This is a genomic window from Flectobacillus sp. BAB-3569 (genome assembly GCF_002270355.1).
Lineage (GTDB): Bacteria > Bacteroidota > Bacteroidia > Cytophagales > Spirosomataceae > Flectobacillus > Flectobacillus roseus.
Window position 1 is genome coordinate 1 of sequence record NZ_NJFZ01000028.1, and the last position, 57,671, is coordinate 57,671.

Below are 57,671 nucleotides of genomic sequence, written 5' to 3' on the forward strand. Positions count from 1 at the left end.
CTAACGATTCAAGCCTTTTTCGAGTTTGACTAAAGAGAAAATTATCAATGATAGTAGATGTCCATTTTTTGGAACGTAACAGATTACTAATGCGTTTTGTCCCAGCGGGAGCATGTGAAAAACCGCAAATATAGCCACCTAACTCACTAAGCAATAAGCCCATAGAGTTGTGTCGATGCAACTATTAAATCGTAAAAAGTACGAACTAAACGCTTATCCAGAACAGAATCTAACGATAACTGGACGTCAGCAAGATAAAGATCAAGTTTATGAAGAAGTAAATGAGAGAGTCTTGACTTACTCGATTTTATGTCATTATTTTGTAGAAATGCTTTATGCATAGAAACCTCCTGTTTGTTTGTGTTTGTCGTGATTCACAAAGTAAACAAGGAGGTTTCGTTTTTAAAAGTCTTCACGAAAAATTCGGGATGACTCATGTTTTCGGTCAACAACAGAAACATTTTGCCTAATGCCTACCGCTAAAAGCCTAAAGCTCCTTTAGTACTTCAAATGCTGTATTTTCAATAAATCTAGGATTATTACTTTTCCCGAAGTTATTTCAATTAACCCTTCCTGTTTAAAATCTGAAAGTGTTCTTATCAGCGACTCGGTAGCTGTACCTGCAATTGATGCCAAATCCTCTCTCGAGAGCTGTACCACAATATCGCTTGTCTGATCTGGATGAATATGCTTGGCATAAAACACTAGGGACTCTGCTACCCTTTTTCTCAAAGAATTATAGGCCAATCCCAACAGATACTTTTCTTGTTGAATAATTTCTTGCGCCATCCATTGAATCAGCCCATTAGCCATGGCGCGGTTTTGATGGATAGCTTGTAAAAACAAATCCTTAGGCACATAGAGTAATTCCGTTTCCTCCAACGCTACTGCTGTTTCGGCGTATGAACTAGCACTTAATAAGGCCTGAATGCCCACAAAATCTCCTACTTTATAGAGACCAGTTACGAGTTCTTTACCTTCATTATTTTGTAAAATCACCTTGATTTTTCCTGACTGAACATAATATAAGCGAGTAGCGTCATCGCCTTCAGCATAGATTACCGATTTCTTTTTGTAATGATGCGGGCGTTTATCTTCGAGCAATTGTTGTAAACCTTCGGTAAGATAGGCATAGTTAAAATTGTTGCTCATATGCACCTCCTCTACTGGAACAAGCGGTGCTACACCTTGCTGCTGATGCTCTACTTTGCTTAAACGAGTCTCTATGGCTGAAATCAATTCTACCTCATCGAAGGGCTTAGTCAAATAATCATCAGCGCCTAATTCCATGCCTTTCCTGAAGTCTCCTCTTTCTGACTTTGCCGTCAACAAAATCACAGGAATACTATTTAAAGTAGGGTTTTTATGTAGAACCTTCAGCACACCATAGCCGTCCAATACTGGCATCATCAAATCACAAATCACCAAATCGGGTTGACATTGTAAGGCTTTCTCAACTCCAATTTTTCCATTTTCGGCGGTGTAAACCTCATAGTTAGACAATTCAAGAATTTCGGCGGTATTTCTCCGTAACTGGTCATCGTCTTCTATGAGCAATATTTTTTGCATGTTCTTGGGGATTTTTTACTCATTATCAACTTACAGACTTTCTTTTATTTCTTGCATAATCTTAGAAAGATAGAAATTCAAAGGTCTGTCTATAGAATTCTCATCCAATTTGCTCATACTCAAGGATTCTTCCAAAAGTGCAGTGAGCGTTTTCACATTTTCTAAAATCGACTGGATATGTTCTTCTTGTTTTTGCACATTCCCAATCTTATTGTATTTACTCAAAAGATTTGCCGATGACGATATTATGCCTAGCGGAGTTCTAAATTCATGAGAAGCAAAAGTAATAAATTGAGACTTTAGCTCATTAAGTCGATGCTCACGATGCAAGGCCTCAGATAACTCATATTGCGAACGCTCCAACTTGGTAAGAGTTTCGAGCAAGGCAGCAGTGCGGTACGAAATCACTTGATCAATCTGGTTTTTAAAATATTCACGACCTTTGATTCCGTTCTCTTTTTCAAATTGTAAAAGTTTCTCCAAATTAATGATACGAGTAATGAGATACGTTTGAGAATTATATTGAAAAGTATCAATGTTAATGATAGCCCAAAATGTGGTACCATCATGAACTTTACATTGTACTTCCTCCGACCATTGTTCGCCTTCTTCTAAGCTTTTTCTCAGTTTCGCATTTTGCTCACTTGTAATGGGGGTTTCTCGTACTTCAATACCATATTTTTCTGTAAACTCTTTCTCATCTCGAACTTTAAATAACTCTAAACCAGACTGGTTAACCAGCACAACTTCGTCGGTTTCATAGTTATAGATACTCACAAAAACATTTAAGTGAGTAAGCAAAGCTTCGAGTATTGCATCTTTGAGTGTTGGGTTAAGCATGAATTTAGGACTGGATATTAATTTATATGTGAATCGTTTTGGTCTTCTTCTATGATTTATACTCAGGGTATTTTAGGGCGTCTTTCCGCTAAAATCCAGCCTGATAACACAACACAATTTGACTAATATACAAAGAGATTTCTACAAAATTCAGATTCTCATCTATGATAAATCCTGACGACTATCATAATTAAACCTTGAATCTGGTCAAGGTTTTAGAAGCTCCCAAATGCGAACTTTGTGACATCAAGTGGTAGATTTACTTCATACTTGTAGGTTTAGAGGTTAAAAAAGAAAGCAGTCTTGATGTTCAGGACTGCTTTTTTGTGTTAAATTTGGTCAAAAATAATCCCATTTAATCCCGCTTGTATTTTGAAAGAGTTAATTGGGTTTTTCGGAGAAAAACTCTCCGTTGAACATTCCTCTGACTACATTTCTTTTATTGAAGAATTCTATAACAATGCGCCCAATGCCTATCACTCATTGGACGCTGATGGCTACTTCTTGAAAGTGAATGATACCGAGCTTAAAATGCTGGGATATACCCGCGAAGAGCTTATTGGGAAAAAACGCTTCTTCGATCTCCAAATCACCCTTCTCACAGAAAACGCTGAGGAATTTTATCGCCAATTCAAGCAAACAGGTTCTACTCGAAATCTTGAACTAGAACTGGTTTCCAAAACAGGTAATCATATACAAGTGCTGCTCAACGCCAATGCTATTTATGACAAAGACGGCAAATTCATAGCCAGTAATTCGGTGATTGTAGATATTACTCATAAAAAAGCCTTAGAAAAGGAGTTGATGGAGAAAAACCAAGAACTTAATCATCTCAACGAACAGCTTTTTCACACAAATCAAGAAAAAAATCGCTTTATAGGCATTGCTTCACACGACTTACAAAATCCCATTACCAACATTAAACTTATTGCTGGAAAATTCAGAAAAACGGCTCAAAATCTGACTGATAGCCAAAAGCGATGGATTGATGAGTTGGTGAGTACTTCTGAGAGAATGTCTTCGCTTATCAAAAATATGTTAAGCGTCAATCGACTCGAACGTGAGTCTATCTCACCTGAAATAGATTTCCATAACATTGTCCAAATACTAACAACCTCTCTAAATAGATTTGAGGAAATTGCTAATAGAAAAGGAATAAGTCTACATTTTGAAAGCCAAGTTCCCATATTCATGGCTCAGACAGATCAGGAATATCTTACCGAAATCATCGATAATTTGGTCTCAAATGCCATCAAGTTTTCGTATGCCGATTCCTCTGTCTCTGTAAAATTGGAGTGTACAAGTAGCTATTTCGAGATTGCGGTACAAGACCAAGGACAAGGGATTTTACCTGAAGAAATGAATTTATTGTTTGGTCGTTTTCAAAAATTGAGTGCCAAGCCTACCTCCAACGAATCATCTACTGGCTTGGGACTTTCTATCGTAAAAGAATTAGCAGAACAACTGGGCGGAACAGTAAGCTGCGACAGCCAAATCGGAAAAGGTACTTGTTTTACCGTAAAGTTTAAGAGTTAATCATAGATGTATGAACTAAAAAGAGACGCATTTTCATACGTCTCTATATTTGCTGATAGCCGAAAGCTCAAAGCTACAAGCCTATTAGCATTCAGTCGCACTCAATGCCAAGCCAGCTTCGGAAGTTTCTTTATATTTTTTGGACATATCTTTACCTGTTGCCTTCATTACTTTAATCACACTATCGAGTGAGATTTTTTGTAAAGAACTATCCCCTGCCGTTGCCAGTAAAAATGCATTATAGGCTTTTACAGCTCCCATGGCATTGCGCTCGATACACGGAATCTGTACATAGCCCCCAATAGGGTCGCAGGTCATACCCAAATGGTGTTCAATCGCAATTTCGGCTGCCGACTCCATCGCATGAATACTTTTGGTAGCACAATACGTCAGCATAGCCGCTGCCATAGCCGAAGCCGAACCAATTTCGCCCATACAGCCCATTTCAGCACCCGAAATACTTGCATTATGTTTTACTAAAAAACCAACAGCCGCAGCCGCCAACATTCCTTCACGCATCTCGTTAGGAGAATAATGGAAATGATTTTTTAGTAAATAGGTTATGCCAGGGATTACTCCCGATGCCCCTGAAGTTGGCGCGGTCACAACAATATTTCCTGCTGCATTTTCTTCGGAAGCTGCCAAGCAGTAAGCATTTAAAAATATCAAAAAACTATCACTTGTAAGTGCCAATTTTTTGGCCTTTTCGTAAAGTAACGGCGCTTTTCTACGTAGTTTGATTGTCCCAGGCAACATGCGTTTATCTTTTAAACCACGCTTTACGGCCTTGTGCATAAAATCCAAAATCGCATCTAGCTTTTTATCTATCTCTTTACGCGTCGCCCCCGTCAAAGCAATCTCGTTGGCATACATCAGCTCTGAGAGTGTCAAATTATGACTTTGCAAGAGCGATTTCAACTCCTTCATATTAGTATAAGGATATTGAGGCGTTGCGGTGCTGGCCGAAACTTTTTGACCTTTGCGATAGATAAAGCCTCCTCCTACCGAGTAATACTCATGTTGTAAAACAACTATATCGTCCTGTATAAGCTTCAGTACCATTGTATTGGCATAAGGAGAATCATATTTTACTTTTTCAAATACAATACTCTCAGCCGAAATAGGAATCTCTATTTCATGAACTTTTACAGGATATTGCTCTGTTATGTCTTTAAGAAGATTGGAAAATAAAACAGGATCACAAGCTTCGGGAGTCCAGCCCAAAAGACCCGCAATAACAGCACGGTCGGTGCCATGTCCCTTACCTGTAGCACTTAGCGAACCATACAAATGAATTCGTATTTGCATTGAAGCGTTTACTTGTGAAGCAGAAAGAGCATTTAGCTCCTTTAAAAAATCATAGGAAGCCTTCATTGGCCCGATAGTATGTGAGCTTGAAGGACCAGGCCCAATTTTGAATAAGTCAAAAATGGAAGTGGTTATCGGATTTTTTATCATAGTTGTTGTTGAAGAAGTTGATTCCTTAAAATCCTTTGGCATTACCAGAGATAAAAAGGATGACGAAATTAGAGATTTTTTATAAAATCCGAGCAAAGATATTCGCTTATATTTTAGGTAGTTTGTTGGTGATGAGTAAGCTGTCTTACCTAAAACCTACAATGGTCTACCAAAACACTAGATAAACTATTTTTTTATTTCAAAACATGAATAAACTATCATATATTTGTATACTAAAGTTCTGATTACTAGAATTTATTTGTATTCGAAACTATTAGAATCATCCCTTTCAAATATTAAAATACTTTTTGCTATGGCAGCTGTAGCCTACAAAATCAACAAAGAAAAACTCGAAAAAGCCGCTTTTATTCTCAAAACGGTAGCACACCCTACGAGGTTAGCTATCGTAGATTTGTTATCGATGCAAGAGCGTCTTTCGGTAAATGAAATATGTACAATTCTAGAATGTGAACAGTCATTACTTTCGCATCACCTTATCAATATGAAATTAAAAGGAATCTTACGCTCAGAAAAGGATGGACTCAATGTATTCTATTCTTTAAAAGAACGTGATGTCACCAAGTTAATTGAATGTATTGAGAATTGTAATTGTAATTTTTAGGGCTGGAAAATTATCAACCTAGGAACAGATTTAGCCAGAAAACATAAGATTTTACTTATCTCTTTTCTGGCTTTTTTGAGAAAGTATACATGAAAAAACATTCATATAATCATTTAGTTATAACTTACCAAAAATATGAATAAAGACTATTGGAACGAGCGTTATGCGCAAGGGCAAACAGGCTGGGATTTGGGAAAAGCTTCTCCTCCTCTTGAAAATTATATAAGGCAGTTAGACAACAAAGATCTTAAAATTCTTTTGCCTGGTTGTGGAAATGGATACGAAGCATTACTAATGGCAGAATTGGGTTTTACCAATCTGACCGTTTTGGATATAGCTCCTTTAGCGGTAGAAAAGCTCCAGCACAAACTACAGAGTTATCCATCGGTTAGGATTCTTTGTGAAGATTTTTTTGAACATGTAGATAGCTATGACCTAATTTTGGAGCAGACCTTCTTTTGTGCTTTGCCCCCATCGATGCGAAAACAATATGCACAAAAAATGGCTGAACTTTTAGCTCCACAAGGTAAATTGGTAGGATTATTATTTGCCTCAGAATTTGACAAGGCAGGTCCACCATTTGGTGGAACAACAGAGGAGTATTTGCAACTATTTAATCCTTATTTTAAAAGTGAAATTTTAGAACCATGCCATAATTCAATTCGCCCACGACAAGGCAATGAGTTATTTATCAAATGGGTAAAAAAGGATTTGTAAGTATTAATTTGCATTAGGCTGTAAGCTATAGGCATTAGGCAAAAAGCTTAAATTATTTCATGAAAAATTCTTTTCAACTTTTAGCCTACAGCATAAAGTCTAGCGTCTAATGCTGGTAAAATAAGATTGTTTTATTATCTAGTTTGAGACTTAGGCTTGGACGAGTGAGTAAAACGACCTTCTATTAACTAATAACAGCTTTCTATTAACCAACAACGGCCTAAAGCCAATAGCTAATTCATTCCATGAACAGTTCATTTGAAAATATCATCAACTCAGACAAGCCTGTTTTGGTTGATTTTTTTGCCACTTGGTGCGGACCATGTAAAACAATGACACCTATTTTGGAAGACCTTAAGAAACGATTGGGCGAGGATATCAAAATCATTAAAATAGACGTGGACAAAGCTCAATCTTTGGCACAAGAGCTTCGTATTAGTGGTGTCCCAACCTTAATTCTGTACAAAAATGGACAGCAAGTTTGGCGACAGTCGGGTGTAGTTCCTGTACACCAGCTGGAATATACGGTTAAGCAATTTGCTTAACTTTCTTGAAAAGGATATCCTTTAGGCATTAGGTTAAATAGATTCAAGCATAACCTTTAGCTGATGGCATAAAGCCTAATACCTATTGCGGACAAAATTAACTTATCTTTCATATTAACGAATCATCTGAATAACTCTATGAACAACGATAGCAAAATCGGGGCAATGGTCAAAGGCAAATGTCCACAATGCCATAAAGGTAAATTATTTACACACCCATGGTGGAATATATTCAAATTTGATAAAATGCACGAACATTGCTCAGAGTGCGGACTGCGTTATGAGCGTGAGCCGGGGTTTTTCTATGGTGCCATGTATGTAAGTTATGCGTTTACAGTTGGGATTATGCTCGTAGGTGGCTTTGTGATTTATAACTTCTTTGGTGATCCTGAACCACTTGGGTATATTATTCCTATTGTTCTAATTTCGTTGCTATTTGTTCCTTTCAACTTCCGTATTTCCAGAGTATTATTTTTATATCTTTTCTCAGGGATCAGTTATAAAAGTCAAAAAAAAGATGAGTAAACTCTCATAATCAATTACTTTTGTATCAGGAGTCTACTAAATTAGTAGACTCCTGATACAAATAGTATTTCTTTCCAAGATTGATTAAATGAGATTAAAATTTATCCTATGTACCTTCTGGGTATGTGCATCTTACCATGCCCAAGCTCAGAACTATAACCACTTTGCCGTTTGGACACGTCTGGCTTTACAGAAAAATATTTATAAAAATTTTGAAGTAAACGTCGAATATCATTTCAGAAGACAAAACGATTATAGAGATACCCCCGCAAATCCTTTTGCATTGCCCTTATTAGAGGCATATCGACTAGGAATTGTACACCGAGGGCAAAATATAACTGTCTCTTTGTTTAATTCCTTCTTTCATTCTTATCCACTATATGCAAAAACTTCTGACTTCAATAGAAAAGATCGTTGGGAATTTCGCCCCTTTTTGATGACAGAATGGATTCACTCACTTAGTCCTAAATGGTTAGTTAGACTTCGTGGTGGGTATGAATATCGTCTTTTCAAAAACGATGACAATGAATGGAATGAGTCTCAAGGACGTGCTCGCCTGCGAGGCCAGATACGTTATATTTTTAATCCCAAGAATAACCTATTCCTAAGCGAGGAGCTTTTACAAAACGTTCCACCCAATGTCCCTGCCAATTCTTTTAGCCAAAATCAGCTGTACTTGGGATATTCACATAATTTTTCCCCTCACTTTACTCTAGAAACAGGCTATATGTGGAATCATCGACAACGCAGTTCGCTGATTGAGTTTGATGAAGAACACAGTATTCAAACACATTTTATTGTGAGGTTGTAAAGTGTTCTGTCTTTGAGTGAGCATGACGATTTTATGATATTAGCTTATTTTATTTGTGTTTTCAATAAAATGCTATTTTCATGAAATCGAAAAAACTAAATCTATTCTTAAAACTTTTCTGTGGAGGGTATATATGCCTGTTTTCTTTTACACAAAATACTTTTTCTCAAGAACTATACCCTGTAAAGCTTTCTCCTAAAACATGGCATAACCAAGAATTAGAATTGCGTTATCACCCTGAGGGTAAAGACTTTGTGATTACCAATGGGAAGCGCTTGTTTACGCGTGCGCTCTATGGCACCAATACAGCATTTCGTGTCGAAACAGGCGACCGTCCTGAATTTGCCTTGTATATGCCCGGTATGGGTGGCAACTTCAAGCTAGGTATTTCGGTCAACCAACAATGTAAATGGCTAACGCAAGCCGACAGTATCATTGCTCGCTATCGAGCTGGCGCAAGGCTCTATACTATCAAAGATGCTCTATTGGGAAATGGCACTCTCGAAATTGAGATATTAGCTTTAGCTGATGGGGAAGGTTTTATTTTAAAAACTCAAGGCAAGAATCTCCCGAAATCAACAGAGTTATATTGGGCATTTGGGGGAGCAACAGGCAAAAAATTTTCCAGAGATGGAGATATGGGTCCCGACCCAGAATCAAACTTTTATCTACACGCTAACAATTGTAAAGACAACCAATATGTAATTCCTGAAAAAGGGAAATTCATCCTCAAATATGGCACTGGCTTGCCAGCTACAGGCGATGGGCGATATTTTGCAGAAGATGCCAAACAGCCTGTCAAACCAAGCAAAGAACAAATTCTACAAGGCACTTTCCCTAGCGAATCAGCACTCAAAATTGCAGATGCTCGAGCCTTGGCTTCTCCCCTATCTTTATATCAATCACAAGCTGAAAAAGCTCCTGTCATTTGTGGAAAACTGGCTGTAGAAGACCAATTCGACTATTTCTTTACAATTTATAATCCCGCTACCAAAGCCGACATTCAGTACGAAAAGCTACCTCGTATTTTTCAAGAAGCCGAAAAGACCCGTGAAACCTTAGCCAATCGTATCCAAATCAATACTCCTGACCCGTTCATCAATACGATTGGAGGTACTTTAGCCATTGCCTCCGATGCCATTTGGGATTCGCCCACCTATATGCACGGTTCAATTGGCTGGCGTATGCGTTTGCCAGGTTGGCGTGGTCCGTACACTGCCGATGTGCTGGGTTGGCACAATAGAGCCAAAACGCATCTTGAAGCCTATGCTTTATCACAATTTACTACCCCACTTTATGGTCCTATCAAACCCGATAGCACCATGCATTTTGCCCGAAGTACCGAAAAATCAGGCGTAGGAATGTTTAGCAATGGTTACATCAATCGTGACCCGAATGGCGCTAATCTACGACCACACCATTATGACATGAATTTGGTATATATCGACCAGTTAGTACGCCATTTTGCTTGGACAAAAGATACTACTTTCATGCGCCAAACATGGTCGGTTATCAAAAGGCATTTGGACTGGGAAGTAAGAAATTTTGACATCGACAAAAACCATCTATTTGATGCCTATGCCGCTATTTGGGCAAGTGACGCCCTTCAGTATAGCGGTGGTGATGTAACGCATACTTCGGCTTATAATTATTTGGGTTTTAAAAAAGCCGCACAAATAGCCAAATTGATGGGCGACAATCCCAATCCTTATCTGGAAAAAGCTGAAAAGATTTTGAAAGCAATGAATCAAATTTTATGGATGCCACAAAAAGGAACTTTTGCCGAGTTTAAAGATGCCCTAGGGAATAAGCTACTTCATCCTTCAGCAGGTATTTGGACGATTTATCATAGTATCGACTCAGAAGTACCTGACAAGTTTCAAGCTTATCAAATGCTCAGGTATGTAGACAATGAAATTCCACATATTCCAATTAGAGCAAAAGGGTTAGAAGACAAAGGTTACTATACACTCTCTACCACCAATTGGATGCCCTATATGTGGTCATTGAACAATGTGGCTTTGGCAGAATCAATGCACCTAATTTTGGCAAATTGGCAAGCTGGTCGCACAGACGAAGCTTTTAAGCTCTTCAAAAGTGAGGTATTACAATCCATGTATTTAGGAGGAAGTCCTGGCAATATTGTGCAGATTTCGTACTTTGATGCTGCACGAGGCGAGGCTTATCGAGACTTTGCTGATCCTGTTGGTATGTTCTCTCGAGCTTTGGTTGAGGGTTTATTTGGTATCGTTCCAGATGCACTCAACAACACCTTATTGATTCACCCTGGCTTGCCTGCCACTTGGGATTTTGCTTCTTTCAAAACACCTGATATTAGTTTTGATTTTAAAAGAAAACAAAAAACGGATACTTATATTATTGCTCCTACTCTTCCCACAAAAGTAGGTCTCAAATTTCAGGTATTGGCGCAAGGACAAGTAGAGCAAGTATTGGCAAATGGTAAAAGTGTTTCTTGGACAAACGTCATTGAGGCTGTGGGTAAACCTATGATTGAAATATCACTTCCTAATTTGCCAACATATGAAATCATCATCGTATGGAAGGGAGAAAAACCTATTTTACCAACACAAGAAAATGTATATGTTAATCATTCTGAAATCATTAGAACGTTTACAAATGCCAAAGTAGTAAAGATTTTTGATGCTCAAAAAGTATTAAGAAATATTCAAGTAGCTAAAAGTCAATTCACAGCCCAAATACAAGCTCCTGAGGGAAATTATACGGTTTTTGCTCAACTCCAGCAAGGCCGTTTATCATGGTGGATGCCCATATGTTTTAAGGTAAAACCAGCTATTGAGTTAGTAAGTACGCATGAAAAAGAAGAAAATATTACCAAGTTTTGTCTTCAAAATAACACCTCAAATCCTCTATTGGCACAGGTGTTTATCAATCATTTTAAAGCTCATTTAAAAATAGAAGCAGGTAAGTTATCAGATACCATTGTTATTTCTGAAAACGATTTACTATGTGGAACCAACCAAGTGCGTATTGTTTTTGGAAAAAATCAAACACTTGAAACTACTTTAGTCAATTGGAAAGGCAAACTACAGCTTCGTCAGGAAACAGTAGATATTTCTCCCTTTTTTAATGATAAAGTCACTCAAATTTTTCAAAATAAATACCTTTCGCCGCGCCCACAAGCTACGACTTTGCAATTACCTTGGCAAGGTATTGGTGACTGGCCACATCCACACGAAAGCTTTGAGGTAAAAGATGAAGGATTGAGAAAACTGGCACAAACTAATGACCAATTCGAGTTGTCTCAGGGGATTCGTTTTAAAACACCTTCTGACCCAAAGGCCCACAATATTGTTTTTACCTCACAATGGGATAATTATCCTAACGAAAAAGTGATTCCATTATCTGGAAGTGCCTCACATGCTTGGTTTTTGATGGCAGGCTCGACTAATCCTATGCAAAGTCAGCTAGACAATGGCATTATAACAGTCCAATACACTGATGGCACAGAAGAGCTGTTAGCCTTGCGTAATCCTGAAACGTGGTGGCCTATCGATCAAGATTATTTCACAGATGATTTTGCCTTTAAACTCAAGCAAGCACGTCCAATTAGAATACACCTTGCAACAGGAAAAATAGTAGACGGACAAGAATCTAAGATGTTTTGGAATGGAAAAAAAATAGAAGGTGGCGCAGCAACAATATTAGATATGCCTCTCAATCCGAAGAAAATACTCAAGAGCGTCACACTCAAAACCCTTACAAACGATGTAGTAATAGGATTGATGAGCATCACACTGGGACATTAGTGAGTGTTGAATTTGGAGTGCGGAGTGAGGAATTGAGAAAATGAAGAATGCAGAGTTTGGAGTGCATAGTTGTACTTAAGTTAGTACGCAAAATAAAGTTTAAGATTGTGCTTTAAGCTTTCAGGTATCGGCTTTCGGCGGTGGGCTATGGGAAAATGCATGTCCGTGGTCGTTAAAAACATTTTAACACTCTTTGCCTTGTGCCCGTTGCCTTGTCCCTAAAACACAAAATTTAAAGTTTATGGGCAAAATAAAATTCAACTATTTGGCTTTCGACTTTCAGCAATGAGCTTTCAGCAAAAATATTCCCAATGAATTCAAACAAGATTTTGGCTTAACGCCTAAAGCTTACAGCCCATAGCGTATTAACTCTATCATCTCTAAGCAGCAGCCCCCTATACCCGAAAGCCCATATCCGACACCTGATAGCCCCAAGCTAAAAAAGGCTCTGCCAACATACGTCAGCAGAGCCTTTTAATATACTCAATCAGAGATGATTATTTCTTCTTCTCTAATTTTTTCTTAGCTTCTTCACGAGCTGAGTCTTCCATTTGAGCTTTCAAAGCAGTTAAAGCGTCTAAGTCACCCAAAGTTGATTTCTCAACAGAGCTAGTAACTTTTTCTACATCCTTAGCAGTCTTTTTCTTCTCTTCTTGAACAGCCTCTTCTTTCGCGTCGTTGAAAATTCTTGTGTGAGAAAGAGCGATTTTACGATCTTCTTTGTTGAATTCGATTACTTTGAAGTCAAGTTGTTCACCAGCTTCAGCAACAGAACCATCTTCTTTCACCAATTGTTTCAACTGTACAGAACCTTCGATACCGTAAGGCAATTCCAAAGTAGCTCCTTTGTCATTTTTCGCAACGATAGTTGCTTTGTGAACAGAACCTACAGTGAAGATTGATTCAAAAGTATCCCAAGGGTTTTCTTCCAATTGTTTGTGACCTAAAGCCAAACGACGGTTGTCTGCGTCAAGCTCCAATACCACAACGTCTAATTTCTCACCAACTTTGATGAACTCAGAAGGGTGTTTGATTTTCTTAGTCCAAGACAAGTCAGATACGTGAACCAAACCATCGATACCTTCTTCCAATTCAAGGAACAAACCGAAGTTTGTCAAGTTACGTACAGTACCAGTGTGCTTAGTACCTACAGCGTATTTGCTCAACAAATCTTGTTTAGTCCAAGGATCTTCAGTCAATTGTTTGATACCCAATGACATTTTACGCTCAGAGCGATCCAAAGTCAATACAACTGCTTCGATTTCGTCACCTACTTTCAAGAAGTCTTGTGGGTTACGCAAGTGTTGCGACCAAGACATTTCTGAAACGTGGATCAAACCTTCAACACCTGGCAATACTTCTAAGAAAGCACCGTAATCAGCAACGTTTACAACTTTACCTTTTACTTTAGAACCGATTTCTACTGTAGCTGCCAAAGCATCCCAAGGGTGAGCTTGCAATTGTTTCATACCCAAAGAGATACGTTTCTTGTTCTCGTCGAAGTCCAAAACAACCACTTGGATTTTCTGATCCAATTTAAGCAACTCTTGTGGATGGTTGATACGACCCCAAGAAATATCTGTGATGTGCAACAAACCGTCAACACCACCTAGGTCGATGAACACACCGAAGTTAGTCATGTTCTTGATAACACCTTCAAGAACTTGTCCTTTTCAAGGTTGTTCAAGATCAATTGACGTTGTTCTTCAAGGTCTTTCTCGATAAGAACTTTGTGAGAAACAACAACGTTATCGTTAGCATGGTTGATTTTAACAACCTTAACTTCCATTTTCTTACCAACGAAGATATCAAAGTCACGGATTGGTTTCACATCGATTTGTGAACCTGGCAAGAACGCCTCAACACCGAAGATATCAACGATAAGACCACCTTTAGTACGACGCTTAACGAAACCATCGATAACGATATCTTGCTCAAGAGCTTCTTCGATGTTTTTCCATGCAGTCATTACTTTAGCCAATTTACGAGAAAGAATCAATTGACCAGCTTTGTCTTCTTGGTTCTCAACGTAAACATCTACTACATCTCCAACTTTCAATTCAGGCATATCTCTGAATTCTGAAGTTGGAACCATACCGTCTGATTTGAAACCGATGTTCAAAATCACTTCACGGTCTGTGATACCTACTACAGTACCTTTTACTACTTCTTTCTCAGTTACAAGGTTCAATGTACCTTCAATAAGAGCTTCTAATCTTGCTCTCTCTTCGGTAGAGTAACCACCACCGATACCTTTAGTGCCGACTAAATCCCAGTCGAAATCTGCTAATTGATTAGCCATGTTTAAATAAAAGCCCTGATACATCAATGTGGCGGGCAAAACACATTGAAATTTAGTTAGTTATTCCCAATTGATTGGGGGTGCAAAGGTATAAAATTTTTCTAATATTCTGAAAATGAATGAGAAAAAAATTATAATACCTCTTCGATATCCCTTACTCTCCTATTGCTTTCCTTACTACTCTATACAATCCATATAATGAAATTCCTATCATCAATATAATAGCTACTTGTGCTACAGCTCCCTCACTTGGGTGTTCGATCAATGCCTTGATTTCTTTGGCTTGTGTACCTACCCATATCGACAAAAGTGTGCGAGGCAGCATACCGATAAAACCTGCCGTAAGAAAGTTTTTCAACTTCGCTCCCGAACAAGAAAACAATAAGTTACTCACCGCAAAAGGTAATACAGGTGAAAGTCGCGCTAGCAAAATGATTTTAAACTCCTGTTTTTGAAGATTCTGAAGAAGTTCTTTGACCCCTTTTCTCTCTTCCAAAGCATTCAACAGTCGCCCTCCATCTATTTTAGCCGCCATTACATAGCCAATCCAAGATGCTAGCCAGTAACTAACACAAACAGGTATGAGTGCTTGCCAACCCAAGAAATACCCACTCAATAGCGCCACAAAGGTCGTTGGCGTAAGCGCAAAGGCCATTGTCAAACTAGCAGCAGCATATACCATCGTCCATATAGGCAAGTCGAACTGATGGATTGTTGCTTCATGAAACATCACCCATACTGTAATCGAAGAACTTACCACCAAGGGCATCACCCCTAAAAAAAGGCGTAAACGATTGAGAATGTATTCTGTTTAAAAAATGAATTCATATGGATTGGTTTCGAATAAAATTTACTCGAAATCTGTTTAAAATTCTTCAAACTTCAAAGGAAGTAAGTCTCCAATAGATTCGGATGCTAATACTTGGTTGTTTGCTCCAAGCATCAATAAACGAATTGGTTGTTTTTGACGCACTTCATACTCAAGCATTGCTTGGCGACAAGCACCGCATGGAGGAACACCTCGAAACTCGTCTCCTTTACCGGGGCGTGCAATAACCGCAATAGATTTGATTTTTTTGTCTGGATGGTTAGCTCCTACCCAAAATATAGCTGATTGCTCGGCGCAAGAGCCTGATGGGAAAGCCGCATTTTCTTGGTTATTGGCCGTGATAATTGTATCGTCTTCTAGTAATATAGCAGCACCCACATGAAACTGTGAATAAGGCGCATAAGACTTATAAGTAGCTTTACGAGCCTCCATCAATAACAACTGTTCTTTTGCACTCAATTCAGTTTCTGAGTCATAAGATTCTAACGAAATGGTTACATTTAATTTCTGCATAGTTTATGATGATTTTAGAAATAGGGAAAGGTATAACGTGCTGTTTTTCAGAAAAGTTCTTAATGAGTATGAAATTTTTTAGCTTGTCATTTTTCTGGATTAAAACTTTTAGAAAATCATCGGTAAAATGCTCAAAAAGCGACCATTTAAAACAAGCTTATAAAAACCAAAAGCGCCGTAGATGTGACAGAAAACAAGCTTCTGTCGCACCTACGGCGCTTTTTATATATTTCGTTTCGTTTGTCGTTGCTACCAAACTGTCGATTCTTTTTATTTCGGATATTAGATTTCCAAAATCAGAAATCCCAAATCTGAAATACTTAGAAATCCTTCGTAAAGTACGAATTCATCACTCATACTTGGGTATCATCTCTAATAACGACTAACAAATAACGAATAACCTCTATCAACTAGAATGATTTTGCGATATTCACAAATTCACGAGATTTCAATGATGCACCACCGATTAGACCACCGTCGATGTCCTCACGAGCGAACAACTCAGGAGCGTTTTTCTCGTTACAGCTACCACCGTATAGGATAGAAGTATTATCAGCTACTTCTTGTCCGTATTTTGTAGCAACATGAGCGCGCAAGAATGCGTGCATTTCTTGTGCTTGCTCAGAAGATGCCGTTACACCTGTACCGATTGCCCAGATTGGTTCGTAAGCAATTACTACTTTACCGAAATCTTCTACTGACAAGTGGAAAAGGCTATCAGTCAATTGTGAAGCCACAAACTCCAAGTATCCTGGAGCATTGCGTTGCTCTAGAGATTCTCCACAACAGAAGATTGGTGTCAAACCATTTTCAAGAGAGATATTTACTTTTTCAGCCAATTGCTCATTTGTTTCGCCAAAGTACTGACGACGCTCTGAGTGACCTAAGATTACATATTCTACACCGATTGATTTCAACATTGGCGCTGAGATTTCACCTGTGTAAGCACCAGAAGCTTTTTGGTGGCAGTTTTGAGCCGAAATACCCAAATTTACTACTGGTTCAGCATATTTTGTCAAAGTACTCAAGTACAAAGACGGAGAAGCAATCACTACAGTAACATCTGTAGATACCTCATCTTTCACCATGTTTGCTACTTCAGAAGCCAAGATTAATGCTTCTTCAGCTGTTTTGTTCATTTTCCAGTTACCAGCAACGATTTTCTTTCTCATTTTTTTAAGTAAAGTCGGGGAGAGAAACAGCTTGCGCTGAATCTATTGAACCACTGTTTTTTGGTTGAAACTTAATTACCCTACAAATTTATGGATAAAATATGCTTTGCACTAAAAATTTAGGGATTTGTTTCGGTGAAGCATCACTTGGGCATCTTCTTTAAAATATGTTGACTCTTTTCCTAAAAATCAACCTTTTAGCACTTATAAAAAAAGCCTCACAAATATTGCGAGGCTAATGTTGACTTTATATAACCTAGTTTTTACGGCTAGTATCTTATCTGTCTTTTTGGTGACTTTAGCTTTCTTTTTGGCTTTTAGTTTCGAACCTAACAATTGCAATTCTGCAATCTTACGCTCATAACTTGCTACCAGTAATGCGCTTTCATATTTTTTGTTTTCTAAATCAGCACTCATTTTTTTCATCTGGTCTTCCAGCTCATCAAATTTTTGCCCCATAGCATCTGCTTGCTTTTTGATGGTGCTTACTTGATTTTCCAACTTAGCAATCTCCACATTTTTGTATTTGATTTGATCTTCTAAGTTGAGCTTGGTTTCCTTCAGTTCTTTAATTTCTTTGTGTGCTCGTTCAACACTTACATCAAGACGATCTTTGTCTTGTATGAGCGCTTGGTATTTTTGCTGGCTAACACAAGAAGACAAAAGTCCCCCTGCTAATGCAGCATAGAGTATTGGTTTAATAACTACTTTGGACATATGGGCGTTGGTTTTATGGGAATGTGGGCATTGATGAATACTCGATAATCGGTTTCTTGTAATCATCAATAAAACTCTTGCAGAAATCTAGCGTTTTAACTATTTTTTCGATGCTAGTTTTCTTAAATATAAGTAATTCTAAAAGCTTATTTCAACTTTTGTATCTTTCCTATGATAAATTTAAACAATCTAAGAAAAACATTTGTTTTGTATCCTAAAATACTATAAATTAGATAGATACTAAACAGACAAGAATATGAGAACTACTTTACTAAAAATTGTTCTTGCGCTGTTCATTGTTTTTTTTCTTATGAGCAGCAATTCGCATCCATTCATCATTCTTTCGTGACGTCGCTTGGCTTTCCTAAGTCACTTTCTCCCACTCGAACAAAGGAAAAGGTTGTGGAAGAAAAATTTGGATTTCAATTTATTAAAAATAGGAAAATTACTAAAATTCCTTTCGAGCTACAGGCAAATTTAATCATCATCCCATTAAAAATCAATAATTCAGATACCTTACACTTCATTCTCGACACTGGTGTAAGTACTATTCTTATCACTGATCCGCTCTGTTTACAAAAACAGCAGTTAAAGCCGATTCGACAAGTAAAAATTGCGGGGGCGGGGGCAGGCGAAAAACTGGAAGCCAGTATTGTTCTTAATAATACGATTCAGCTTGGTGAAGTGACAGGCTATCACCAAAATTTGGTCATTCTTCAAGAAGATATCCTCAAACTAAGTGAGTTTGTAGGTCGTCCTATTCATGGTATTATTGGCTATGAGTTATTTGATCGATTTGCTGTAACTATTGATTTCAACCTTCGGGAAATCACTTTACAAAACCCAGAGAGCTACAAATACAAGCCCTCTAAAGGCGAAAAAATTGCTATCTCTATCGAGGATAAAAAACCTTATCTCAACACACTCGAACTAATTGATAGCACCACCTCTGTTCCAATAAAGGTAGTATTGGATACAGGGGCAGGACATGCCCTTTCGCTAGATGCCACGGCTAACTCTAAAATTAAACTTCCTCACAAACTTATTAGCGCTCAGTTGGGAAGAGGTTTGAGTGGTATCATCAACGGGAAATTAGGTCGTATCCAAAAGTTGAAAATCGGAAAATATACATTACAAAACTTAGTTGCTTCCTTTCCTGATAGTAACTCCTACAAAGTAATTCCTAATGTCATGGTAAATCCTCGTCAAGGAAATATTGGTTGTGAGTTTTTGAGAAGATTCAAAGTAACCTTCAACTATCGTGACCAGTACATTGTGTTGAAGGCTTCTAATAAGTTTCTAAAAGAGCCTTTTGAACATAATATGACAGGCATGGAGTTGGCGGCAAAAGGGCAAAATTATAATGAATATCTTATCGAAAGAATTGAGGCTAATTCTCCTGCTGAAAGTGCAGGTTTGCAAGAAGGGGACAAATTATTGTTCGTGAACAACAAATCCTCACACGATATTTCTATAAGTGAATTGTATAAATTATTCCAAAAAGGGGAAGGTAAACCTCTCAATTTTGTAGTCAAAAGAGGTAATGGCTTGTTTGTAACTACTTTAACTTTAAAACGGGCAATATAAATGAGTGATGAATTGTGAATGATGAGTTATGAGCGTAATCTCATGATTACTAATGTTTTATCTCATTGGTTCATTCAACTTAATGCGGCACGATTACTGAAGTAACAATGCAAAATAAAATTGTTTTAATGAGCTTTCGGCTATCAGCTTTGGGCACTTGGCTTGATAGTGTAACGGAATTATTAGTACATTTTAATGCCTACGGTTTGCTATCTATAACGTAATAGTGCAAAATAAAACCAAATGAATTTTAATGATAAAATATTGATATTTAAAACCTTACATCCGTAATTCAGTATTCATACTTATTTGAGTGAATGAGATAGATAAAAATCACTCATTCACTCAATTTCAACTCACTCAACAGTTATTGTATTGCCATTTTCACTAAATCAGCAGTATTTTTTGCTTTAGTTTTCTTCATCATATTCGCACGGTGATTGTCGACTGTACGAATGCTCAAAAACAGCTTATCTGCAATTTCACGGCTATTATATCCTTGTACGATAAGGTCAAGAATTTGACGCTCTTTAGGCGTAATTTTCTGAAAAATAGGCTTGCTTTCAGTAGGTGCACCCCCTGAGAGATTTTTTGCCAATAATTCATCAATAATGACTTCTGATATTTCGGGTGGGAAATACTTACGTCCTTCTGAGACAACGGTCAAAGCACGTAGTAATTCGTCTTTGCCTGTATCTTTTAGCAAATATCCACTTGCGCCATTCTCGACAGAATTGATAATATACTCACGATTATTATGCATCGAAAAGATTAAAATCTTTACCGATGGATATTCCTGAGAAATAACTGCAGCAGCTTCGATACCTGTCATTTTAGGCATAGTAAGATCAAGAATGACCACGTCGGGCATCAAGATTTTTACTTTATCGATTGCTTCAGCGCCATCGGCAGCTTCGCCAATTACGAGTATACCCTCTTCGTCCTCAAGGAGCATTTTCATGCCTTTACGTACCACATCGTGATCGTCGGCCAATAATACTTTTATAGGATTCATATCGTCGTTGTCTGTTGAGTTAATGTTTTTTTCTTTGAAATAGTGGATGACTTCTTTTTATTCGATAAAGGAATGACCACCTGAATGGCGGTACCTTTTCCAATTCCTGACTGTATTTTGAATTGTCCGTTCAATAAATTACTTCGAGTTTGCATGTTTTTCAGCCCGTTTCCGCCGAGTCCTTTCTTGCTTAATCCCAGCTCGAAACCTTTGCCATTATCAATAATATGCATAAGGATTTTTTGATTGGTTTCTTCAAGATGAACACTGATCAAACTCGCTTCCGCATATTTGATGGCATTATGTAGGGCTTCTTGAGCAACACGGTAAAGGGTAGTTTCTATATTTTCAGGTAAACGTTTTTGAATATTATCATGAAAATCAATAGCCACCCCTGACATTTTGGATGTTTGCTCGGTCAAAATCCTTACCGCAGGTCCGAGTCCATAGTCACTCAGCACAGAAGGCGCCAAATTGAATGAAACAGTACGAGTAGCTTCAATTGTTTCTTGAATCAATTTTTGTAACTCCTCAAAAGACTTTTCTTGCTTGTCGTTAGTAAATGGCGTACTGCGCACTCTTTCTCCAAGCAGTCGTAAGCCAGTTAGCATCTGTCCAATCCCATCGTGTAGTTCACGAGCAAGACGCTTGCGCTCTAGCTCCTGCCCCTCCATTAAGGAGGCCGAACGTACTTTTTCTTCTGCTAGTTGTAATTTATATTTCTCCTCAGTAGCCTGAACAAGCGCCGCTTGGGTTGTTACAAGCATATCGTTGGAGTCTCGCAATTCTGTTTCTGAGTCAGTCAGTTTTTTGATAACCACTCTGATATAATTGGCTATCGGTCTGAATATTAAGAGTCCTTCAAGTACCAATACCACAAATAATAACACAAACAGGATCAACTCAATACGCTTAATAGTGTCTACTCGCTGGCTGGCTTCTTTATCGTATTGGAAAACGATTTTATCCATCATTTTCAAGAAATTACGCTCATTACTCAAAATCTGCTTGAGTGAAGCCTGAAGCGTATCTGCCTGATTCTTTACAGGGTTCTCGATTACCTGACTGATAGTCTTGGCATTGGAGAGCATAATCGTAAAAACGGGATTAATCTCTTCAAACAAACTATCAATCTTTGCACTATTACGAACCGTGTAGGTTTGTTCGGGGGTATCTAACTCCCCACCTTTCAAACCTTTGTGACACCCCTCCCATAACCGTATGATATCCTTGATATCTTGGCTGTAATGTTCGGCATCAGCAGGAAAAATATCAGGGCGACAAAGCAAAATCGACGTTTTACATAATCGCTGGCTGAGCATTCTTTGTCTCCCTGCAATGTTAATTACATGAGAATCATCTAGTAATTGGTGTAGAAACAATTGAATAACCAATTGTCCTGACATAGACAAAGCGGCAACCGTTGTAAGTGCAATCACATACAAGCGGGTCAATCGTTGAAAAACTTGGGTATCTAAAGGCCTCATAACCTGAAATATACCAATTTTTCGAAATAAATCGCTAAGTCGTTTCAAGTAATTTATTGGTTATCAAATTGTTTCAAAAAAATCTTAAAAGTATAATATTTTGCTTTGGACTTGCCCTAAAACAAGGAGGTAAAAACAAGTCCAAAGCGATATTGGCTCGTTATAATCCCACGTAAACCATTCCGTTTTCTACTTTAACAGGATAGGTTTGAATCTGGTAATCATCGCCTGAAAGACAAGCTCCTGTTTTTAAGGAAAAAGTCTTTTTATGAAAAGGGCAAGCCACTTTAGGTTCTTGTTCTTCGCCCGTCGAGCCAATCATACCTCTCGAAAGAGCCATTTGTTGGCGGTGTGGACAAAGATTTTGAGTGGCAAACCACTCACCTCTTCTTTTGAAATTATAAATAGCGATTTGTTCTCCTTCGATTAGAGCACAAGCTCCGCCATTTTCGGGTATGTCGACTTCTGAACATGCCAAATGCCAAACAAGGGTATCTTCTGCTAATATATTGCTCATGGTATTTGCTTTTTAAGAAATTGGGGCAATAGCAATCTATTGCCTTCAATCAGTTGAATCATTATTTTACCCACTCTGCGGCCTTTATTTGATCACGCATTGGCTCGAATTTGACATTCGGATCTTTTAGGTGTGGCGCATTGACAAAGTGTGTAAAGCGTTTGCGAAGTTCAGGGTTTGTTACTACCTCTTTCCATTCACAACGATATGCCTCCACGAGCATATTCATTTCATCTTCAAACTGCTTATTTAAGCCTAATACATCATCGATTACTACTGCTTTGAGGTAGTCTATTCCACCATCGAGTTTATTGAGCCATGTGGCAGTACGAGTCAAAGGTTCTGCCGTTTTGATATAAAACATCAAGAAACGGTCGATGTACTTGAGACAAGTTTCTGAGTCGATGTCGCTGGCCAACAATAAAGCGTGTTGAGGCTTTACGCCGCCATTGCCACATACATATAAGTTCCATCCTTTTTCGGTGGCGATAATCCCAAAGTCTTTCGATTGCGCTTCGGCACACTCACGCGTACAGCCCGAAACAGCCGATTTGAACTTATGAGGCGCTCTCAGTCCACGGTATCGCTCTTCGATTTCGATAGCAAAAGATACAGAATCATGCAAGCCAAAACGACACCAAGTTGAGCCTACACAAGATTTTACGGTACGTAATGCCTTGCCATAAGCGTGTCCTGATTCAAATCCCGCATTGACTAATTCTTCCCAAATAGCAGGTAAGTCAGATACGTGTGCACCAAAAAGGTCGATACGCTGACCCCCTGTGATTTTGGTGTATAATCCATATTTCTGAGCAACTTGTCCAATTACAATCAATTTCTCGGGTGTAATTTCTCCGCCTGGGATTCGAGGCACAACCGAATAAGTACCATTTTTCTGGATATTCGCTAAATAACGGTCGTTCGAGTCTTGAACGGTGTCATTGCCTTTTACCAAAATCATTTCGTTCCATAAACTTGCCAAGATAGAAGCTACGGCAGGCTTACAAGTTTCGCAACCATCGCCATGACCCAAACCGTCCAAAGCCTCTTCGTAAGTCCTATATCCTTTGATTTTGACAAGGTCAAAAAGCTCTTGGCGTGTGTAATCAAAGTGTTCGCAAATGATATTGCGGATATACACCCCTTGGCTTTTCATGGTTTCGTTGATAAGGTCTTTGATCATCGGAACACAACCTCCACAACCAGTACCAGCTTTGGTGCATTTTTTAATAGCGTCAAGGGTATTATTTCCTGCCAAAACTTCCCCACAAATTTGTCCTTTCGAGATAGCTTCACATGAACAAATTGAAGCATCATCTGGCAAAGCCATTACGCCAGCACCTGATTCTTCTTTACCTCCACGAGCACCTAACATCAAATCCTCTGGGTCGGGAGGAAGAATCGTTTGATTTTTGACATTTTGCAAAAGCATATTGTATTGCTCTGCATCGCCAATCAAAATCCCTCCGAGCAAGTATTTGCCATCGTTGGAAATATTGATTCTTTTATAAACTCCTTTGGCAGAGTTTTCGTAAACGATAGTCTGGCAATTAGGTTCTTGAATAAAAGCATCCCCAAAACTTGCTACATCTACCCCAATCAACTTGAGTTTGGTAGACATATCAAATGGTTTGAATGACTTGTCCTTATCCTTCACCAATTGATTTACGACTACATCTGCCATTTCATAGCCTGGCGCTACCAAGCCATATATCATGTGGTGTGCTAAAGCACATTCGCCAATAGCATATATATTTGAATCGGAGGTTTGCAAATAATCATTTACAATCACTCCTCCGCGTACACCCACTTCTAATCCTGCGATACGCGCCACTTCGTCACGAGGTTTGATACCTGCCGAAATCACTAACATATCTACTTCCAACTCTACTCCATCGGCAAAAAGCATCGAAGAGATAGCCCCATTGCCACGAATTTCTTGGGTATTCTTATTCAAATGAATCTTCAAGCCCAATTCTTCCAACTTAGTCTGAAGCATTTTTGAGCCTGCATCATCTACTTGGCGAGGCATCAGCCTTGGCGCAAATTCGATTACATGCGTTTCTTCTAATCCTAGGTCGAGCAATGCCTTTGCTGCTTCAAGCCCTAACAAACCTCCACCGATCACTGCACCTTTTTTCGCTTTTTTAGCATGATGTTGCATCATGTCCAAATCTTCGATAGTGCGATAAACAAACACGCCGTCTTTTTCAACGCCAGGAATCGGAGGCACAAAGGCAGCCGAACCCGTAGCTAACACTAAATAATCATACGACTCGACCAAACCATGGTGCGAGCGAACCGTCTTGGCATCTCTATCGATGTCCACGATTGGGTCAGAAAGGTGAAGGGTAATGCCATTTTCGGCATACCAACTTGCAGGAGCCATTGTCAGGTCTTCGACTGTTTTACCAGCGAAATACGACGACAAGTGAACACGGTCGTAAGCTGGACGAATTTCTTCGCCAAATACAACCAAATCAAACTCCTGAGCGGTGTCTTTTGCAATAAGCTTTTCACAAAACTTATACCCCACCATGCCGTTCCCCACTACGACAATTTTCTTTTTCATTTGATGGTTATTTATAGGATGATAAATGCTTGATTACTGATTTGTACAGATACCCTTTTTTTGTATTAAGTATCTTTACTCTATTTAAGCCGTTGTGAAGTTTGTATAAAAAAAAGTTAAGTAATTTTGCTTAACTAGTAATAAATACTCAGTTTAAGTATGGCAAATAGAGAATGTGCAATTAGTTATTTATCACTACAAATACTAAATGAAAAACTGCTATCAATTGTATTAATTCTATAACAAATTTATTCAATTTTTCCCACATCTCCTTTGTTTGTGTATCAAATTTAAACCTATTTTTATTGATTTTGCAAATTTTTTCAAAAAAATACCTAAAATTTCAACTTAAATTTTGGATTTAAACATTTTTATAGCATTTTTGTATCGAAATCATAACTGAGTAGTTTCAATCATAAGCAAAAATATCAAAAAAGAGCAGAATATGAATATTCCAAGAATAAGTTTGATTGGAGCTGGCCCAGGTGATATAGAGTTAATTACTCTAAAAGGTATCAAAGCAATAGAGTCAGCAGACGTTATTCTATATGATGCCTTAGCAAATGAAGAACTTTTGGCATATGCCAAGCCCGAAGCGATAAAAGTATATGTGGGAAAACGCTTAGGTAAATATGTTTATACGCAAGAACAAATCAATTATCAGTTAGTACAATTGGCTCTTGATTATGGGCATGTAGTAAGGCTCAAAGGTGGTGATCCTTTTGTATTTGGAAGAGGCTTTGAAGAAATAGAATATGTTCGTTCATTTAATATTCCTTGTGAAGTTATTTCGGGTGTTACTTCTGCCATTGCGGCGCCAGCTTCAGTAGGAATTCCAGTTACAACGAGAGGATATGCTGAAAGCTTTTGGGTAATTACGGGTACTACCAAAACAGGTGAGCTTTCAAATGACCTAAGGCTAGCCGCTCAATCAACAGCAACTGTGATTGTTTTGATGGGGATGAGTAAACTAGACCAGATTTGTGAGATTTTTACAGAATATCAAAAACAAGAAACACCAGTAGCAATTGTTCAAAACGGCACCCGTGACAACGCCAAGCACCTAGTCGGAACAATTGAAGATATTGGAGCAAAAGTAAAAACACAAAAACTGAGCAATCCAGCGGTGATTGTTATTGGAGAAGTGGTAAGTCTTCATCCAGAATATATAGAAACTTACCTAAAAGAAGAAATTAGAACGATGCGTGGTTGAGGTCATTTTATTAGAACGTAATCAAACACTATATAAAACAAAAAGAGGTTTCAACGATATTTCAGCGAAACCGTTCCACTAATTACCTTGATAAATTAGACTACTTCATTTTTCATCAACACTCTCAAAATTAGATAATCTTATATCCTGCCCGCTTTCTGGGCACTTTAGTTCTTTATTTCCCTTCAACGGTTTGTTGAAAATGGTCATTCGTGGGGGCGAATGTAAAACCATCTGTATTATGATTGTGGGGGCAGTCATGTTACTGAAAACAGGAATAAATTATGTTATCGCAAAACTCTGTATCAAACAGGGCTCCGTTGGAGTCTTTGAATGTATTGTCGTGGAAAGGAATCCAAATGAAGACTTTTCATATTACATGGATTACTTTTTTCTTTTGCTTCTTTGGTTGGTTTGGCATTGCGCCATTGATGAAAATCGTCAAAGATGATTTGGGACTTACCAAAGCTCAAATCGGAAATGTAATGATTGCTTCGGTTTCGGCAACAATTTTTGCTCGCTTAATTATCGGACGTTTATGTGACACGTTAGGACCACGCTTGACCTACACGGGGTTACTTATCCTAGGTTCAATTCCTGTTATTGGTATCGGATTATCCAATAGCTACGAAAGTTTCTTATTGTTTCGCCTGGCCATTGGCGTGATCGGCGCTTCTTTTGTAATTACTCAATACCATACTTCTATGATGTTTGCTCCCCAAATTAAAGGAACAGCCAATGCTGTTGCTGGAGGCTGGGGCAATTTGGGAGGCGGTATTACCAACATGGTTATGCCCTTGGTATTTGCCGCTTTTGTTGGAGCAGGGTATACCAAACCAGAAGCTTGGAGATTAGCCATGATGATTCCGGGAGTGATTTTATTGGTCATGGCATTCGTATATTTCCGTTTTACAAAAGACACGCCTGCTGGTAACTTCGCAGACATTACTCGCCAACAACAAGCCAAAGGTTCATTCTGGGCAGCAGCCTCTGATTTTCGTACTTGGATTTTGTTTTTGGCGTATGGAGCTTGTTTTGGTATCGAAATTACCTTTGACAATGTGGCTGCTTTATACTTTTCAGAATACTTCAAATGTGATTTAGCAACAGCAGGCTTATTAGCGGGTATCTTCGGGTTCATGAACTTGTTTGCAAGAGCCATCGGTGGAATCGTAGCCGACAAGGTAGGAGCAAAAATGGGAATGCGTGGCAAAGGCTGGTTATTGGCTGGATTATTAAGTTTGGAAGGTATCGGTATTATTCTCTTTGCTCAAACTAATTCCTTAGCAATGGCTGTGGTAGCGATGTTGGGCTTTGCTTTCTTCTTAAAAATGGCAAACGGCGCTACGTATGCAATCGTACCATTTATTGATTCAAAAAATGTAGGTTCTGTTTCGGGAATCGTAGGTGCTGGTGGCAACCTTGGTGGTGTGCTAGCAGGCTTTTTATTCAAATCTGAAAACATTACTTATAACCAAGCATTCTTCTATATTGGTTTGGTAGTAGGCGCTATTGGTTTAGTGGTAGCGATAAGTCGTTTCGAAAAACAATCTCAAACTTCAAAAAAATTACAGTTAGAACCAGAAATGGCTTAATAAAATTTAAGTTGTGAGGCAATAGGCATTAGGCAAATAGTTTTAAAAACTGATACATTTTGCTCAATGCCCATTGCTGCAAACCAAAAGCTTAATGTTTAGATTTAATTAAAATTTCACATTCACAATTCACAACTCATAATTCAGCACTAGTACTTCACATCTATTTTTCTTTTAAAACAAACAAAAAAACCCGAATGAGATGGGGGTCTCAATTCGGGCGAAAATCGCAAAACTCTGTTAAAATTTTACAATCAGCTACAAAAGTATGAAAAAAACTTACAAAATCAAGGCTGCATTAGCCTTATTGGTGGGGGTTTCTACTCACTTTGTGTCGAAGGCACAATTCTCTTTGCAAGGTCAAGTTAGAACTCGTACTGAGGTTCGCAATGGACTAGGTAACCTAGTTCCGACAGGTTCAGATGCTGCGGCATTTACCTCTCAACGTACTCGTTTGATTTTTGGTTACAAGTGGGACCGTGTAACATTTGGAGCTACCGTTCAGGACATTCGTGTATGGGGACAAGATGCCTCAACTATCTCGAATAATGATGGTAGTCGTTTGATGTTACATGAAGGCTGGGCTGAAGTAACCTTAGCCAACAAAGCTGACACTACCATTAAATTCAAGGCAGTTGATCAACTTTCGATCAAAATTGGTCGCCAAGAATTAAGTTATGACGATGTTAGATTAATAGGAAATTTGGATTGGTTGCAACAAGGGCGTCGTCACGACATGGTATTACTCAAAGGAATGCACTCAGGTTGGCAGTTTGATGTAGGTTATGCTTTTAACCAAAATACTGATGCATTTAATACAACGGGGACTATTTATACACCTGCCAACACACCACAGTATATGCCAAATTCGAAAGGCACCTTGGTGGCAGTACCCGCAGGAACGATTCCGAACGGAGCGGTATTTACGAGTAATCCGAGTACAAACGGTGCTACGCAAGATTATAAATCATTCAAAAGCGTATATATCTCCCGTAAGTTTAACCAGACTAAGTTTTCAGGCTTATTTTTCAATGATGATTTTGGGAAATACAAGATGGATACCTTGGTCGGAAACAGTTCGACAGGGTATTTATATGGCAGAGATTTTAGAGGACAAAAAGGGGTAAACAGCCGAGTAACTTACGGTTTGATGATTAACCATACTTTAGGCAATGCTTCAGGATTTGGTAAAATTGCTTTCCAAGGTGCGTATTATGCGCAAACAGGCAAAGACCGTGATGGTGTAGCAATGGATGCTTATCACTACACGCTTTCGGCGACTTATCAAAAAGGCAAATGGGCATTTACGCCAGGCTATGATGTTCTTTCAGGAAATGATGCGGTAAATCCTAGTGGCAAAAACAATCGCTTTGACCCACTTTATGGAACACCACACCGCCACTGGGGCTATATGGATTACTTTTATGTGGGTACAGGCGCACCAGCAGGAGGCTTGAACAATGCTTATTTCAAAGTAAAATATACCACCAATGTATTGACAGTTGGCTTGGATTACCACTCATTTGCTTTAAACAAAGCTATGGTAAAAACAGGCTCTGATGGTATCAAAAGCACGATTAATAACCAATTGGGTACTGAGTTAGACTTTACGTTGAATTACAACATGAACAAGTTTACCAATATCGAACTAGGCTATTCAATCATGAATGCAACCGACAGTATGCCCATTGCCAAAGCACAAAGCGCAACAGCAACTTACGACAAAACAGGTACATGGTTTTATGCGATGATTAACATTCGTCCAGATTTCTTTTACTCAAAACCAGTAGCGTTAAGGTAATTGTGAGTGGTGAATTTTGAATTGTGAGTGGCGAGTTGTGAATGATGAATATAAACATCTAGCTATCAACACCCTAAACTCAATATCAATTCTATATTTTCACTCATAATACAAAACCACTTTGTGCCTTTGTACCCGTACACTCTGTACTTCTATACCTGTACACTTTGTGCCTTTGTGCCCGTACACTTTGTGCCTTTTTACTGAATTACTCATTTTTCAATATACAACTTCCTTAGACCGATGGGGGTCGGTCTAAGGATTGTTTTAAACCATTTCATAATCGTTATGAACGCAAAAACTCTGTTAAAGCAAGTATTAGTGTTGGTAGGTTTAGTAGCTACAACACTACAATTGTCGGCAAATCCGACGCCTTCAGGAAAGAAAATAAGATTAGGGTTTATTCCACTGACAGACTGTGCTCCGCTAGTAGCCGCTAAAGAGTTGGGATTATTCGCAAAATATGGTGTCGATGTAGAGCTTTCGAAAGAAGCCTCATGGGCCAATGTTCGTGATAAAATCTTGAATGGTGAATTGGATGGAGCACACTGTCTTTTCTCGATGCCTTTGTCAGTATATACAGGAATTGGTGGTAAAGCTGGCTCTGAAATGAAGATTGCGATGGTAATCAACAACAATGGACAAGGTATCACACTTTCGAAAGACTTCTGTGGCATGGTTGGCTTCAAAGAAGTAAACAAAGTAGCAGCTACCGTAAAAGCCGTACAAGCTCGCAAAGAAGTTACGTTTGCCATGACTTTCCCAGGTGGAACCCACGACATATGGTTACGCAACTGGTTAGCAGCAGCAGGTGTCAATCAAAAATCGGTGGGTATTATCACAATTCCTCCTCCACAAATGGTGGCAAATATGCGTGTAGACAACATGGAAGGCTATTGCGTAGGCGAACCTTGGAATGGCGTAGCCGCTACTCAAAACGTAGGTTTTACACATATTGCGTCACAGGATATCTGGAAACATCACCCAGAAAAAGCTTTGGTTGTCAACAGCAAATTTGCCGCAGAGGATAAGGAAGATTTGAAAAAAGTGATGAAAGCTATTATCGAAGCTTGTCGCTGGTTAGACAATATGAGCAATCGTAAAAAAGCAGCTTCATGGTTGACTAAACCTTATTATGTAAATGCAGCATTGCCAGTAATTGAAGCACGTCTTTTAGGTTCAAACGATTTGGGTTGCGACTTGGGTGTTCAAAAGTACAAAGACGACTACATGACTTTCTATAACAACGGTGTCGTGAATATGCCTCGCAAATCTCATGCAATGTGGTTTTTGGCACAGTATGTTCGTTTTGGTTATTTAAAAGCTGAACCAAATTATAAAGCAATTGTCGAAAAATTGATTTTGGATGATTTGTATCAAGAAGTAGCCAAAGAAATGGCGGTGCCTATGCAACCAGACATGAAGCCTTTCAAAACTACGTATGACGTAAACTTCGATCCAGCCAATATCGACGATTATCTCAAAGCAACTCGTAAATAAGATTTCCACAGTACTTCCTTGTGACAAGCAAGGAAGTACCCAAACATACCATATCATGAATTCATTTTCTCTCAAAAATTCGATTAGTAATACGCTTTACTTTATCGGAAGTATGTTGGTGCTGATTGGCTTGTGGCAGTTGGTAACAATTTTAACTAAAAACGAAATCCCTGGACCTGTAGCCACATGGCAGGTATTTATGGAACTTATGAGTGAACCATTTTACGACCGTGGCCCCAACGATAAAGGTATCGGCAACCAATTGGTTAGTTCATTAATTCGCGTTTTCAGTGGTTTTGGCGCTGGAAGTATCGTCGCTATTCCCCTTGGTTTGTTGATGGGTTCTTCTAAAACTGGGATGAAACTCCTCAACCCTATTGTGCAGATTTTGCGCCCAGTATCGCCTTTGGCTTGGTTTCCATTGGGCTTATTGGCTTTCAAAGCCGCAGAAGGAGCTACTATTTTTATCATCATGATTACTTCATTATGGCCAACACTTATCAACACAGCTTTTGGCGTAGCAAGTATTCCTGATGACCATAAGAATGTAGGCAAGGCTTTTGGTTTTTCTACGTGGAAATATATTACCAAAATCATGTTGCCTTATTCTATTCCACATATTATTACAGGTTTGCGTCTTTCGATTGGCGTAGCGTGGATGGTAATCGTAGCAGGCGAAATGCTTTCGGGTGGTGTTGGTATTGGGTTCTTTGTTTGGGATAGTTGGAATGCCCTTTCATTAGAGCGTATCCTCGTAGCGATTTTGATTATCGGTACCGTAGGACTTTTGTTGGATAAAGGCTTCAATGCCTTACAAAATGCTTTTTCTTACAACCAAAAGTAATAAGTTAGTGGGCAAAATAGAATTTAATTTTTGTGCCTAAAGCATTCAGCTATCAGCTTTCGGCGGTGGGCTTTGGAAAAAAGCATAGCTGTGGTTAATAAAAACATTTTAACACTCTGTGCCTTGTGCCTGTTGCCTTGTCCCTAAACACATAACTTAAATATTTTTCTGCTCGATTACTTAAGTAGGAAAACGCTATTAGTTAAAAGTACATTGGTTATTTGAAGGTATTCATAATCAAAATATTATGGTAAAATTTCACCTCAGATGTACTATTAATTTAATCTTTCCTACTACTTATCTAAAACCTTTGCTACAAATGAATACTAGCGATAAATCACTCAATTTGGTCGATTCGGCCAATGATTTCCATAAAATTAATAGTCGTGAAACGGCTATCAGTATCAACAACGTTGAAGTATCTTTCTCAACACCCAAAGGAAAGTTTACGGCTGTAAAAGATATCTCTCTCGACATCAAAAGAGGTGAAATTATTTCCCTAATCGGTCACTCTGGTTGTGGAAAATCTACCTTGATGAATACTATTTCGGGAATGGTATTACCTACTTCAGGAGAGGTAATCGCCAACGATAAAGTAGTAAAAGGACCAGGCCCCGATCGTGGTATCGTATTCCAAAATTATTCATTGTTACCTTGGATGTCGGTGTACAAAAACATCTTTGTCGCGGTTGATTCAGTTTTTAAGGATAAATCTACCGACGAAAAACACGCCATTGTCAACCATTACATCGAAATGGTAAACCTTACCTCACACAAAGACAAATTGCCAAGTCAGTTGTCGGGTGGGATGAAACAACGAGTAGCTATTGCGCGTGCATTTGCCATCAATCCAAGCATTTTGTTATTGGACGAACCATTCGGAGCATTGGATGCACTCACCAAAGGTTCGATGCACATCGAGTTATTGAAATTATGGAACCTAGATAATCGTAACAAAACTATCGTGATGGTAACTCATGACATAGAAGAAGCGATTTTCTTATCTGATAAAGTAGTGGTAATGAATAACGGGCCAGCGGCTACTATCAAAAAGATTGTAGAGGTAAATCTAGAAAGACCGCGTAATAAAAAAGCAATTGCTCACGACCCTGAATACATCCGAATTCATGATGAACTATTAGGATTGTTGTTTGATAAGTTTTCTATTGAAGACTAATAGGTATAAAAAAGCCCGAAATAAATGATTTCGGGCAAGACTCTTACTTTTCATTGATATGAAAAGTCTCAAACTGGTCTAATCGAGCTGATAGTTTCCAACATAGCGGTGTCAAAAACCAATGACATCAGTAGCGGCCGATGTTCATACCGAATTAGGGTTTCAAGAATTTATGAATTCCGCAATCCTCATATCAATGTATGCAAAAGTAGGGTGATTATTGAAGGAATAATCATCAAAACCTTAAACATAAACCATGCCATCTTTGCGGAAAATTCATGATGAAACACTTTTGAAACAAAATAAAACACTTTGTATATGAGTATTCCGTCCAATAAGAAACAAATAAAATCTACCTGCTCTTACTGCGGTGTGGGATGCGGTGTAGTACTGACCGACCACGGAAAAGGAAAGCTGACCCTTGAAGGTGATAAGTCACATCCTTCAAGTAAAGGTATGCTTTGTTCAAAAGGGATGAATCTTCATTATACAGTAATGGATACTTCCGACCGTTTGCTGTACCCGACCATGCGCTACAACCGTGATATGCCGCTACAACGTGTATCGTGGGACCAAGCACTAGACCGTACAGCGGCTGTTTTTAAAGCTATTATCAAAAAATATGGCCCAGATTCAGTCGGATTCTACGTTTCAGGACAATGCTCTACTGAAGAATACTATGTAATCAATAAGCTCATCAAAGGTTTTATTGGTTCTAATAATATCGATACCAACTCCCGCTTGTGTATGTCGTCGGCTGTAGTAGGTTACAAACTTACCCTCGGCGAAGACTCTGTACCTGTTTGTTATGATGACATAGAATTAGCTGACACTTTTTTAGTAACAGGCGCCAACCCAGCTTGGGCGCACCCTATTATCTGGCGAAGAGTCGAAGCACACAAGCAAGCCAATCCTAATGTCAAAATAATTGTGGTAGATCCACGTCGTACCCAAACAGCCTCACAAGCTGATTTGCACTTGCAAATTACGCCAGGCTCCGATGTGACACTTACCAATGCCATAGGAAGGGCTTTGATTGAAAACGACTGGATTGATACAGATTTTATTCTATCTCATGCAGATGGCTTTGAAGCTTACAAAGACCAAGTTATGCAGAGAAGTATACCAGAGGCAGCCGAAATTTGTGGTATATCTTCCGAAGAAATTTATTTAGCTGCTCGCTATATTCATGAAGCCAAAGGCTTTTTGTCGATGTGGACAATGGGACTCAATCAGTCGGTTATTGGTGTAAACAAAAACCTATCTCTCATTGATTTGCATTTGATTACGGGTAAAATCGGAAAAGAGGGAAATGGTCCATTTTCGCTTACAGGACAGCCCAATGCCATGGGCGGACGCGAAGTAGGTGGTTTGGCTAATATGCTACCAGCGCATAGAGATTTGCTCAATCCAGCCCATAGAGAAGAAGTTCAAGCTTTTTGGGGTGGGACCAAAATCTCTGATAAGCCAGGTTTTACCGCTACCGAAATGTTTGAGGCCTTGGCGGATGGTCGCATGAAAGCTATCTGGATTGTATGTACCAACCCGATGGTAAGCTTGCCCAATATCAACGCTGTTGAAAAAGGTTTACAAAACGCTAAATATGTCGTAGTACAAGATATCTCGAACCGTTCGGATACTGTCAAATATGCCGATGTCGTATTGCCTGCGGCATCTTGGGCTGAAAAAAACTCCGTTTTTACAAACTCCGAACGCCGTATTACCTTTTTACCCAAATTAATTAACGCCCCTGGCGAAGCCAAAGACGATACTCAAATCATTGTTGAGTTTGCGCAAAAAATGGGTTTCGAAAAGGCTTTTGATTACCAAAATACAGCCGAAGTTTATGCCGAACATTGTCGCTCAACTATCGGAACCAACATTGACATTTCGGGTTTGAGTTATGAAGTTTTACAACAAAAACGCTCTGTTCAGTGGCCTTTTCCACAAGAAAAGGCTATTCAAGACCCTGATTATGTGGGCACTAAACGACTTTTTACGGATAACCAATTTTATACCGCTAATCGCCGTGCCAAAATTCATGCTGTCCCAGACCAAAATCAGTCTGAGGCTTTGAGTAAAGAATTTCCCCTAATCCTTACCACAGGTCGTATTCGTGACCAATGGCATACCATGACCAAAACGGGTAAGGTGAATAAACTAAATCAACATATTTCACAGCCTTTTATCGAAATACATCCAAAGGATGCTGCCGAAAGAGGTATCACCGAAAATCAAATTGTAGAGGTAAAAACCATTCGTGGAGAGGCTCGCATTAAAGCAAAAATTACGACCGACATCAAACAGGGCGTATGTTTTATGCCGATGCACTTTGGTAAAATTCAAGAAAAAACTTTTGGTCGTACCAACAACCTGACCAATACCTTAGTTGACCCACGTTCAAAAGAGCCTGATTTTAAGTATTCGGCGGTACAGGTTTTAGCTTATCAAAAACCTGTCGAAAAAATTGTGATTATTGGAGCTGGCTCTGCTGGCTTAGGCTTTATCAAAGCCTATCGTGAACTCAATCAACAAGATGAGATTCATGTTTTTTCAAAAGAAATCTATCCTTTTTATAATAGAGTCATGCTCCCTGATTATATCTCAGGAGCACAAAATTGGGAACAGTTGGTCAAGCTTCGTGAAGACCAATTTGCGGAGGCAAATATCCACGTACATAAAGGCGTAGAAATTGTGCATATTGACCGTGCCAACAAAGTTTTAACTGATTCTTTGGGTCAAGAACACACCTACGACCGATTAATGCTGGGGATGGGTTCACGAGCCTTTATGCCTCCGAGCGTTCCTAAGATTCCTGGCATTTTCAATATGCGTTCTCGTATCGATGCCGATAGTCTCATGCCTTTTTTACAACAACCTAATCCTCATGCAGTGATTGTAGGAGGTGGTTTATTGGGCTTAGAATTAGCAGCTTCTCTTCGAGAAATGAATATAGAAGTCACTGTAATTCAGCGAAGTGGTCGTTTTATGGACCGTCAACTCGACAAGCTTGGTTCAGAAATGCTCCATCACGAAATCGTAGATTTGGGCATTGAAGTATTTTATAATGATGAGGTTTCGTCTATTTATGGAACAGACCAATTGGAAGGTGTTCGTCTTAAATCGGGACGACGAATCGATGCACAAGTTGCTGTATTTGCCATTGGGACTACGCCCAATACCGAAATTGCCAAAGCTGCAGGCTTGGAAGTAAAACGTGGAGTGGTGGTCAATGATTATTTACAAACGTCTGATCCTTCTATTTTTGCCGCAGGCGAAATGGCACAATGGCGTGGCGAAATGTGGGGTATTACGGCTGCTGCCGAGCACCAAGCCGAAATTATTGCCAAATATATTGCTGGCGACTGGGCAAGTTATTATCAAGGTTCGCTTTCGATGAATATCATGAAAATCCAAGGAGTACAATTATGTTCATTAGGAATGATTGATTCTCCTACGAATAATCCTGAATATGAGGAGATTATCTTTATCGATAAAGCCAAACGCTATTATAAAAAATGTATTGTTCACCGCGACAAATTGGTAGGCGCTATTTTGATTGGCGATAAATCTGAATTTTTAGAATTCAAAGATTTGATTGGGAATAAAATTGAGCTTTCCGACAAACGCATGGAATTGTTGCGTTCGGGCAAAAAAGCTGATCCTGTGATGGGTAAATTGGTATGCTCGTGTAACAATGTGGGAGAAGGCAACCTCAAAAATGCGATTGCTGGAGGTTGTACAGATTTTACACAATTGTGTACTCAAACAGGCGCTGGAACAGGCTGTGGAAGTTGTAGACCAGAAGTAAAAGCAATATTAGAATCGCTAAGCAAAAAAGAAGATGCTTTAGCGGAGAAATAGTTACCAGAAAGAAGGTTGGAATAGAAAAGGAAAAACGAGAAAGGATGGTTTTTCTGAAGTGTACTGGAAAAGATGATTTTTAACCTTTTAGGCTCCGGAATCAAATTACTGGAATTAGAAACGAGCTTCTAAATTCCAGTAATTCAATTCCAAAGAACCTATATTCCTGAGGTTAAAACATGTCATCGTCATAGGTCGTCATTAATTATTTCTGACGAGCCACTACTAAATCACGAGTAGTAACAAAGTTAGTTTTGATTTCGAAAGTTTTAGCGTCGATAACGTCGATGTTTGAGCTAAGAACTTGGATAGTGTATTTACCATCGCTCAAGTTAGAGAAATCAAAAGTTTTTGCAAATTTACCTGATTTAGCGTCAACGTACTCACGGTGTACTTCGTTGTTGTCTTTGTCAACTACTACTACAGTAACTTTTTTGTTGTTTGGTTTTTCTACCCAAACGTTGAAGCTAAGGCTGTTAGTAACTGGAGCGATTTTAGACTTTACAAATGCTTCTTCATCATTTGAGTTAGCGATTGCACTTACGTTTGACAAACAAGTCATAGCAGCTGCTACGAACATAGCTTTGATTACATTGTTGTTTTTCATGGTATTCATTATTTATGAGAGTGAAACATCAAATTTCTTAGAAAAGTCATATCTACTAAAAAAGGTTCATTTTTGAGAAAATTTCTTAAATGCTATCCTGTTTTGGACTGTCTAAAACTAAGAAACTGTACTTGTGTCATTTGTTTGACGATTTAAAGTTATAATCTTATTTCCGAATAGCAATGGATTAGGGTAAAAAATTTGAACAAAATCAAGAAAGTTCTTCTAAATAAAATTATATTTCTTAAAAAAGTTACATTTTCCGAATTGCAATTATACTTTATATTGGAAAAGTGATATGGAGTTGATTATCAAATTGTTAAGTATAAATTACTAAAATCATGCGAGACTACTCTTTAGTTAAAATAAATCTGACTGGTGGCATTGCTTCGCCAGGGATGCTCGAAGGAATTCTTTTGATGGCACACAAAGCAGGTGTTAAAGAAGTAAGTATCGGTGCTCGTCAGCAATTATTAATGTGGGTAAAGGCTGATACTCAGCGTGGTTCGGGCTTGCCTAGCCTACGCGAAAGCCTTGAAGCAATGCACATTGATTTTGAAATTGATACCCACCAATATCCTAACATTATTTCGTCTTATTGTGCCCAAGAGGTATTCCAAACGGGACAATGGCTATCGGAAGGCATTTATCGTGACTTACTAGATGGTTTTGATTTTCAACCTCAACTCAAAATCAATATATCAGACTATCAACAGTCATTCACGCCCTTTTTTACGGGCAACTTAAACTTCATTGCATCTTCGATTCCCAATTTCTGGTATTTATATATTCGTCAAAAGCAATCCAATACTATTTTTAGATTTCCCTTGTTGATTTATACACTTGAAATCTCCAAAGTTTCAAAACGATTAGAGGGTATTCTATTATCAGGAACTGATTTATCGGAAGAGGAAATTTATGAAAAAATGATTGCCCAAGGCGAAATCATTTCACAGCTAGTACAAGAAGATTTGGTTCTACCGCAATTCATGTTGCCTTATTACGAAGGTTTCAATCGTTATGGCAACAAAACTTGGTTGGGAATCTACCGTCGTCACGAGACTTTTGAGGTGGCTTTTTTATTAGATGTTTGTAAAATTTGTTTAGATACCAAAGTCGGACAGATTTGTACAACCCCTTGGAAATCGCTCATTATTAAAGGTATCGAAAACGAAGATAGGGTATTGTGGGACAAACTCTTAGGAAAATATGGTATCAACGTGCGTCATGCAGCCAACGAGCTCAATTGGCAAGTAGAAGATCACTGTCAAGAAGGATTAGCACTCAAAAACACGATTATCCGTGAATTTGACCAAGAGGATATTCGTACGTTTGGTTTGTGTTTTGCTATTCAGACTCGTTCAAAGTCAGAGGTATTTGGTTCGGTTGTAATCAAAAAGCGAAAAATACTCGCAGGATTAACGCAGGTATATGATGTGTATCACACGGTAGATTTTAATCCAAATACTCGTCAATTGGTTTTATTTGAAAAAGGACTTCATAAAGCACATATTGCCGAAATCCTCCAACGACTCACCAAACGATACTATCATAGAAGTACCGCTTCAATCACAGAAAAGCCTGCACAACCTCAAGCGAACCCCACAAATACGCATCAAGTGCATCAATGCAAAGTATGTATGACCATTTATGACGAAAAATTGGGCGATTCACAGCAAGGAATAAAGGCAGGAACGAAGTTTGAGGAATTACCAGCCAGCTATTGCTGTCCTGTTTGCGATTCAGAAAAGGAAAACTTTGAGGTAAAAACAGTAGAAACAACGTATCAGTTGTGAGTTATGAATTGTGAGTTGTGAATTGTCCTTGCCTAAAATAGGTTGCCTCTGATTACTGGACAAAATTGAAGTTCCTAGTTCAAGACTTAAATAATGATGTAAAATAAGATTGAATTATTACGCTTTATGGAATAAGCCGTAGGCATTAGGCTAAAGCGTGCAAAGTATTGATATTTAAAATTTACATTCACAATTCACAACTCACAATTCAGCACTAATACTTTCGTCACATTCTAAAATAAGGCTTAAATACTTTTTTGTCGAGAATAAATACCGCAAGCAGAGCATTGGTCATTAATAAAAAGTTGATAAGCTCTTTTTGATGTATCATATTAGTAAGTACACTAAAATCTAAAGGTACTTTTACCGACTGCACCGAAGGCATTCCCGAACTCAAAGCAACCACCAGTACAATCAAAGCACACATCACTGCCAAGAAGTATAGATGCAAATGGCTTTTAGGTTTTAGTATTACTTCAGGCTCTTGAGCAAGCTCCCATTGATCTATTAGTTTATCCGTAAAATTCACTGCAGTTTTCTCCATCGGCAAATCCTCCAACAGGGCATGTGTAGTAGCATATTCTCTAAATAGCAATTGATATTCTTCGTCCTCTTGCAACAGACGCTCATGCCTTTGCAAAAGCTCCTCAGAGGCGATGCCATCGAGGATGTCAAATATTTCTTCGTCTGTGATATTCATTGTATTGAAATTGAAGCTGTTTAAACTTTTTAGTCTCAGGTGAATAAATTCACCCACTAAGTGGAATTGTTGGTCAAGACCTAGTCATATTATTAACTTTAGTTTCGGTCTCAACAAAGTATTTTCTACCTATTTTATCATTAAGCTCCTAGCCGACTGCTCAAAGCCAAGTTAATATACCAAACTATGTAACTCATTGCCCAATAGTCGTTTCATCTCTTCTGCCAAACGCTTACGAGCACGACAAAGTTTAACTTTTGCCGTATCTGCACTAATACCAACAATTTGGGCGATTTCCTCTAAACTTTGTTCTTTGAGATAAAACAAGGTAATCATAGTTACATCGTCGGGCGAAAGATGATTGAGCGCCATTTGGATATATCTCTTCTGTTCAGCACTTTTTATTTCATCTGAAGTATCTGCCGAAGCAGCTTGTGCCGACTGAGAAGCCTCAATGTCGTCGGTTTGTATGCGATTTTTGCGTTTAAACATCAATGCTGCATTAAACACAATTCTGTAAAACCATGTCGTAAACTTAGACTCTTTATTGAACTGTGGCAATGCCTGAAATGCCTGAATAAAGGCATCCTGAGCCACCTCTTCGGCATCTTCTCGAGTACCCACGATTTTGTAGGCTACCGTAAAGGCATAATCCTTATGACGATTTGCCAAATCCCGATACCCAGCTTTATCGCCTGCCAAGATTCTTTCAATAATAGATATGTCTGATTCCAACGTTTTCACGACAATAGGATGCAAGTTGGTTTAGAAAGGTTACAGGAATTTACTCTTTTTTTCAAAAAAATAAAAAAGAGATGTAATGAGGTGATTGAATTTTACTCGTAGAGACGCATTGCTTTGCGTCTAAAAAAGTGTCATTCTGAAATTTAGTATCAAAAAAGGCGTTCGAAAAATTAATTTCGAACGCCTTTTTTGATACTCCTATGCTACATTTGGCTCTGCTTAAGACGCAAAGCATTTTGTCACTACTGATAGAATACAAATTTTAACATAATCACTCATTCTCTCATTTTCAAATCAAAAACTCAATGCCCTAATTTGCTGATCTCGGCACGTCGGATGAGCTCGTAGGTTTTTTCTAATTCCAAATCAGCCTTATTGAGTCTTTCTTGGATAGTATATTCAACATTGACATTGGGTATTACTCCACGACCAATATTAGGAGCTTTGACCGCTGTTGTAATTCTAAAATGTGGAAATTGTAAACGCAGTTTGGTTGCAGGTAAAACCACCGTAGAAATGATACCACCATTACAGCCAGCTTCGCCCCCACCCGTCTCACGACCGACTAATGTTGCTTTTCGCTGTTCTTTCAAACTTGCCACAAAGCTCGATGCTGCCGAAAAAGTTTGTTCGCCAATCAAAATGTATAAGTTGCCTTTAAAACGATATTGTTCGTAAGGCTTATGTTTTCCAACCGATGGGACATTCAAGCAGTAAGTCCCTTCACCACACTTTTTAACGATTCTTTCTGAAAAAGCACGACTAGCATCTTGTTCTTCAACATCATTATTAAGTATAAAAGATGGAATCATCACAGGAGCCTCCGCATGTGAGGTTAACACAAAAGTGCTATCCATCAAATACTTCATCAGGTCGAGGGCAATTTCATGGTTTCCTCCTGAATTTTGGCGTAAATCAATGATAAGGTTTGCGGCGTGGTTTTGTTCTATTTCTTGAAAAAATCTTTCATGTGTCATCAAAAACGACTCGTAGTCATCATACGAAAAGCTAGAAATACGCAACAAGGCCGTTGAGGCAACTTCTTTCGGGAAACTTAAGCCACGCAAACGAGTCAAACGTCGTTGTGTTTCGTCCTCCTTAGATAACCGAGGAGGTCTATTACCAGTAGGAACCCTTGGCTTAAACTCCAGTATTTGTGGCTTTACTTCTCCTTGTGCATTTTTGATAGAAAATTGATATTTTTCTTTTCCTCCAAAAACACTCAAATAGTATTCGTCAAAAAAACCAGCCTCTAGTGTAGCATCCTTAAAAGCTTCGCCGTAGCCATCAGCAGGTAGGTATTTCCTTAATGTACGAAGAATTTTCCCTGCGGTATTTCCTTCTATTTCCAACACCTCCGAACCTAGTACTAAGGAAGGGTCATTGCTATCATTGCGAGCAATAAAAAGGCGGTCGCCTTGGATAAAAAAGCCAAGCGGAAGTATGAAACTACGGTTTTTAGCACGTTCCCATTTGCGAGTTTCGGGTGAAAAACGCAAGTCTGTATGTCCACAACGAATTTTAGCGACCAAGGGCTTAAGCAATAGCCCAAAGTCCTTTTCGGTCATTTCATCAGCTATCTTTTTATAGGCATCTTCAAAAGCTATGTTCATAGATTCTTTTGAAGTGTACCAATTCACCCCTGGATGCTCTTGTTCTAAAATACTTCTCAAATATCTAAAATCTGCTCTCAACTCTACCTTCGAGAACTTTCGCTCATAGTTGATAGGCGAAGCAGCCCCTTGTCCTTTTACATCCTGTGACCAACAGAATAACGTAACAGACAGTATAACAACACATAACAACCTCATGCTCTGACGTGGACAAAAAATTAAGAAAAAAACAGAAAATTATATACTCAGCAATACAAAAGGCAAAATTACTCATAATATTACCAAATAGAAGAAAAACCAACTGAATTCGCCTATAGACCAGCGCTAAATCTAGCAAGTGGCTTATTAGTCTCTTGACTTTTTCAACAAACTACAAAAAATCAGTTTGTTAGGGTAGATTTCTCCTCTTTTATACCTTACCTTTTACATCTTAGCATCGAGAATATTTCATTGAGAATAACGATATTCTTTTTTATTACGCTATCCCATTGTGTACATATTCATTTACTTATCTGGTTTTTCGGTTCTCATTTGGGTGAGATTTCGGTAAATTGCATTACTATTAATTATGAAATAAACTTCAAACATATAGATGAAAAAACGTTATCAAGTATTACTCGTACTATCAATTCTTTCCACTGTTACCTTTCTCGACCGCATTGCTATCTCTACAGCAGGCGAACGTATTTCAAAAGATTTGGGGCTAAGTCCTGTTCAATGGGGCTGGGTATTGGGGATGTTTACCCTTGCCTATGGACTTTTTGAAATTCCCACAGGATTATTGGGCGACCGACTCGGCGCCAAACGCCTTCTTATTCGAGTAGTATTGTGGTGGTCATTTTTTACAGTACTCACAGGCTTTTCGACAGGTTTTGTCATGCTTCTTGCAGTACGATTCTTATTTGGTATTGGCGAAGCTGGGGCATATCCCAATATTTCGATAGCCTTGAGCAAGTGGTTACCAGCCTTCGAAAGAGGAAAAGGGCAAGCACTTATTTGGGCAGCGTCAAGAATTGGTGCAGGGTTGACTCCTATTTTAGTCATTCCTATTCAACAAAAATATGGCTGGCAGATGTCCTTCTATATCCTCGGGGGAGTTGGTTTACTTTGGGTGATTTTTTGGATTTTCTGGTACAAAGAAGAGCCTTCTGAAGCTAAGGATATTTCGAAGGAAGAATTGAATTTTATCTTAGAAAATAGACAACTCAGCGACCACTCTCCCAAACAATCAGTCTGGAAAATACTCAACCATCCTAACCTTTGGATTCTATTCTTGATGTATTACTGTTATGCTGCGGGGGCTTATTTTTTCCAAAGCTGGATGCCCAAATATCTACAGCAGGGACGTGGTATTTCGGAAGAAAATATGAAGTTTATAGCTTCTGCTCCTTTTATTTTGGGAGCGGTAGGATGTTTTCTAGGAGGGATTTTGAGTGATTATACGGTCAAGAAATATGGTAAAAAATGGGGTCGTCGCATTGTCCCAATGATTGGGCTTAGTCTTTCGGGTATCTGTCTCATTACGGCGTCTCTTAGTCAAAACGATACTTTGGCCGTTGTACTTTTGTCTTTGGGGCTTGCCACTATGGATGTCACCGCACCAGTGGCATGGGCTGTAGCCATGGATATTGGAGGCAAACAAAGTGGTACTGTATCGGGAGCGATGAACTCGGCGGGCTTGATTGGAGCCTATATCAATACTGTATCTTTTGGATATCTTGCCACGACTTTCGGGTACTACTTTCCTGTACTTATGATTGGTGGTTTATTGATACTTGGATCTATACTTTGGCTAAAAATTGATGCTACTCACCAAGTATCCGTTCAATCAGAATAGTCAAAAAAAATATCGCTAAAACTTTCGTTTCAAATATTTAAAAATCAAATAGTTACAACCAAACGAATGTTTAATTTCAAAAAAACATGATAAAAAACAACTGCATTTTCTGCCAAACTATCCCTATCTTTGGAAAGAATTTCGGAAGAACAAGAAACAATTTTAGCTAACAAATTGTAGTCTCAAAGGAATATATTTTCACTACCGAGACTAAAGAGATAGGTAGAAAAATAGCGAAGTTAATTTTTGTCAACTTTGATGATTTCTAAGACAAAATAGTTTAAATTTAGCCAAGGTAAGCGCGCTTCAACATGAGCCGAAAGCTATCATTTAAACAATCCTTTTTATTTTTAGATAACTAGTAACTTATACCATACGACCATGTCACAGGCAGCAATTATTGAACCCTTACTTCAAGAAGACCCAAATCGTTTTGTGTTATTTCCAATCAAACACAATGACATTTGGCAATTTTATAAAAAAGCGGAAGCTTCTTTCTGGACAGCTGAAGAAATTGACCTTTCTCAAGACTTAAATGACTGGGAAAACAAGCTTACAGCTGATGAAAAGCACTTTATTTCGCATGTATTGGCCTTCTTTGCGGCATCGGATGGTATCGTAAACGAAAACCTTGCTGTTAACTTCCTTTCGGAGGTTCAGTATGCAGAAGCTAAATGTTTCTATGGCTTCCAAGTAATGATGGAAAACATTCACTCTGAAACATACTCTTTGTTGATTGATACTTATATCAAAAACCCAATCGAAAAAGACCGTATGCTTCGCGCCATCGAAACCATCGATTGTGTTCAGAAAAAAGCAGAATGGGCTTTGCGTTGGATTGGCAGTGAAAACTTTGTAGAACGTCTGATTGCATTTGCAGCTGTAGAAGGTATTTTCTTCTCAGGTAGTTTCTGTTCTATTTTCTGGTTGAAAAAACGTGGTTTGATGCCAGGTCTTTCGTTCTCAAACGAGCTTATCTCTCGCGACGAAGGTTTGCACTGTGATTTTGCTTGTTTGCTTTACGCAGACCACATCAAAAATCAATTGCCACAGTCAAGAGTAATTGAAATCATTACTGATGCTGTGACTATCGAAAAAGAATTTGTAACAGATTCGCTTCCTGTTTCATTAATCGGTATGAACGCTAACTTGATGTGTCAATACATTGAGTTTGTAGCTGACCGCTTGTTGGTAGCTTTGGGATGTCCAAAAGTATATAACGCAACCAATCCATTTGATTTCATGGAAATGATTTCGTTACAAGGCAAAACTAATTTCTTCGAAAAACGTGTTGCTGAGTATCAAAAAGCAGGTGTCATGTCAGAAAAAGAAACGATGTCTTTCTCTTTAGATGAAGATTTTTAGAATTTCTTAAAAATAATCAAAACAAAACGGCTCGTTGCAAGATTGCAACGAGCCGTTTTGTTTTGGAGCCTTAAAGACCTATGTATCATTTTAAGTTGTACTGAGTTTGTTTTCGGAAAAAACCCCACTTTGTCTTAACAGCAACAGTGGGGTATGTATTATATGAATTGGATAGATAGATAATGTGACAAGCTTTTTATGAAAGATTTTGGCAAACTTGGCTTTTTTCAGTAATTTTTTACCCGATTATATGCCAAAAAATCATCTTTTTATTCAAATCTCCATATTTTCAATCATGTGAATTTGAATTTACCCAACCTCAATTTGTCTAGCCTTCATCCTATTGCAATTGATAGGTTAGTGCGCAAAATAAAATTTAAGATTGTGCTTTGGGCTTTCAGGTAACGGCTTTCGGCGGGGGCTTTGGAAAAAGCATGTCGGTGATTATTAAAAAACATTTTAACACTCTTTGCCTTGTGCCTGTTGTCTAGTGCCTAAACAAAATTGAATCTTATTCTGCACTATTACTTACTCAAAATTAAATTAGCATTTAGAGAGACTCTTTCTTGAAAAGAAAAACCAAAGCTCTCTTTATTTATATTTCTTTGTGGTTAGGTAAAAAATTGTAAAAACTATTGTATCAAGCAGATACAATATTAATTGTTTTATTCTAATATTACAATTCTTTTTTAAATTTGAACAAAATTTATTTTATGGAGCATACAACAGAATATAAAGACCTAGTTAACCCTGAACAAGACTTTTTACCGGGCATATCGATTGATTGCGTAATTTTTGGTTTTCATGAGAATCAATTGAAGGTGTTATTGATCAAATTTGCCAATACCGAAATATATTCCCTCCCAGGAGGATTTATCTATAAAGAAGAAAGTTTGGATGAAGCCGCAAGTAGAATTCTTGACCATCGTACAGGAATTGAGGATACTTATCTGGAGCAATTTTATGTATTTGGTAACCCCAATAGAGTGAACCCTGAGGAACATCGACTTATCATGCAAAAAAATGGGTTAGATCTTCCTAATGGCCACTTTTTGCTTAATCGACATATTACAGTAGGGTATTACGCTTTGGTAGACTTTACAAAAATACAACCACACTCCCATCTCAATCTTGAAGAAGGTGGCTGGTTTGATATTTATGACTTGCCTGAAACAATTGCTTTTGACCACCGTGAAATTTTACTCAAGGCACTCGACTCGCTTCGTTTGTTTTTAGATCATAAACTATCAGTCTTTAACCTCATGCCCGAAACCTTTACCATGGGCGAATTACAAAGTCTTTATGAGACTATTTTGAACAAAAAACTCTTGAGAGCTAATTTCCAACGCAAAATGCTCAGTTTGGGGATACTCGAAAGACTAGATAAAAAATGGGGAGGTGGTGCCCACAAGGCTCCATATTTGTATCGATTTGATTCGCAAAAGGCTGAAGCTAGCAAATTTGCTAATCAGTTTGAGGAGTAAAGAATAGACTATTACATAACCTATATAAAATTAGAATTTTGATTTCGGAACATAATGCTGAACATTTCTGATATCTCCGAAATCAAAAATCTATCGTCGAGAGACTGACTCAAACTATCCCCCACTCACTGGTGGAATTAACGCAATTTCGTCTCTTTCTGATAATACTAAATCCTGCTCGGCATATTCGTTATTTACAGCCAACAATAACGAGCGAATGGAAGCCAACGGTGGGTATTCTGCTCTGAGCAAGGTCAACAAACCATCGGTTGTGAGGGTATCTGATACCTCCAAAGTCGTCGAGCTATTGCCAACAATTTCTTTGGTGATTCCAAACAAAGCAATTGTATATTTCATTAGGTTAAATTTTTGATTCTAGGATTCAATAGTATATTTGTTTTTATTGATTACAGAAATACTATCAGCGATAAATATAGACGTTTCTTTTTGAACAAATTTTCCTATATTTTGATTGCTAATATAACGAAGTAAATCAATAATTTGAGGACACCCAATGGGGATTTACCCAAAATACTACTATATCATTCGTATCTGTGACAACTAATCCATCCATAACAACTCCCGATAATCGTCCAGTGATTTATGACAATCACGGTCGACCGATTACTTATTTGAGGCTGGCTGTCACCGACCGATGCAATTTGCGTTGCTTTTATTGCATGCCTGAAGAAGGCATCAAATACCTCCACAAATCCAAACTGCTTAGCTACGAAGAAATGCTTCGTATCGTTGGTGTACTGGCCGAATTAGGGGTGCACAAAGTGCGTATTACAGGTGGAGAACCTTTTGTGCGTAACAACCTCGTAGATTTTTTGTATCGCCTTGCTGACATTCAAGGAATCGATGAGCTGAATATTACCACCAACGGCGTTTTGACGGGACAGTATCTCAAACAAATGAAAGAAATCGGGATTCGTTCTGTCAATTTGAGTTTGGATACTTTGGATGCGCAACGCTTTTTCGAAATTACCCGTCGTGATGAATTCTCAAAAGTCTATCAAACGCTTTTTGATTTACTCGATGCAGGTTTTGAAGTAAAAATCAATGCTGTAGTAATGGATGGGAAAAATACAGATGATATTTTACCCTTGGTAGCTCTTACCGAGCATTATCCTGTAGCAGTTCGCTTTATCGAAGAAATGCCTTTCAATGGCGAAGGCTCACATTATCCTGTACTTCATTGGAATATCCATCGTATTTTAGAAACAATCCGAGGTACCTATCCGAGCCTAAGCAAAATTGAAGATGCTCCACATTCTACTTCGTATAACTACCACGTCCCAGGCTTCAAAGGCAATATTGGCGTGATTGCAGCGTTTTCAAGAACCTTCTGTGGCACTTGCAATCGCATCAGAATGACCGCACAAGGCGAATTAAAAACTTGTTTGTACGACGAAGGTGTATTAAGCATCCGAGATTTGATTCGTTCGGGCATTAGCAACGAAGAATTGAAAGGAGTTTTTATCAATACTTTTCAAAAAAGAGCTAAAGATGGCTTCGAAGCTGAGAAACGTAGAACCAAGCTTGTTACTGAATCCATGACAACCATTGGAGGATAATCCATAAAAATCTTAATTTTGCAATTCATTTAATCCCCTGTCAACCCAATAGTATTTTGGACTGGGCTGACAGGGGACATATTTTATATAGACAATGACAATCGAGCAAATTTTTGAAGGTTTCAATCAACTAAAAGTCCTCATCATAGGCGATTTGATGATTGATGCTTATACCTGGGGTAAAGTAGAACGTATCTCTCCTGAAGCTCCAGTACCAGTAGTAAATGTAAAACAAAGAGAAATGCGTTTGGGTGGTGCTGGCAATGTGGTGATGAACGTTCAGGCACTTGGCGCAAAAGCTATTATTTGTTCGGTAATCGGAAAAGATTCTTATGGTAATGCACTATTAGATTTATTGGAAGAAAGGGAGTTATCTACAGAAGGTATTCTTCAATCTGATGAACGCATCACTACAGTAAAAGAACGTATTATCGCAGGTACACAGCAAATTGTACGCGTAGATACCGAAACTGACAAATTGATTTCTGAGAATGAGCGCAATTTGCTTTTAGACAAAATCAAGGTATTAGCACTCGACGCTCAGGTAATTATCTTTGAAGATTATGATAAAGGCGTTTTATCAAAAGAGCTTATTGCTGAGGTAATAGACTTTGCACAAGAACACCACATTCCTACAGTCGTAGATCCGAAAAAGCGTAACTTTTTGAATTATCAAAATGCTACCTTATTCAAACCAAATTTGAAAGAACTCAAAGAAGGTCTCAACATTCAGTTTGATTCAAAGGATCCAGCAGAGCTAGCGATGGCGGTTAATATGCTCATAGAAACCCTTGAGGTGAAAGGTGCTTTTGTTACTCTTTCGGAACAAGGTGTGTTTATCAATTTCAAAGACGAAGAAAAACATATTCCTGCCCATATTCGACAAATTGCAGATGTTTCAGGAGCTGGCGATACCGTAATTTCAATTGCAGCCTGCTGTGTAGCACTCAATTTATCTCCAGAATTAGTAGCAGGACTCTCCAATTTAGGTGGTGGACTCGTATGTGAATCGGTAGGAGTTGTTCCAATCAATAAAGAAAGACTGTTGGCAGAAGCCCAACAAAACTATAATTAAGTATTAATAGGCTTTAGGCTATAAGCTCTAGGCATTAGGCAAAAAGGGGCCTTTTTTTCAGTTAAATTTTAAGAAAATTCCGCTCCGAAAATAAATTCTACATTTTTTGAAAAATAATTTAACTATTTTTCAATGCGTAAACTATTTTACCTCAATAGACGTTTATCTATTATCAACCGCAAAAAAGCCTTGCTATCTATTTAGCAAGGCTTTTTTATTTGATGCTAATTTGAATGTTTCTGCGCCGTTTTTTACTTCTTACTATCAGGCTTATCCTCTATTCCCAAAGTGCTTATCGAAGGATTGATTGTTCGTGCGGTAATTACAATTTTGAAAATTTTATTTCCTGCAAAACTAAATTCTGCCACATATTTCCCCTTTGCTTTTAGGTTACGATACACAGCTGTGTAATTCATTTTACTTTCCCAACCATGCACTGCCAAAGCACCCAACAAATGGTCAAGGCATTTTTGAAGATTCGAAAAATAATTTAGCACAGGTTCTTTAGTTCGAACAGCATTGAGCGAACCAATCGAAATCACGGCAACCTCGTAGATAGTTTGTTGTTTCATCTTGAAACCTTATGGGTTACTTGTTAATCTGATATTTGAGATAAACTTGGAATCTTTATCTCCGTTTTCTCGTATTTGATATCCACATCACAAGTCGTTAGAGAGTCCATTTTGATATAATTTTCAGCAATTTGAAAAAAATAAAATAAATATGAAAAATAATTTAACTATTTTTCAATACCTAAACTATTTAGGCACTTCTGACGTTTTAAATATATCAATCACAAAAAAGCCTTGTTAGTGTTCCTAGCAAGGCTTTTTGATTTTTAAGGTTTTAGCCTTTATCATGGAGCTATTCCAACAAAAAAAGCCAGTGAACAAATCCACTGACTTTCTCTTTTAGAGGTATATTGGATAGTTCCTTTACCTCCTCTTACTCCAATATATTTTATTGAGCAATTGCTGTAAATTCAATCTCTACTAAGTAATCTGGAGATACTAATTTAGAAATCTCATAGATACCTGTTGTTGGTTTGATTTCGCCGAAATAAGCGCCATGAGCACGAGCAATATCATCAAATTTGGTAATATCTGTTGTGAAAATACGAGTTCTTACCACATCTTTTGTCGATACGCCAGCTTCTTCTAATACTTTAGCGATACGCTCTAAGATATTCAACGTTTGTGCATAAGCATCGTCAGCCTTTACTTTTTCACCATCAACGATTGCTACAGTTCCTGATACTTCTACGATGTTTCCGATTCTTACGGCACGGCAATAGCCCATTTTGTCTTCCCACGGCGAGCCCGTTAAGATATTTTGTCTAGACATACTTAATAATTGTTTTTTGGTTACGATACAAAGATAAGATAAAAGCCGAGGGATATTTACTCAAAAAGGCATAAAAAAAGGCTCAAACTAATGTGTTTGAACCTTTAACATACCAAAAATCGTTGCCTTTACGCACGTACAGCTACTAAATTAGCTTCCATCAAAGAAGCCAATTCTTCCACAGTCTGTACTCTATCTATCTCCTGATCTGGTAATGTAATACCATACGTATTTTCCAAATAAGCTACTACTTCTAGGAACTCTAATGAGTTCATTCCCAAATCGGCATAAAAGCGTTTTTGAGGAGCTATCAACCTCGGACTAATATAAAAATTCCGAGATAAGAACTTTGTCAATGTTTCTGTGCTGAATCTCATCGGTTTCTTGATTTATATATATTTTGACGATTGTTATGCTTGATTAACGAGCTTTTTTGAATAATAGTGCCCGAATTTTAAGTTTTTTTTAGAAAAAATGAGAAAAATCAATAAAAACTCTTAAATATTATGCTTACAGAGCATTCTTGAATTATTTAAAGATTCCTCTCATGATTTATTAAAAAATATTAAAAACTATTTTCGGGAAATTTGCTCCTTTTAAAACCTAGTTTTGTATCGTTTCTTTGACCGGAATAATGGTGGGTGGAAGCAACTTATACATAACTGGTGTAACCAAACGAGCAAGTAATGTTGAACTGATAATTCCACCTATAAGCACTAAAGCCAACGGAGAATACAATTCTGAATATTCGACAACCAATGGCACTAAGCCTCCTATGGCCGTAAGTGATGTTAACACGATAGGGACAAATCTCACTTCGCCTGCTTCTCGAATCGCCTCCTCAAGTCCAAAACCTTCTTCTCGAAGTTGATTGGTAAAATCTACCAACAATAAGGAGTTTTTGACCTCGATTCCTACCAGTGCGATAAAACCGATAACAGCCGTAAATGATAAGGTTTCGCCCCAAAGTAATAGCATCAAGATAGCTCCAACTATACCCAATGGAATTACTGACAATACAATCAAGGTTGATTTGAAGTTTCGGAATTCCAAAATTAGGATAGCTATCATTCCGAAGACAGTTATCAAAACTATCACCCCTATGCCTCCGAAAGATTTTTCTGCATTTTCGGCCTCTCCTGCTACTCTGTACGAAAATCCTTTTGGAAACTTAAAGGTATTTAATTGCTTTATTAATTCTTGGTTTACTTGTGCCGTATTATAACCAGACTTCAAAAAGGTCGAAACCGTCACATATCGTTCTTTGTCGAAGTGCAAAATTTGATTTTGAGATGTCTCTAACTTAATATCTACCAATTGTTTAAGTGGAATTGCCGTCCCTAAAGCATTGTTGACATACAAACGATTAAATACATCCAAATCTTGTTGAACACCTGTTCTTGGAATCGAGATGTTGATATTATAGCCGTCCTTTTGGCCATCTTCTCTGTAAGTACCCACATTTAATCCTGCTATTCCTAAACGTACCACTCGGTCGATTTCGGCAGAGCTGACACCCATCAATCCAGCCTTTTCTTTATTAACCACCACACGAATATCCGTCGGTTGGACTTTCAAAGGGTTGTTTACATAAATAGCGCCTGGGTGATTGGCTAATATTTTCTCTATTTTGAAAGCTACATTTCTCAGAGTATCCAAATTTTCTCCAAAGATTCGATAAGCAATTGGTGCTTCTAATGGTGGTCCTTGTTCAAAATCTTTTACCTCAATTTTGGCATTAGGATACGCTCCCATATTACCACGCAAATCGTCGATTAAAGCTTTTTTCTCAGAAGTTTCCATGTCTTCGAGCAGGACAAAAATTTGTGCTCGGTTTTCGGACTGACCTCTTTCTACGGTATTGTAATAAATACGAGGATTGACACGACCTACGTTTGAGGCAAAGTTTCTAATCTCAGGTACTTTCTTTAATTTTTCTTCTACATACTTCACTACTTTAGTCGTAGCAGCCATATTTGTTCCGACTGGAGTTTCGATATTTACTAAAAACATCGGTTTTTCGGAAGTAGGAAAAAGTGAAAAGCCTAAGAATAATTTAGCCATCATCATCACACCTACAAATACCCCTAATGCGCCTGCCAAGGTAGTTTTCGGATGCTTTAAACACCAATCCATTAAGCGACCATAAGTGGCAGAAATGATTTTTTTCATTCCTCTCAAAATCACATTCCCTTCTGGATTATGATTTTCTGTCAATAAAACAGATGACAAAAACGGAACAATCGTCAAAGACACAATCATCGAAGCCAATACCGTAAACATTACAGCCATTGGTAAACTACGAATAAATTCACCCGCTGCTTCTGGCAAGTTGGCAATTGGTAAAAACGCAAAGCATAACAATACTGTACACCCTACTACCGCCAAACCAATTTGCTTTGTCGCATCAATAGCTGCTTGCTTGCGTTTGATGCCCATACGCATAAAGCGTTCAATGTTTTCAACAACTACGATAGAGTCATCCACCAAAATTCCTAGGGCAACAATCATCCCTACGATAGACAGCTGGTTAATAGTATAACCGAATACGTTGAGTAATGTTAAACCAATCGCTAACGAAAGTGGAATCGAAATCATTACGACAATACTCGCACGTGTACCCAAAGGCAATAGCGTAATCAATACTAATAAAATCGCTATTCCGAAATCTTTAGCAAAACGAGTCAAACGATTATCTACAGATTCGGCTTGGTCAAAAACTTTTACGACGTCGACACTTGGAGGTAGTTGTGCTTTGTATTTTTCAACAATAGGCTCCACAATCTTTCTAATACCAATAATATTCTGTCCTTGCTTTTGGCATGCTGTTACAAAAACACAACGATGACCGTTGAGACTAGTAATATGTGTTTCGTCCTCGTAAGCAAATTTTACCTGAGCGATATCCTTGAGATATACGATTTTGGTACCGTTGGTGTACACAATCGTATTCTGAATTTCGTCGAGATCATTATATGCTCCTGAGGTTTTTACATTTAGTTTTTTACTCGAAACATTGATACTACCCCCGGGTATATTGACATTTTCGGACTGGATTGCTCCTAATACCTGATTGACTGGAATACGGTCATGCGCCATTTTTTCCAAATTCAATTCAACGGCTACTTTGCGAGCAGGAAAACCCCATGATTTGATATTAGTCAAAGGCTTTACCTTTTCGAGTTGTTTTTCCAAGTCATCTGCATATTCCTTTAATTTGGAATAGGGCAAATTTTCACTGACTAGCGCAAACTGATAAATATTTACATCAGTTGGTCTAAACTTTTGTACTCGAATATCCAGAATTTCGGCTGGAAGGTCTTTTCTGATAGCATTTACTTCACGTACAACCTCCTGATATTTTTCTTCTGGGTCTTGTTCAAAATCATATTCTATCTGAAATACTGCCGCTCCATCTAGTATGACTGTACTTATGCGCTGAATGTTGTCTAGCTCGTTAATTCTTTTTTCAAAAGGGTCAACTACCAGCTCTTCCATGTCGTTGGGAGTAGCTCCAGGATAGATAATGGTAACGCCAAACTGAGGAGATTCAAACTCTGGATCTTCGCCTCGTGGCATGTTCAACAAGGAATATAGCCCGATTGATAATACCGCCAGAAATACCACTAAGGTAAACTGGTAATTTTTTACGGAAAATTCTGCGATTTTCATATATGATGAGTTGTCGGCATAAGCTGTCTTACAATGACATTATGCACGTTTAGGTCTATATAAAATTGATTAGTTGTAAAAGCTTATTTCATCACTTTTACTTTTGTGCCCTCTACCAGATAAGCCGAGCCATCTGTTACCACTTGACTAACTCCCGCCAATCCCTCACGAACAAATGCCTGTTGGTTATTGACATAGGCAATCAACAGAGAAACTCTCTTTGCTTTTCCGTTTTCTACAACATATACAAAAGCTTGGTCGCCATTGCCTTCAATAATGGCATCAACAGGAACAGACGCATATTGGTATTTGATAGAAGGATAAATCAATGCTTTGGCAAATAAGCCAGTCGCCATTTTTTTACCTTGTGTACTAATTTTTAATTCTGCTTGATAGAGGCCTGAAGCTTGGTCGGCACCTTGAGAGAGGGTTGTCACATTTGCCAAAAACTTAGTATCTGGAAATGCGTCGAGAGTGATGTCGGCTTTATCGCCTAATTTGAGACGAGTCCAATCTTTATCTGCGATACCCACTTTTACCACCCAGTCGTTCGCACCTGCGGCGTTTACAAAAAACACAGGACTACCAGACGAGGCTAGTTCTCCTTCATTCATCATTTTTTTGACCACAACGCCATTGGTTGGTGCATAAATTTTGGAATATCCTTGGTTGTATTGGGCTATTTGCAAACTTTGTTTTGCTACGCTCAAGGCTGTTGTAAGATTTTGGACTTGCTCAAGTGTGGCAACCGAATCACGGTAAAGCGCATTGACACGCTTTAAATCTCTTTCGATTTTGCTCACATTTTCTTGTGCTTGTGAAACTTGTGCATTGATTTCGGTCAAATTGAGGGTTGCCAATAATTGACCTTTAGCAATATTTTGCCCTTCTTTTACAAAGATTTTTTCGATAATTCCGCCCGTTTTAAAAGATAGTCGAGCTTCATGTAAGGAGCTAATCAAGCCCGAAGCTTTGATGGGTTCGGTAGAATTAGCATTTGAAACATCCACTAATTTTACGGCTACAGTTTCGTTATCTGCAATTGTTTTTTTGTCGGTTTTCTTTTTGCCACAGGCAAATACCGTTGCTATGATTAGACCTAGAATGAGGCTATTTTTTAAGGAAGTCAACATTTTTCAAGAGGATTTTACTTAGCACAAGGCTAAAGAGATTTTTAGATTTTTATTTCAAGTCAAAAGCGGCAGCACTGCGTTCGAGTTCTACCCATTTGAGCCAAACATCATATTGAGCTATCACTTGCTGCAATTGAGTGCGAGTCAGTTGGGTCTGGGCATCTAGTAGTTCAATAAAACTAAGATTACCTTCTTTGTAACGGCGCATCATATCGCGATAATAGCGCTGTGCCGAACTTATCTGATTGGCTTTAGATTGATGAATTTCTTTAGCGGCAGTCAATGCGTTTTGTGCTAAAGTATTTTGTAAATCAAGTTGATTTTTGACTTGCTGAAGTTGCGTATCTGCGGTAGCAACATCCATTTCGGCTTGTTTTACTTTCAACTGATTTCGTCCTGAGGAATATACAGGTAAGTCAATTGATACTCCGACCAAGAAAAAGGCATTGGGAGAAATAAAATTCTTGTCAGCCGCGGCGATTTGAGCAAAACGACCTTGAGAACCTAAATCCAATGATGCTCCTATTTTGGGTTGGTTGTAGGACTGGCTCAATTTTAAGATTTGCTTATTGATATTCAAATTGGTTTCGAGCTTGTCAATTTCTTCACGGTGGGCTAAGTCTATTTTAGCAGGAATTACAACATTTTTTAAACTGGAGTCAACTTTGATTTCCTGTGTAAACTCACGGTTTAATAAGAAATTGAAATACGCTGCTGCATTTTTCTGTATTCCTTTGGCAGCTTCTACTTCTGATTCGATACTAGCAATTTCGTTTTGGGTACGAATAGAAACCGTCGGGTTAGCCATGCCATTTTGAATCAACGCTTGGTTGACACGCTCACTTTCACGAAGTAGACGTAAAGCATTTTCATAAATACTCAATGCTTCCGTAGCTTTCAAATAATTGAAATAGGCCATTTTTATATCTTTGACCAATTCACGTTTATAGACATTGGTTTCGGATTGCTGTAAACCAATCAGTTCCTTTTTGATGCTTTGATTATACTTCAGTTCGGCATTGATCAAAGGCATTGAGGTCTTGAATCGCATGTCATAAAAGTCCTTTGGAATCAATTGCTCACTCACATTTGAGATTTGTGGAAAAGCGTTTGAGTTAGTCAAGCGATTGAGCGTCGCATATACAGGGTTTACCAAATCCCCAACAGGAATATCAATCGTACGACCACCCAATGCAGAAGAGACAGTCGTATTGAAATTCACGGCAGGTTTGAACAAACTTTTGGCCTCATCTAAAGCCCAAATAGCTTTTTGTAGCTGAAAACGTTGCTGCTTGAGCGTCTGACTATTTTGTAACCCTTCTTGTACATACTGATTGAGTACTTCTGATTGAGCCATAGTTCCATAAGCGAGCCAACAGCACACCAAGGATAAATAATACTTCATAGGTTTCATGTATTAAACATTTATAATTTTATAAACACCGTTCAGTAAAAGAGTAAATAAAAAGCATCAATTCATGGGGAATCAATGCCGAATGGGCTTTGAGCTATCGGGTTTTAGCTTTCAGCACTAGTTATAAAGTATACTAATGCAGGCCGACTGCTCAAACTGAATGCCAAAAGCTGTCATAAGTCAGACCTGTG

General features: G+C 38.3%; 45 protein-coding genes and 1 pseudogene. 23 read left to right on the forward strand and 23 right to left on the reverse strand.

The genetic code is table 11. The annotated features are described in order from the left end of the window. Window positions 1-175 precede the first annotated feature (175 nt). The gene (locus tag BWI92_RS27420) at window positions 176-343 is read left to right on the forward strand and encodes a hypothetical protein (protein ID WP_176464506.1); all 168 of its coding nucleotides are present in this window, start codon (window positions 176-178) and stop codon (window positions 341-343) included. Window positions 344-498: 155 nt separating this feature from the next. Here BWI92_RS27420 and BWI92_RS22005 read toward each other — a convergent pair whose 3' ends face one another. Together BWI92_RS22005 and BWI92_RS22010 are read right to left on the reverse strand one after the other, a co-directional pair. Then, a complete protein-coding gene (locus BWI92_RS22005; RefSeq protein ID WP_095166862.1) occupies window positions 499-1,569 on the reverse strand; it encodes a response regulator in 1,071 nt (356 codons plus the stop codon). 30 nt (window positions 1,570-1,599) lie between these two features. Then, on the reverse strand, window positions 1,600-2,409 hold the full coding sequence (locus BWI92_RS22010; RefSeq protein ID WP_095166863.1) for a histidine kinase dimerization/phospho-acceptor domain-containing protein: 810 nt from the start codon (window positions 2,407-2,409) through the stop codon (window positions 1,600-1,602). 372 nt (window positions 2,410-2,781) lie between these two features. Here BWI92_RS22010 and BWI92_RS22015 point away from each other — a divergent pair, with 372 nt between their 5' ends. After that, window positions 2,782-3,945 carry a PAS domain-containing sensor histidine kinase gene (locus BWI92_RS22015; RefSeq protein WP_095166864.1) on the forward strand — a complete coding sequence of 388 codons (1,164 nt, stop codon included), beginning with the start codon at window positions 2,782-2,784 and terminating at the stop codon, window positions 3,943-3,945. Window positions 3,946-4,029: 84 nt separating this feature from the next. Here BWI92_RS22015 and BWI92_RS22020 read toward each other — a convergent pair whose 3' ends face one another. After that, window positions 4,030-5,403, reverse strand: a complete 1,374-nt coding sequence (locus BWI92_RS22020) for an L-serine ammonia-lyase (RefSeq protein ID WP_095166865.1) — start codon at window positions 5,401-5,403, stop codon at window positions 4,030-4,032. A gap of 313 nt (window positions 5,404-5,716) precedes the next feature. Between BWI92_RS22020 and BWI92_RS22025 the strand changes: the two genes are divergently transcribed. From BWI92_RS22025 to BWI92_RS22050, 6 genes are all read left to right on the forward strand, one after another. After that, the gene (locus BWI92_RS22025) at window positions 5,717-6,025 is read left to right on the forward strand and encodes a helix-turn-helix transcriptional regulator (protein ID WP_095166866.1); all 309 of its coding nucleotides are present in this window, start codon (window positions 5,717-5,719) and stop codon (window positions 6,023-6,025) included. Window positions 6,026-6,160: 135 nt separating this feature from the next. Further along, window positions 6,161-6,742, forward strand: coding sequence for a methyltransferase domain-containing protein (locus BWI92_RS22030; protein WP_095166867.1), 582 nt, complete (start codon window positions 6,161-6,163; stop codon window positions 6,740-6,742). Between the two features lie 245 nt (window positions 6,743-6,987). Next, window positions 6,988-7,287, forward strand: a complete 300-nt coding sequence (gene trxA / locus BWI92_RS22035; protein ID WP_095166868.1) for a thioredoxin — start codon at window positions 6,988-6,990, stop codon at window positions 7,285-7,287. Window positions 7,288-7,425: 138 nt separating this feature from the next. After that, window positions 7,426-7,812 (forward strand): DUF983 domain-containing protein, encoded by a 387-nt coding sequence (locus BWI92_RS22040; RefSeq protein ID WP_095166870.1) that lies wholly within the window; start codon window positions 7,426-7,428, stop codon window positions 7,810-7,812. An 88-nt stretch (window positions 7,813-7,900) separates the two neighbouring features. Then, window positions 7,901-8,623: a DUF2490 domain-containing protein gene (locus BWI92_RS22045; RefSeq protein WP_095166872.1), complete on the forward strand. Its 723-nt coding sequence runs from the start codon at window positions 7,901-7,903 to the stop codon at window positions 8,621-8,623. Window positions 8,624-8,703: 80 nt separating this feature from the next. After that, complete coding sequence (locus BWI92_RS22050) at window positions 8,704-12,411, forward strand: DUF4450 domain-containing protein (protein ID WP_095166874.1); 3,708 nt, start codon at window positions 8,704-8,706, stop codon at window positions 12,409-12,411. Window positions 12,412-12,908: 497 nt separating this feature from the next. Here the strand turns inward: BWI92_RS22050 and rpsA are convergent. From rpsA to BWI92_RS22065, 3 genes and pseudogenes are all read right to left on the reverse strand, one after another. Further along, a pseudogene (gene rpsA, locus BWI92_RS22055) lies at window positions 12,909-14,713 on the reverse strand (30S ribosomal protein S1). Window positions 14,714-14,867: 154 nt separating this feature from the next. Continuing rightward, on the reverse strand, window positions 14,868-15,482 hold the full coding sequence (locus BWI92_RS22060) for a TVP38/TMEM64 family protein (RefSeq protein WP_095166876.1): 615 nt from the start codon (window positions 15,480-15,482) through the stop codon (window positions 14,868-14,870). A 96-nt stretch (window positions 15,483-15,578) separates the two neighbouring features. Further along, on the reverse strand, window positions 15,579-16,055 hold the full coding sequence (locus BWI92_RS22065) for a cytidine deaminase (protein ID WP_095166879.1): 477 nt from the start codon (window positions 16,053-16,055) through the stop codon (window positions 15,579-15,581). Between the two features lie 68 nt (window positions 16,056-16,123). Between BWI92_RS22065 and BWI92_RS22070 the strand changes: the two genes are divergently transcribed. Further along, window positions 16,124-16,441 (forward strand): hypothetical protein, encoded by a 318-nt coding sequence (locus tag BWI92_RS22070; protein ID WP_095166882.1) that lies wholly within the window; start codon window positions 16,124-16,126, stop codon window positions 16,439-16,441. 24 nt (window positions 16,442-16,465) lie between these two features. Here BWI92_RS22070 and tpiA read toward each other — a convergent pair whose 3' ends face one another. Both tpiA and BWI92_RS22080 read right to left on the reverse strand, forming a co-directional pair. Then, entirely contained in the window at window positions 16,466-17,227 is a 762-nt protein-coding gene (tpiA, locus tag BWI92_RS22075; RefSeq protein WP_095166884.1) for a triose-phosphate isomerase, read from the reverse strand. Window positions 17,228-17,431: 204 nt separating this feature from the next. Next, window positions 17,432-17,944 (reverse strand): hypothetical protein, encoded by a 513-nt coding sequence (locus tag BWI92_RS22080; protein ID WP_095166886.1) that lies wholly within the window; start codon window positions 17,942-17,944, stop codon window positions 17,432-17,434. 402 nt (window positions 17,945-18,346) lie between these two features. On the opposite strand from BWI92_RS22080, the gene BWI92_RS22085 reads away from it, so the two are divergent. Continuing rightward, the gene (locus tag BWI92_RS22085) at window positions 18,347-19,531 is read left to right on the forward strand and encodes a pepsin/retropepsin-like aspartic protease family protein (RefSeq protein ID WP_141234882.1); all 1,185 of its coding nucleotides are present in this window, start codon (window positions 18,347-18,349) and stop codon (window positions 19,529-19,531) included. Between the two features lie 367 nt (window positions 19,532-19,898). Here the strand turns inward: BWI92_RS22085 and BWI92_RS22090 are convergent, their stop codons facing one another. The 4 genes from BWI92_RS22090 to nirB form a co-directional block, all read right to left on the reverse strand. After that, the gene (locus BWI92_RS22090) at window positions 19,899-20,546 is read right to left on the reverse strand and encodes a response regulator transcription factor (RefSeq protein ID WP_095166889.1); all 648 of its coding nucleotides are present in this window, start codon (window positions 20,544-20,546) and stop codon (window positions 19,899-19,901) included. Further along, window positions 20,543-22,033 (reverse strand): histidine kinase, encoded by a 1,491-nt coding sequence (locus BWI92_RS22095; RefSeq protein WP_095166891.1) that lies wholly within the window; start codon window positions 22,031-22,033, stop codon window positions 20,543-20,545. Before BWI92_RS22095 ends, BWI92_RS22090 begins: the two co-directional genes overlap by 4 nt. Window positions 22,034-22,193: 160 nt before the next feature. Continuing rightward, the gene (gene nirD / locus BWI92_RS22100; protein WP_095166893.1) at window positions 22,194-22,550 is read right to left on the reverse strand and encodes a nitrite reductase small subunit NirD; all 357 of its coding nucleotides are present in this window, start codon (window positions 22,548-22,550) and stop codon (window positions 22,194-22,196) included. Between the two features lie 61 nt (window positions 22,551-22,611). Further along, a complete protein-coding gene (gene nirB / locus BWI92_RS22105; protein WP_095166895.1) occupies window positions 22,612-25,122 on the reverse strand; it encodes a nitrite reductase large subunit NirB in 2,511 nt (836 codons plus the stop codon). Between the two features lie 445 nt (window positions 25,123-25,567). Between nirB and cobA the strand changes: the two genes are divergently transcribed. The 7 genes from cobA to BWI92_RS22140 all read left to right on the forward strand — a co-directional run bounded on the left by cobA (window position 25,568) and on the right by BWI92_RS22140 (window position 37,116). Next, window positions 25,568-26,335 carry a uroporphyrinogen-III C-methyltransferase gene (gene cobA, locus BWI92_RS22110; RefSeq protein ID WP_095166897.1) on the forward strand — a complete coding sequence of 256 codons (768 nt, stop codon included), beginning with the start codon at window positions 25,568-25,570 and terminating at the stop codon, window positions 26,333-26,335. Between the two features lie 284 nt (window positions 26,336-26,619). Further along, window positions 26,620-27,930, forward strand: coding sequence for a NarK family nitrate/nitrite MFS transporter (locus BWI92_RS22115; protein WP_095166899.1), 1,311 nt, complete (start codon window positions 26,620-26,622; stop codon window positions 27,928-27,930). 268 nt (window positions 27,931-28,198) lie between these two features. Then, a complete protein-coding gene (locus BWI92_RS22120) occupies window positions 28,199-29,731 on the forward strand; it encodes an alginate export family protein (protein WP_095166901.1) in 1,533 nt (510 codons plus the stop codon). A 288-nt stretch (window positions 29,732-30,019) separates the two neighbouring features. Beyond that, a complete protein-coding gene (locus BWI92_RS22125; RefSeq protein WP_095166903.1) occupies window positions 30,020-31,231 on the forward strand; it encodes a CmpA/NrtA family ABC transporter substrate-binding protein in 1,212 nt (403 codons plus the stop codon). Window positions 31,232-31,286: 55 nt separating this feature from the next. After that, complete coding sequence (gene ntrB / locus BWI92_RS22130; protein ID WP_095166904.1) at window positions 31,287-32,075, forward strand: nitrate ABC transporter permease; 789 nt, start codon at window positions 31,287-31,289, stop codon at window positions 32,073-32,075. 319 nt (window positions 32,076-32,394) lie between these two features. Further along, a complete protein-coding gene (locus BWI92_RS22135) occupies window positions 32,395-33,252 on the forward strand; it encodes an ABC transporter ATP-binding protein (RefSeq protein ID WP_095166969.1) in 858 nt (285 codons plus the stop codon). A 318-nt stretch (window positions 33,253-33,570) separates the two neighbouring features. Next, window positions 33,571-37,116 (forward strand): nitrate reductase, encoded by a 3,546-nt coding sequence (locus BWI92_RS22140; RefSeq protein WP_095166905.1) that lies wholly within the window; start codon window positions 33,571-33,573, stop codon window positions 37,114-37,116. A gap of 205 nt (window positions 37,117-37,321) precedes the next feature. Here BWI92_RS22140 and BWI92_RS22145 read toward each other — a convergent pair whose 3' ends face one another. After that, window positions 37,322-37,723, reverse strand: a complete 402-nt coding sequence (locus BWI92_RS22145; protein WP_141234883.1) for a hypothetical protein — start codon at window positions 37,721-37,723, stop codon at window positions 37,322-37,324. 341 nt (window positions 37,724-38,064) lie between these two features. Here BWI92_RS22145 and BWI92_RS22150 point away from each other — a divergent pair, with 341 nt between their 5' ends. Continuing rightward, window positions 38,065-39,519, forward strand: a complete 1,455-nt coding sequence (locus BWI92_RS22150) for a rubredoxin (RefSeq protein WP_095166907.1) — start codon at window positions 38,065-38,067, stop codon at window positions 39,517-39,519. 226 nt (window positions 39,520-39,745) lie between these two features. On the opposite strand, the gene BWI92_RS22155 is transcribed toward BWI92_RS22150, so the two are convergent. The 3 genes from BWI92_RS22155 to BWI92_RS22165 form a co-directional block, all read right to left on the reverse strand. Then, window positions 39,746-40,219, reverse strand: coding sequence for a hypothetical protein (locus tag BWI92_RS22155; RefSeq protein ID WP_095166908.1), 474 nt, complete (start codon window positions 40,217-40,219; stop codon window positions 39,746-39,748). 171 nt (window positions 40,220-40,390) lie between these two features. Further along, on the reverse strand, window positions 40,391-40,954 hold the full coding sequence (locus BWI92_RS22160; protein WP_176464510.1) for an RNA polymerase sigma factor: 564 nt from the start codon (window positions 40,952-40,954) through the stop codon (window positions 40,391-40,393). Between the two features lie 311 nt (window positions 40,955-41,265). Then, complete coding sequence (locus tag BWI92_RS22165; RefSeq protein ID WP_095166910.1) at window positions 41,266-42,774, reverse strand: S41 family peptidase; 1,509 nt, start codon at window positions 42,772-42,774, stop codon at window positions 41,266-41,268. 394 nt (window positions 42,775-43,168) lie between these two features. Between BWI92_RS22165 and BWI92_RS22170 the strand changes: the two genes are divergently transcribed. The 3 genes from BWI92_RS22170 to BWI92_RS22180 all read left to right on the forward strand — a co-directional run bounded on the left by BWI92_RS22170 (window position 43,169) and on the right by BWI92_RS22180 (window position 47,262). Further along, a complete protein-coding gene (locus tag BWI92_RS22170) occupies window positions 43,169-44,413 on the forward strand; it encodes an MFS transporter (RefSeq protein WP_095166911.1) in 1,245 nt (414 codons plus the stop codon). A 381-nt stretch (window positions 44,414-44,794) separates the two neighbouring features. Beyond that, window positions 44,795-45,778, forward strand: coding sequence for a ribonucleoside-diphosphate reductase small subunit (locus BWI92_RS22175; protein WP_095166912.1), 984 nt, complete (start codon window positions 44,795-44,797; stop codon window positions 45,776-45,778). Between the two features lie 713 nt (window positions 45,779-46,491). Beyond that, complete coding sequence (locus BWI92_RS22180; RefSeq protein ID WP_095166913.1) at window positions 46,492-47,262, forward strand: NrtR DNA-binding winged helix domain-containing protein; 771 nt, start codon at window positions 46,492-46,494, stop codon at window positions 47,260-47,262. Between the two features lie 114 nt (window positions 47,263-47,376). Here the strand turns inward: BWI92_RS22180 and moaD are convergent, their stop codons facing one another. Next, window positions 47,377-47,619, reverse strand: coding sequence for a molybdopterin converting factor subunit 1 (moaD, locus tag BWI92_RS22185; protein ID WP_095166914.1), 243 nt, complete (start codon window positions 47,617-47,619; stop codon window positions 47,377-47,379). Window positions 47,620-47,858: 239 nt separating this feature from the next. Here moaD and moaA point away from each other — a divergent pair, with 239 nt between their 5' ends. Both moaA and BWI92_RS22195 read left to right on the forward strand, forming a co-directional pair. Beyond that, window positions 47,859-48,842: a GTP 3',8-cyclase MoaA gene (gene moaA / locus BWI92_RS22190; protein WP_095166971.1), complete on the forward strand. Its 984-nt coding sequence runs from the start codon at window positions 47,859-47,861 to the stop codon at window positions 48,840-48,842. A 94-nt stretch (window positions 48,843-48,936) separates the two neighbouring features. Beyond that, window positions 48,937-49,917, forward strand: coding sequence for a bifunctional heptose 7-phosphate kinase/heptose 1-phosphate adenyltransferase (locus BWI92_RS22195; protein WP_095166916.1), 981 nt, complete (start codon window positions 48,937-48,939; stop codon window positions 49,915-49,917). 251 nt (window positions 49,918-50,168) lie between these two features. Here BWI92_RS22195 and BWI92_RS22200 read toward each other — a convergent pair whose 3' ends face one another. From BWI92_RS22200 to BWI92_RS22225, 6 genes are all read right to left on the reverse strand, one after another. Continuing rightward, window positions 50,169-50,489 carry a hypothetical protein gene (locus BWI92_RS22200; RefSeq protein ID WP_095166918.1) on the reverse strand — a complete coding sequence of 107 codons (321 nt, stop codon included), beginning with the start codon at window positions 50,487-50,489 and terminating at the stop codon, window positions 50,169-50,171. Window positions 50,490-50,877: 388 nt separating this feature from the next. Next, entirely contained in the window at window positions 50,878-51,261 is a 384-nt protein-coding gene (locus BWI92_RS22205; RefSeq protein WP_095166920.1) for a RidA family protein, read from the reverse strand. Between the two features lie 128 nt (window positions 51,262-51,389). Next, window positions 51,390-51,638 (reverse strand): acyl carrier protein, encoded by a 249-nt coding sequence (locus BWI92_RS22210; protein ID WP_095166922.1) that lies wholly within the window; start codon window positions 51,636-51,638, stop codon window positions 51,390-51,392. A gap of 226 nt (window positions 51,639-51,864) precedes the next feature. Then, window positions 51,865-54,933: an efflux RND transporter permease subunit gene (locus BWI92_RS22215; RefSeq protein WP_095166924.1), complete on the reverse strand. Its 3,069-nt coding sequence runs from the start codon at window positions 54,931-54,933 to the stop codon at window positions 51,865-51,867. 83 nt (window positions 54,934-55,016) lie between these two features. After that, window positions 55,017-56,066 (reverse strand): efflux RND transporter periplasmic adaptor subunit, encoded by a 1,050-nt coding sequence (locus BWI92_RS22220; protein ID WP_095166926.1) that lies wholly within the window; start codon window positions 56,064-56,066, stop codon window positions 55,017-55,019. A gap of 49 nt (window positions 56,067-56,115) precedes the next feature. Beyond that, entirely contained in the window at window positions 56,116-57,471 is a 1,356-nt protein-coding gene (locus BWI92_RS22225; RefSeq protein ID WP_176464511.1) for a TolC family protein, read from the reverse strand. Window positions 57,472-57,671: the final 200 nt, after the last annotated feature.

Coding starts and splice junctions, on each gene's coding strand:
- BWI92_RS27420 (WP_176464506.1), top strand. CDS start 176: ATGCAACTATTAAATCGTAAAAAGTACGAACTAAACGCTTATCCAGAA.
- BWI92_RS22005 (WP_095166862.1), bottom strand. CDS start 1,569: ATGCAAAAAATATTGCTCATAGAAGACGATGACCAGTTACGGAGAAAT.
- BWI92_RS22010 (WP_095166863.1), bottom strand. CDS start 2,409: ATGCTTAACCCAACACTCAAAGATGCAATACTCGAAGCTTTGCTTACT.
- BWI92_RS22020 (WP_095166865.1), bottom strand. CDS start 5,403: ATGATAAAAAATCCGATAACCACTTCCATTTTTGACTTATTCAAAATT.
- BWI92_RS22025 (WP_095166866.1), top strand. CDS start 5,717: ATGGCAGCTGTAGCCTACAAAATCAACAAAGAAAAACTCGAAAAAGCC.
- BWI92_RS22030 (WP_095166867.1), top strand. CDS start 6,161: ATGAATAAAGACTATTGGAACGAGCGTTATGCGCAAGGGCAAACAGGC.
- trxA (WP_095166868.1), top strand. CDS start 6,988: ATGAACAGTTCATTTGAAAATATCATCAACTCAGACAAGCCTGTTTTG.
- BWI92_RS22040 (WP_095166870.1), top strand. CDS start 7,426: ATGAACAACGATAGCAAAATCGGGGCAATGGTCAAAGGCAAATGTCCA.
- BWI92_RS22045 (WP_095166872.1), top strand. CDS start 7,901: ATGAGATTAAAATTTATCCTATGTACCTTCTGGGTATGTGCATCTTAC.
- BWI92_RS22050 (WP_095166874.1), top strand. CDS start 8,704: ATGAAATCGAAAAAACTAAATCTATTCTTAAAACTTTTCTGTGGAGGG.
- BWI92_RS22060 (WP_095166876.1), bottom strand. CDS start 15,482: ATGCCCTTGGTGGTAAGTTCTTCGATTACAGTATGGGTGATGTTTCAT.
- BWI92_RS22065 (WP_095166879.1), bottom strand. CDS start 16,055: ATGCAGAAATTAAATGTAACCATTTCGTTAGAATCTTATGACTCAGAA.
- BWI92_RS22070 (WP_095166882.1), top strand. CDS start 16,124: ATGAAATTTTTTAGCTTGTCATTTTTCTGGATTAAAACTTTTAGAAAA.
- tpiA (WP_095166884.1), bottom strand. CDS start 17,227: ATGAGAAAGAAAATCGTTGCTGGTAACTGGAAAATGAACAAAACAGCT.
- BWI92_RS22080 (WP_095166886.1), bottom strand. CDS start 17,944: ATGTCCAAAGTAGTTATTAAACCAATACTCTATGCTGCATTAGCAGGG.
- BWI92_RS22090 (WP_095166889.1), bottom strand. CDS start 20,546: ATGAATCCTATAAAAGTATTATTGGCCGACGATCACGATGTGGTACGT.
- BWI92_RS22095 (WP_095166891.1), bottom strand. CDS start 22,033: ATGAGGCCTTTAGATACCCAAGTTTTTCAACGATTGACCCGCTTGTAT.
- nirD (WP_095166893.1), bottom strand. CDS start 22,550: ATGAGCAATATATTAGCAGAAGATACCCTTGTTTGGCATTTGGCATGT.
- nirB (WP_095166895.1), bottom strand. CDS start 25,122: ATGAAAAAGAAAATTGTCGTAGTGGGGAACGGCATGGTGGGGTATAAG.
- cobA (WP_095166897.1), top strand. CDS start 25,568: ATGAATATTCCAAGAATAAGTTTGATTGGAGCTGGCCCAGGTGATATA.
- BWI92_RS22115 (WP_095166899.1), top strand. CDS start 26,620: ATGTTATCGCAAAACTCTGTATCAAACAGGGCTCCGTTGGAGTCTTTG.
- BWI92_RS22120 (WP_095166901.1), top strand. CDS start 28,199: ATGAAAAAAACTTACAAAATCAAGGCTGCATTAGCCTTATTGGTGGGG.
- BWI92_RS22125 (WP_095166903.1), top strand. CDS start 30,020: ATGAACGCAAAAACTCTGTTAAAGCAAGTATTAGTGTTGGTAGGTTTA.
- ntrB (WP_095166904.1), top strand. CDS start 31,287: ATGAATTCATTTTCTCTCAAAAATTCGATTAGTAATACGCTTTACTTT.
- BWI92_RS22135 (WP_095166969.1), top strand. CDS start 32,395: ATGAATACTAGCGATAAATCACTCAATTTGGTCGATTCGGCCAATGAT.
- BWI92_RS22140 (WP_095166905.1), top strand. CDS start 33,571: ATGAGTATTCCGTCCAATAAGAAACAAATAAAATCTACCTGCTCTTAC.
- BWI92_RS22145 (WP_141234883.1), bottom strand. CDS start 37,723: ATGAAAAACAACAATGTAATCAAAGCTATGTTCGTAGCAGCTGCTATG.
- BWI92_RS22150 (WP_095166907.1), top strand. CDS start 38,065: ATGCGAGACTACTCTTTAGTTAAAATAAATCTGACTGGTGGCATTGCT.
- BWI92_RS22155 (WP_095166908.1), bottom strand. CDS start 40,219: ATGAATATCACAGACGAAGAAATATTTGACATCCTCGATGGCATCGCC.
- BWI92_RS22165 (WP_095166910.1), bottom strand. CDS start 42,774: ATGAGGTTGTTATGTGTTGTTATACTGTCTGTTACGTTATTCTGTTGG.
- BWI92_RS22170 (WP_095166911.1), top strand. CDS start 43,169: ATGAAAAAACGTTATCAAGTATTACTCGTACTATCAATTCTTTCCACT.
- BWI92_RS22175 (WP_095166912.1), top strand. CDS start 44,795: ATGTCACAGGCAGCAATTATTGAACCCTTACTTCAAGAAGACCCAAAT.
- BWI92_RS22180 (WP_095166913.1), top strand. CDS start 46,492: ATGGAGCATACAACAGAATATAAAGACCTAGTTAACCCTGAACAAGAC.
- moaD (WP_095166914.1), bottom strand. CDS start 47,619: ATGAAATATACAATTGCTTTGTTTGGAATCACCAAAGAAATTGTTGGC.
- BWI92_RS22195 (WP_095166916.1), top strand. CDS start 48,937: ATGACAATCGAGCAAATTTTTGAAGGTTTCAATCAACTAAAAGTCCTC.
- BWI92_RS22200 (WP_095166918.1), bottom strand. CDS start 50,489: ATGAAACAACAAACTATCTACGAGGTTGCCGTGATTTCGATTGGTTCG.
- BWI92_RS22205 (WP_095166920.1), bottom strand. CDS start 51,261: ATGTCTAGACAAAATATCTTAACGGGCTCGCCGTGGGAAGACAAAATG.
- BWI92_RS22210 (WP_095166922.1), bottom strand. CDS start 51,638: ATGAGATTCAGCACAGAAACATTGACAAAGTTCTTATCTCGGAATTTT.
- BWI92_RS22215 (WP_095166924.1), bottom strand. CDS start 54,933: ATGAAAATCGCAGAATTTTCCGTAAAAAATTACCAGTTTACCTTAGTG.
- BWI92_RS22220 (WP_095166926.1), bottom strand. CDS start 56,066: ATGTTGACTTCCTTAAAAAATAGCCTCATTCTAGGTCTAATCATAGCA.
- BWI92_RS22225 (WP_176464511.1), bottom strand. CDS start 57,471: ATGAAGTATTATTTATCCTTGGTGTGCTGTTGGCTCGCTTATGGAACT.